Genomic DNA, 57671 nt, shown 5'->3' on the forward strand with positions numbered 1-57671 from the left:
CAGGCATCCCCGTCCGCCCGGTGCGGCGATTTCTTGGTGTGCAGTTTGCAGACAGCCCGGTATGGTGCCAGAAGGCCGGCATTGACGAGGTATGTGAAGGGCCAGATGTCACGCCCATGATTGGGCATTTCCCAGACGCGCGCGCTTGGAAACCGAGACCAGATATCATGCTGCAGCGTTTCAAAATCAGCCCGGCCCGAGGTCACTGTCACGAACAGGTCAAATGCAAAGCGCTGCCTGGCAAGCCGATCGGAGATTTCGGGCCAGAGTTCGGGGTAATAAACATGAACGACAATTGCGACGGGAGCAGGGGGGGAGGGGCGGTCATCGCCCGCTATCTCAGGAAAAGCAGGCAGGGGGGCTGCATGCTGGTCCGCAGTGATCAGCGCGGTGCGGCCTTCCCGATGCCCTGTTTCCAGATAGTGTTTCAGTGGGGGTATACCGAGGCCTGCCAGATCCGGATTGTGAAACAGGTAGGCGCGAGGGCTGAAATGCGGGTTTGGGCTCAACCCTAGGGCTTCGCCGAACTGAACGTAATGGCGTTCCGGGTTGAGCCTAAACAGGCGCCGCATCCGAGGATTGCTTTCCAGATAGAAGGTTCGGTCAAACTGCGGATTGTCGCGCAACAACCGGACATACTCCCGCTCCGTCGATGTCGGGAAAAAAAATCGCAATACGGTGCGGACCTGTCGTGAAAGCCGTCCAAACATGTTTTGGGAGGTAGCAGAGGTCCACGTCTGGCACAATCCGTCCACGCTATTTCAACACAATATCCTTGTGGTTCTTTAGCAAGAACAGCAGGCCAAAGATCGCCAATACCAGCGCAACAAGGAAGACATAGGTCGGGCGCACATAGACCGCGTCATAAGTTGCATAAAATCCCTTGCGCATCTCGCTGGTAATATGGGCGACCGGGTTGAGCATGTAGATGTCTCTAAACCGGGCAGGTACGTTTTCAGGAATGAATAAGACGCCTGACAGGATGAACATAGGCCGTGTCAGCACGGCCCAGAGCCGCTCCCACAACGGAAAACTTGAAGCCAGATAGCAGTTCAGAACCCCGACTGATACCGCCATTGCAACGGCCATGGCGATTGCAGTGAAGATTGCGGGCCAGTTCAGAATCGGATTGAGGTTAAAAAATGTGATGATTCCGTCGATCACGATGAACATGACCAGAAGATGCGTGAGCGTGTTCAGTAGAAAACGGGCCAGGAGCGCATCCATAAATGTCACGGCTGGATAGGTCAGAAGAGGTTTCGAGTATTGAATGGCCTTGGCTATTTGTCCACTCACGGAGCTGTACATCACAAATGGAAGGAAACCAGTTGCATAAAAAATTGGAAAATTTGATCCCAAGCTAGGAGATCTCAAAATAAATGAAAACACAAAGCTCATCAGCGCGATTGCCGCGACCGGCTCAATGATGGCCCACACATATCCTCCGGGAGAGCGGCCGTACGTTGCGGCCATCTCGCGTAGTATCAGTGCCATGAGAGAGCGGAAGAATCTGAAACGGCGGCGATATCTGGGTCGCTGTGCTGCCGGTAAGCTCATTTGCTCGGACCCTTCTAATCAATCTGGCACAAGTCGGCTGGTACCGGTAAGTTAGGATATAGATTTATGCAAATAATAAAAAGTAGGGCTTGAGGCGTGGCGACAGAAGCAGAACAAGCGCACCCCTCCAACACATCTTCGGCACCCGCGACCAACCAGGGTGCCAAAGTTGTCAAGGTTGCTCCCTCGGCCCGACCGGCCGCCATGCGCCCGCGGCATTGGTTTGTCGTGTTTTCCTTCCTGATCTGTGTTGTTGCACCCGCAGCTGTGACCGGAATTTATCTCTATACACGGGCCGCAGATCAGTATGCTTCGACGGTCGGTTTCACCGTCCGCCAGGAAGAGACAAATTCAGCCTATGAAATTCTGGGGGGACTGGGCGGTTTCTCGGGCTCTAGCTCCTCTGATACCGACATCCTGTACGAGTTCATCCAGAGTCAGGAACTGGTGCAGGCCGTAGATACCACTCTGGATCTCCAGGAAATTTACAGCAAGCCCACTGACGACGTGGTGTTCCGGCTTGCCGAAGACGCTTCGATCGAAGAACTCGTAGCATATTGGGAGCGGATGGTACGGATCTTTTACGATCCGGCCACCGGGTTGATCGAGGTCGAGGTCCGCTCGTTCGACCCCGAAGAATCCCGCGCCATCGCCCGGGAGATCTTCGAACGCTCCAGCGCCATGATCAACAAGCTATCGGCGATCGCGCGTGAAGATGCGACGCGCTATGCCAAGGAAGAGCTGGATCAGGCGGTCGAACGATTGAAGCGGGCGCGTCAGGCTCTGACCCTATTTCGCAATGAAACCAGGATCGTCGACCCTTCAGCCGATATTCAGGGGCAGATGGGGCTGCTGAATTCGCTTCAGGCACAATTGGCCGAGACATTCATTGAGTTGGATCTTCTGATCGAAACCTCCAGCCCATCTGATCCACGTGTGCTACAGGCCAAGCGGAAGATTACTGTGATCGAAAAGCGCATTGAAGATGAACGGCGTAAATTGGGGACCAGCGGTGGGGGAGATGGCGTTTTCGCCAACCTTGTCGGACAGTTTGAAGTTCTGCAAGTTGATCGGGAGTTCGCCGAGAAATCCTATCTCTCAGCATTGTCCGCTTACGATACGGCAGTCGCCGAGGCGCAAAGGCAAAGCCGGTATTTGGCAGCCTATGTCCAGCCGACCTTAGCCGAGACGGCCGCTTATCCCAAGCGTGCAATTCTGTTGGCCGTGGTCAGCTTGGTCCTGTTCGGTATCTGGACCATCTCGGTACTGGTCTATTACTCGTTGCGTGATCGGCGCTGATCGTTTCGGAGCGGCGCAAATGGTGGTTCGGCTCGAAAATGTTTCGAAAACCTTCTATCTGGGAAGGGCAACAAAAACGATCCTGAGGAACGCGTCGATTGAGCTTCCGGCGGGGAAATCCATTGCGCTTCTGGGGCGCAACGGGGCGGGAAAATCCAGCCTCCTGCAGATGATTGCCGGCGCCTTGCAGCCAGACCGGGGAGAAATCATAACCACAGGAGCCATCTCGTGGCCAGTTGGGTTCATGGGGAGTTTCCACCGTGATCTGACCGGCGCCCAGAACGCCAAGTTCCTGGCACGGGTCTATGGGGTGGACACGACAGAGTTCTTGGAATTTGTTGCCGATTTCGCTGAGCTCGGAGCGCATTTTCACCAGCCGATCCGGACATATTCTTCGGGGATGCGCTCGCGCCTCGGGTTTGCATGCTCAATGGGTATCCATTTTGACTTCTATCTGGTCGACGAAGTCACCGCCGTGGGGGATCAGGCCTTCAAGGAAAAAAGCGAAGCAATGTTTCGGGATCGGATGCAGACCAGCGGGGCCTTATTCGTTTCCCATTCTCTGGGAGACCTGAAACGGGTTTGCGATGCTGGTCTGGTACTGGAAGGCGGAGTTCTCAGCTACTACGGCAGTGTTGAGAAGGCGATCGACCGGCATCAGAAGAATCTGCGGTACAAGGGAACATGAGCGGCATGCGCCTTTTTCGCCCTCGGTAAAACCTCAGTGGATATCCGCCTGAAAGACAATTTCGACTCGACGATTTTGCGCCCGCCCGCCCGGAGTCTGGTTCGATATGACAGGCGCTGTCTCTCCGAGGCCGCGCGGCTGGACGAACGGTTCTGGGAACCCGGCCGCTCGAAAAATCTCTGCAACACTCGCTGCCTGCTGTTCAGAAAGCAATAGATTGCGATCCGCGCTCCCCTGATCATCGGTATGGACGATAATATTGATTATACCGCCAGGGCCATTGATCAGTTTGCTTGCTATAATCTCTAGGTCGCGCCGGGCATTGGGAAGCAACGTTGTACTGCCCGGAGAGAAAACAGCATCCCCAGCAGCAGAAACACGGAGCCCTCCGAGTGACGCCCCAATCCGGTAAACAGCACCATCCAACTCGGTTTGAAGGTCTTCGCCAATCTGAAGCAAGCTCGTATTTCTCACTATATTTTGTTGTTGATCGGATTCGGCCACAGATGTCTCGTCACTCTGCTCCTGAATCATGCAGGCGCTCGGCAGGGCGGACAGTGGCAGCAGCGCAAGGGCTGCCAAGGCCGGTGACAGTCTGGTTCGGAACATGATGTTGGGCCTCGAATATCTGCAGGCGCTGGTACCGCACAGCCTTCATCATAGGCGCAAGGCCAGCACCTGTCGACTGCCCCGGCCAATGTATTTGTGCCCCGTCGCGATTCATGCACCGCTAGGGTTCATGACCTAGCGGTGCATGAAGGTGAGAATATTCTACCAGAAAAGATTAAGACTATGTTACTGTCAGGATATTGAGATGAGTTGTTTGGTAGGACGAATGACGGATAGGTCATCGCAAGCGCTTGAAGCTGAGTTTGGAAACGCGAAAAACTGAGCAAAGGCAGTCTGGATTTTGACTTACCGGACAACGCCTTACAAAAAGTCGGAACTGTAGCCGAATTTTGCGTGTGACCTCAGTCCTGCCCAGAGTTTGATTTGATGGGAGTTGCCCCGTGCTTTTTAATGCCGAATCTGCTGGATTTACCTTGCGGTCGATACCGCTGGCTGGCGATGCAGGTGTTGAAGCGCAGCGAGCTGTTTCCTGCCGAAAGAGCGGAGGCCTGAAATTTTGGAAGGCCCAACGCCTAGAAGACACGAAGCTTAATGAGGAACCGCGCCGAGAGTATCGGTGCGGTTTTCGTTGCTATTAATGAGTGCCGCAGCTTGGCGCTAAGGGAGAGTATCATGCGTGACTTGGACGACAACGACCTGAATAACCCAATCCTTGAAAAGGATAACCTAGCTGGACAGGGCGGGGGCCTTCTGACCTCGGTTGGCGACGAGATCAGCAATTCAATACGTGGTTTGGATGCTGGTGTTGGCGCGGTCGAGGCGATGGATACACCCCCGCCGGATGAAGAAGAGCAAAAAGCGGAAGAGCTTGCCGAGGATAACGGTGAGGTGGCGGACGAAGAGGTCCGGGAAGAGCTCGCGGCAGGGGGCACGCGGGCTGACGAGGGCACTGAGGTGACTGACGGAGAGAGTGCTCAAACCTACGCGGGTCTTGGCAGCACCGGGTCCGCAACGTCTCAAGCGCCGGTCCAGTTGGCAAGCTATGCTGGCATTTCCGGTACGTCCAAACCGATTTGGGAAAGTGCAGCCCAAGAAGATACACGCCCTGAATCCTTCCAGACCGTGGAAGACGGATATTATGGTCCGCCCCCACCGCATGATTTCGATCAGAGCGGTTGTGGCTGTGCTTGCTGTGCCGACGGCGCCAATGCCTATGGCAGTGGCGGGGTCGACAGCGGCGCTGTGGCCGCGCCCGCTGCGGCGACCACGATCGACAACCTTGCCCGGTACCTGAGCGAGTACAATCACGCAAATACCGCCTCTAACGATTTCTGGGACGATTTCTGGGGGGTGGGGCCGAACTTCCACTGGAACTTGGCCACGACGGGCACCAATGCCCAGAGCGGGACGATCACCTTCAACCTCGGTGCCAACAACTATGACAGTGACGGGCTCGACGACGACGGCACCGACACCGCCTCCAGGAAGGCGGCGATCCGCAATGCGTTCGACATCTACGAGGATGTCCTCGGCATCAACTTTGTCGAAACGACGTCGATGAATGCCGATATCAATTTCGGCAATGAGAACGCGGGACGGGCCTTTGCCAACTTCAACTATTCCTCGGACGGCTCGATCCAGAACGCCTGGATCAATATCGCCAAGGACTGGAGTGGCAACGGCACGATCGGCGATTATTACTTCCACACCGCGCTGCACGAGATCGCCCACACGCTGGGCCTCGGGCACCAGGGCAACTACAATGCGGGGCAGGGCTCAAACACCTACGCCAACCAGGCGCAGTGGGAAAACGACACGATCCAGTTCAGCATGATGTCCTACTGGGCGCAGGCGAACTACACCCCGCCGGGCAACGGCACGCCCTCGGGCGCGCTCCTGGGCGATGTCAATGTGATCGGCCCGCAGATCGTGGACTGGGCGGCGCTCGACCGGATGTACGATCCGTTCGGCTACGGTATCAATGACGGGGCCACCACCGGCAACACCACCTGGGGCTTCAATGACACCTGGGGAACCTCCAACGCGCCGCCGGTCAGCAACACGCTGAACAATGCCTTCAACTCGTTGTGGTCGCTGCTGGATACCAACACGCTGACCATCGTCGATGGCGGCGGCAACGACACGCTCGATCTCTCGGGTTTTTCCAACAACTCCAAGATCGACCTGCGCTTGAACACGCTGTCCACGGTGACGCCGTATTTCTCGGACGTGGCCGGTCTCACCGGCAACCTGACGACCGCGGTCGGCACGGTGATCGAGAACGCGGTCGGCGGTTCTGGCAGTGAAGAAATCTACGGCAACAGCTCGGCCAACAGCCTTAACGGCAATGGCGGCAACGACACGATCATCGGCTATGGCGGCAACGACACGCTCATCGGCGGCAGCGGCGCCGACTCGATGAACGCCGGCGACGGTAACGACACGTTCCGGTTCTTCGCCGGCACCCATAGCTCGGACACGCTCATCGGCGGCAGCGGTGAAGACCGGCTCCTGCTCAGCGGGCTCGGCACCTTCAACTTCAACAGCTCCAGCCTGTACTTCAATTCGATCGAGGAGATCGAGTTCCACGCCGATGTGAGCGGTACCAAGACGGCGAATTTCACGATCCAGGAATTCGACAGCACCTTCGAGATTCCGGCCGACCTGCATATCGACAGCAGCGGCGGCAATGTCGACATCCTGAACTTCTTCGCGACGGGGTCCCTGTTCTCGACCACGAGCTGGAGCGGCTGGACCTTCCAAGACTGGGACGACACGCTCGACCAGATCAATATCACCCTGGGCGGGGCGCTGACCAATTTCACCGGGACCATCCGGCGCGACAATATCCAGGGCGCATCGGCGAACGAGACCATCAACGGCCATAGCGACAATGACATCATCGACGGCAATGCCGGCAATGACAGCATCGACGGCGGCTCGGGCAACGACACGCTTCTGGGTGGTGATGGCAACGACACGCTGGAAGGCGGGTCCGGGTCGGACAGCATCAATGGTGGGAACGGGGATGACCTGATCCTGATCAACCCCGGCTGGACCGGCGGTGACACCAATATCGGTGGCGCCGGGACGGACACGTTCATGCTCGGTTTCACGACCACCGGCGCCTACAGCGTCAACCTTGCCACCGGAGTGTTCAACGGCGGCGGCGACACCACCAGCACGCTGGCCAGCATCGAGAACGTGACCACGAGCAACGGCAATGACACGCTGATCGGGAACACCAGCGCCAACGTGCTGACGGGCCTGAGCGGCAATGACAGCATCGACGGCGGCTCGGGCAACGACACGCTTCTCGGGGGGGATGGCAACGACACCATCAACGACGGCAGCGGGTCGGACTCGATCGAAGGCGGCGCAGGCGACGACCTGTTCCTCGCCGGTGATACCAGCTTCACGGGCGACAGCTGGAACGGTGGTGCCGGCAACGACACGATCAGCTACCAGAACCACAACTGGTTCACGCCGCTGAGCGTGGTCGAGATCAACCTTGCCACCGCTCTGGCCAGCTATAACGGCTTCACCGAAGCGCTGACCTCGATCGAGAACGTGATCGGTTCGAATGGCGACGAGAGCATCGTCGGTTCGGCCGGCGCCAACCGGCTGGAAGGGCTGGGCGGTGCCGACACGATCGAAGGCGGTGACGGCGGCGACACGCTTCTGGGCGGCGGCGGCAACGACCTGCTCTATGGCGGCGCAGCCGGAGACGACAGCGGCACCGGCATCGATTCTATCCGTGGCGGCGCCGGCAATGACACGATCAATGGCGGCGATTTCTTCGACAGGATCTTCGGCGATGACGGCGACGACCTGATCCTGCATACCGGTGGCGGCTGGCATGACCATGTCGACGGCGGTGCCGGCAACGATACGGTGGACGCGTCAGGTGTCACCTTCGTGGCAGGGGCCACTTTCGACCTTGCCGCGGGCACTTGGGACTGGGCCGGGTCGTCCACCACCTTGACCAATGTCGAGAACGTGATCGGGACGAATTGGAACGACTCGATCATCGGATCGTCGGGCGCCAACTGGCTGGCCGGCGGTGCCGGCAATGATAGCCTCTCTGGTGGCGCTGGAATTGACACGCTGCTCGGTGGCGCCGGGGACGATACCCTGGATGGCGGCTCGGACGGCGACTCTTTGGATGGCGGCGATGGCAATGACATCATCCGCGGCGGTTCCGGCAGCTTTGGCGACACGCTGCTGGGTGGTGCGGGCGATGACACGCTGATCGGCGGGTCGGGCGTAGACAGCGTGGATGCCGGAGACGGCAATGACGTAATCGAGAACAACGGCGGTGAATTCATCGACGACATCGATGGTGGCGCGGGTATCGATACGCTCGACATGAGCGGTTATGTCTTCAACTTCCTGACGGCAAATCTCGGAGCCGGAACCTACACTGTCGGTGGTGGGGCCGGGACCCAGATCCTGATCAATGTCGAGAATGTCATCGGCATGAACAGCAATGACATCATTTCGGGATCGTCGGGCGCCAACCGGCTTGAAGGCAACAACGGTAACGACACCATTCTCGGCGGCGGCGGCGGCGATACCATTCTCGGCGGCGACGGCAATGACGTGATCCTTGGTGGCTTCGGCATCGACAGCATGGACGGTGGCGCAGGCGTCGATACCGTCGACTTCTCGCACACCGCGAGTGGTGGTGTGTTCGATCTGGGCGCTGGCACAGCGGCTTTCGGCGGTGCCTCCGAGACCATGACCAATTTCGAGAACCTGATCGGAACCAGCGGCAATGACTCGATCAGTGGCACCAGCGGCGCCAACCGGCTTGAAGGCAACAACGGTAACGACACCATTCTCGGCGGCGACGGCAATGACGTGATCCTTGGTGGCTTCGGCATCGACAGCATGGACGGTGGTGCAGGCGTCGATACCGTCGACTTCTCGCACACCCCGAGTGGTGGTGTGTTCGATCTGGGCGCTGGCACGGCCAACTTCAGTGGCGTCTCCGAGACCATGACCAATTTCGAGAACCTGATCGGAACCAGCGGCAATGACTCGATCAGTGGCACCAGCGGCGCCAACCGGCTTGAAGGCAACAACGGTAACGACACCATTCTCGGCGGCGGCGGCGGCGATACCATTCTCGGCGGCGACGGCAATGACGTGATCCTTGGTGGCTTCGGCATCGACAGCATGGACGGTGGCGCAGGCGTCGATACCGTCGACTTCTCGCACACCGCGAGTGGTGGTGTGTTCGATCTGGGCGCTGGCACAGCGGCTTTCGGCGGTGCCTCCGAGACCATGACCAATTTCGAGAACCTGATCGGAACCAGCGGCAATGACTCGATCAGTGGCACCAGCGGCGCCAACCGGCTTGAAGGCAACAACGGTAACGACACCATTCTCGGCGGCGACGGCAATGACGTGATCCTTGGTGGCTTCGGCATCGACAGCATGGACGGTGGTGCAGGCGTCGATACCGTCGACTTCTCGCACACCCCGAGTGGTGGTGTGTTCGATCTGGGCGCTGGCACGGCCAACTTCAGTGGCGTCTCCGAGACCATGACCAATTTCGAGAACCTGATCGGAACCAGCGGCAATGACTCGATCAGTGGCACCAGCGGCGCCAACCGGCTTGAAGGCAACAACGGTAACGACACCATTCTCGGCGGCGGCGGCGGCGATACCATTCTCGGCGGCGACGGCAATGACGTGATCCTTGGTGGCTTCGGCATCGACAGCATGGACGGTGGCGCAGGCGTCGATACCGTCGACTTCTCGCACACCGCGAGTGGTGGTGTGTTCGATCTGGGCGCTGGCACAGCGGCTTTCGGCGGTGCCTCCGAGACCATGACCAATTTCGAGAACCTGATCGGAACCAGCGGCAATGACTCGATCAGTGGCACCAGCGGCGCCAACCGGCTTGAAGGCAACAACGGTAACGACACCATTCTCGGCGGCGACGGCAATGACGTGATCCTTGGTGGCTTCGGCATCGACAGCATGGACGGTGGTGCAGGCGTCGATACCGTCGACTTCTCGCACACCCCGAGTGGTGGTGTGTTCGATCTGGGCGCTGGCACGGCCAACTTCAGTGGCGTCTCCGAGACCATGACCAATTTCGAGAACCTGATCGGAACCAGCGGCAATGACTCGATCAGTGGCACCAGCGGCGCCAACCGGCTTGAAGGCAACAACGGTAACGACACCATTCTCGGCGGCGGCGGCGGCGATACCATTCTCGGCGGCGACGGCAATGACGTGTTCGCCTTCGAGGACGGATTCGGGCAGGATGTGATCACCGACTTCAATTCACATAACAGCGAAGACATCGACCTGTCGGGCGTGACCAACATCACCGACTTCACCGACTTGCTGAACAACCATTTGGTGAACTCTGCCGGGACAGCGCAGATTGTCGACGGGGCGAACTCGATCCTGCTGCAAGGTGTGGCCTTCTCGGCTATCGGGGTCGGCCTAGTGTATTCGGCGGACGATTTCATCTTCTGACCGACCGGTTGAAATCAACAATACGGGAGGGCCGGCTTGCACCGGCCCTTTTCGCTTTTCAGGTAGGGAATTGAGGTGACTTGGCATCAGAAACAAGTGGCCTCATCTCCCCATTTAATACTGAAAGATAGGTGGATTCGAGTTGGTCATGCCAATGCGCCGCGTCGAAGTTCTTGTGGATGTAATCAGCTACAAAACGAGCCGTGGCCAGGAATTTTGCACTGCTCTGCCAAAGCCTCAGCATCTCCTCCAGAACCGACGTCGGCGCGGTCTGTTCCAAAAGACCGGCCCCTCCGAAGTTGCTCCAGGCCGCCTGATCCGTGCGGTCGGGTGTGATGAGGCCAAAGCAGCCTTGAGACCCGAGTGCCACAGTTGGCAATCCCATGGCCATACTTTCCATCGCCGAGCGTCCGGGAGAGATCGAAAAGTCACAGACCGTATACAACTCATACAGTGCTGAAGCTTCAAGCCAACCGTGAAACCGCACGAGATCCGTGCCATAGGTTCGGTTTAGCCTGTCGGCAGCTTGCTGCAATTGCCCAATCTGTGTGCCAGTGCCGGCAACTTCCCAGTGAAACACTGCCTCGGGTTTCTGAACCTGCCACAGTTCCACAAGGAAATCAGTCAAGCGCTGCTTATCTGCATCAAATCTGGAAGCTACAATTACGCGCGGGCGGCGCCCTGATTCCGGAGGAGCCAAACGCTGATAAACCGTAAATTTCTCCAGATCAACGCCATTCGGCATCATCTCGACAAAACCCGCCGCCGCTGGTGCGGCCTTAAGCGTTTTGTCTCGCACCGCTTGCGAAACCGTGAATATCCGCGCGAAACGGTCCCAGAACATGTGAATGTTATCAAGCCACTCACCATGCAGGGTAAGACAGACCGGGATGCCCGCCACACGGGCCAATCGCAGGCCGAACTCCCGCGACGGGCCTGGGTGGACGTGCACAAGATCGAAAGGCCCCCACTTCAGGGCTTCCTTCACCAACCCGTTGATCAGTTCGTAGTCAGTTTCAAGTACCTGAGCGCTTGTCTCGCGTAAAGAAGCCGCAAACGGCCCGCCGGAACAGACAACCGTAACCCTGGCACCATGGATACAGAGTCGCCTGACTGTCTCGCGAACATTCTCATGCACCCCACCCTTCGGGGCGCGGTAAAATAATGCAATGCAGATATGCAGGTCTGCAATGCTTCTTGACGCAGACCCAGTGGCCCCTCCCGTCGACATCAGATCCCGACTTTTTCCAAGCTCATGTCTTCTGGCAACTCTTCGCAGTCGTTGTTCCAGAAACCGCCTGGCAGGGCCCAAGTATGTCGAGTGTCACGCCGCGAAACACAGAAGTTGAACGGATCGGCCGCGTAAATTTTGTATCCCATCGACTTTAGCTGCGCCAGCATGAAGGTATCTTCGCCGGTGCTGCGCTCCTGGAATGGATTACTAAGAAACACGCTGCGCCGCCCCATGAAAGTTGCACCATATACGAAATCGCTTGGACGATGGAAATTGTTGGGATGTTTGAAATAGAACTTGCCCGTCGTCGCATCATGCCAGAACGTCCCACGCTTTCCAATAATATCATAATTGCCCCAACGCATCGGCAACAGCATGTCGGTGATGTAATTGGGTCCATAATAGTCGTCATCGTCCATCTTGGCGATGATTTCCCCGGTTGCCTCATGCATAAGGGCATTCATCTTGTAACCCAGCGAGACCTTTTCCCGGAAATGAACATATCGCAAATGTATTTTCTTGCCCGCGGCTCTCATCGCGGCGCGCAACTCCTTAAGAAACATTTTTACATCGTCTTCGGAATATAGATAGCCGAACCCAATCACCAGTTCGAGCAACGGATGCGTCTGGCCCAGAGCATTTTCGATGATCCGAACATAGTCGCCGGGCTCCTTGGTCGGGGTGATCATCGAAACAAACGGATTGAATGCCTCTTGTTCCACGTCCGGGTTCATCACCTGCATGATCTGCCGGACCCGGTCGTCATAGGTGTTGCCATTCATCACATGGCGATAGCCAAGATGGCTGCGTTGCATCCAGAGGGTTTTATCCTCGATCAGCCGCCGGGTCTCCTCAATCGCTGCGGCTTCGTTCTCAACAATGGAAACGGTATCGCCAAACTGTTCCTCGACCGCTTTCGATGGTGCGGTGACCACTGGCGTACCACAGGCCAGAAGCTCATACACCCGGCGCGACAACATGGTCGGCGACTGGGTGATCGTGTTCACGTTCAGGAACACTTTGAATTTCCGGTATTCCTTGACCATCTCTGCATAGCTGACGGCCTTGCGGCAAAACCTCCGGTATTGGAAGGGATAGCGGTAGCGTTCCTCTTTCTGCTCAGAATGGCGGTCAAATATCGCTCCACTATGGACCCGGATCGCCGGCAGGACGTAGTCCATCTGCGCGACTCGATCATCATGGTTTTCACCATAATAGCCTCCGGCAAAGGCGACTGTCTCACGATGTTCAAAAGATGGCATGCCAGCGGGATTGCACATCTTGGTGGGGGCTGCAAACTTCAGGGTGTGTATGGGTTTTCCGGGCAGAGCCTTTTCATACTCTGGAACCATCTCAGAGGCCGAAGTGAAAACCACGTCGGCTTTCTCCGCATAAGGCAGGAAGCGGTCGAAATGCATCGGGTCTTCCTTATTGTAAAAGGCCAAGCCCATCCCCTTGGTCCGCGCGGCCTGGATCACCGCATCCAGGGCCAGCCTCTGCGGGTGGTGGGGCGTTTCATATGTCATCGCCCCCTTCCACTTGCCCTTGTTGCCATTCCAGAAACTTTCGAGGAACACAAAGTCACAATTGGACTCGCTAATCTGATCCAGAAAATTATTTCGAGATATAGGATAGGCCGCAACCGTGTTAGTGATGCAGCTCTCAGTGAACTCGTCCATAATGTATAGGAATGCTTTGAATTTCTGGGCAGGTTTGTTGTCGCGTTGCTCGCGGGTCTTACCCATGGCACCGAGCATCTTGCTGCGGCTTTGAGCCAGGCGCGCGCGCATATCACGCAGCGCAACCGGGTAGAGCTGAAATCTGGGTTCAATGATCAACTTGTCGTCCGTAACCTTCAACCGCTGCACCCGTACCCGCAAATAGGTTGCTCCGGTCGGGATGGTGAATGTCCGGCTCAGGACGCCACCCTTTGGCATTTCGAGATAAAAGTAGGATCCTACCTCGGGGTTGGCCGATAGTGTCAAACCTTCGATATCCATCCTGCGATGACCGATATCCGTGGCCATAACAGAACAGATGAAACTTTGCCGGACATTCATCTCCGAAAGCGGATTGATGAAAAGCTTCAGTTCGACCTGCCCTGGAATGGCCGCCATAAAGGCCTCAACCGGGCGACTTTGGAGTTGGTGGCTGGTATCTGGTGGAATGTTCTGAAAAACACAAGCATGGCTCAATACGCCATCGCAAATCCGCGCCAGCTCCGAGGCGCTTTTGTCGAAATCCGCCGCACTGGAGAAAACGGACTGCGCATATTTTTTTAAGCTATCATATGTATCCATTGAATTATCCAATAAATTATCCAAATCAAGACGTTGACTAGCGAACCCTCAATCGGTTTGATCCGTCTTGAAAGCTTGAAGTTTAGTAATATACCAAGTTAGAAACGTCCATGCGCTTGTTTGATGTGACATCTAAGAAACATCCGGCGTGCATGGCATTGCGTCTGGGTTCAGGGTTTTGATTGAACCGCCCCGGAAGGTCGTGCAAGTCATACTCTTGAATGGGTATGAGGCACAGAAGGGTAGAATAAGTGAGCCAATCGTATTTTCGAGGCTATATAGTACATCCTACCGACGTAGCGCATGTAGAATTTGCGGCATGGGAGAGGTTTTCCCTGAACCAAGGCTATGACCTTCATGTTCAGGAGAAAACCGAAGCCAGCGTAGTGCACGGGAGCAGTGGCCATTGCGTGGCTCTGATTGGGAGAGCCTTCGACTACGACGAAATGTCAGCCGACACCTGTGACGTTGCACAGATTGCTCTAGAGCGCTTCGAGGCTGGCGGACTGGCAGGCTGTCTTGAGTACATCGCCTATCTGGGTGGACGGTTTGCCTGCTTCCTAAGCAATGATGACTCGCTTTTTGCTGTGCCAGATTGCCACGCGACTTACGCGATTTACAGCGCCAAGGCAAAACAGGGAACAGTATTTGCATCACATTGGCAACTTGCAGCGCAAGTTCTGGGTCTGCCGGCATCTGAAGAGGTAAGTGCTTTTATGCGCTCGCCCGACTATGTCTCACCCGGAGGCAAGTTCTATCCTGGTCTGAAGACACCGTTTGATGGAGTCACTTGCGTTTTCGCAAATTGCTTCGCCCGATTGAACTATGCGGACAGGACGATGAAGCATGAGCGCTTCTACCCTGTGCGGGACTTGCCTGCCATAAGCCTCCAGGAAGCAAAACAGAAGTTTACGGCACAACTCGAAAAATGCCTCAAGAAAACCGTCGTTGACGGCACTCTTATGGGGTTAACTGCCGGCCTCGACAGCCTCAACGTCCTGTCGAGTTTGCGCGGATTCGTCCCTAAGGACATGAGCACCTTTACTTATGTCAAACAGCAGAACCCTGATCGCGCACAGCTCGAAGATGTGTTCGGCGCAAATCTGGCCGCAATACATGCCGGTTTGCCTCATCGGATCTTTGAAGTAGCCCCGGTCGATTTCCAGAGCGATTTTCACAAAATCTATGTTAAAAGTTTCGAGTTTGGCGCACGCTATCCTGCTCTGGCGCGAGCCATGTATGAAAACCTTCCGCATGATAGGACCATCTTAATTTCCTTAGCGGCCGAAACTGGAACGGTTTTCTATAAAGTGCGTGATGGCAAGGGACCAACCCCGGAAGCCTTGGCCAAAAAGCACACACAGTCAAAGGCTTCCCAAAATCCAAACCTGATCAAGTGGATGGAGGAATATATCGCCTATACTGCCTTCACCCAGGACAGGCTCTTCAACTTTGCTTGGGAGGATTTATTCTATTGGGAGCACCGGAATACAAAATGGGCGACACTGTGGTACAGCGAGATAGATATGACCGGGTTCGCGATCGTACCCTTCAACTCTCGCAAACTGATCGAGACCATGCTCGCGCTTCCAATCGAGCACCGTCAAAACAGGACCTTACAAAAATTCATGATCGAAGATTACGGTTTAATGAGGTGACCAGAGGTGGTCGCGGAAATTTGGGCCAGTCGTTAATGAGCTAATGGGATGAACTGCCTTCCCACCAAACCGCTGCTATTGTGGCGAACATAGGTGGAGAGAGGAGCATCTGATGGACATCAAGGTTTTGGGAATAGATCTGGGCAAGACCGTTTGCAGTCTGGCCGGGCTGGATGAAGCAGGCGCGGTCGTGTTTCGCAAACGCCTCCAGCGGCATCGACTGCTGGATTTTCTGGATGGGCTTTCACCTTGTGTTGTTGCGATGGAAGCCTGTGGCGGCGCACATCACATTGGGCGCTTTTGTCTTCAGAATGGACACGAGCCTCGGCTGATGTCGCCGCTCTATGTCCAGCCCTATGTGAAGGTTCACAAGAACGATGATCGTGACGCGGAGGCAATTGCCGAAGCCGCGACGCGCCCGACGATGTCATTCGTCGCAATCAAATCGGAAGAACAGCTTGACCTTCAGGCCTTACACCGTGCGCGGGAGCGTTTGGTGTCGGACAGGACGCGGCTGATCAATCAAGGCCGCGGCTTCCTGATGGAACGCGGCATCCGGGTTGGAACGGGGCGCCACGTCTTTCAAAAGGAACTGGCCAGATTGACCGTAGAGGGCAATGACGATCTTTCACGCCGAATGCTCATGCTTCTGTCTGACATGGCGTCAGAGCTGGACGTGATCAATGACCGGATCGCGGCGATTGATGTCGAGATCAAGGCTCTGGCCAAGGCGGACGCCGATATGCAGCGGTTGATGGATATTTCTGGCGTCGGCCCGACAATTGCGACGGCGCTCGTGGCGGCTATCGGCACTGGAAGCAGTTTTGGCAAAGGGCGCGATCTCGCCGCATGGCTCGGTCTCGTGCCGCGGCAGATCACGGCAGGTGGCAAGGCCAAGCTGATCGGCATCTCGAAGCACGGCAATCGATATTTGCGCAAACTCTTCATTCACGGTGCCCGAACGGTGCTGCATCTCGTGCGTGACAGGACGTCGCCAATAACGGCTTGGGCTGACGGCCTGAAAGAGCGAACGCATGTGAACGTCGCGGCGGTCGCCATGGCCAACAAAATGGCGCGTATCGCCTGGGCTGTGTTGACGAAGGGTGAGCGGTATCGGCCCCACGCATTGAGCGGCCTGTAGTCGGGCTGAAGCACAACTGAGGGCAAAGGAATCTGCGAGCGAGGAGGAGATGGACCAACGACCGATCGGCGTTCTGTCAGTCTGATGGGGAGCATGGCCCTCAGCGCTGCCTCTCGCCGCTCATTCGGCGTCGTCAGTTCTTTCCCAAGAGATCCTTCAGCACGGCATTGTTCAGCATCGTATCCGCCAGCAGACGCTTGAGTCTGGCATTCTCGTCTTCAATCGCCTTCAGCTTGGCCACGTCGGACACTTCCATGCCGCCATACTTTGACTTGTATTTGTAGAACGTGCCCTGGCTGAGGCCGTGCTTGCGGCACACCTCAGCTGTCGGCATTCCGGCTTCCTGTTCCTTGATCATCCCGATGATCTGCGCTCGGTTAGTTTGTCGCTTGTATCGACCACCTGCAAGGTTCTTTTCGAAGTCATCCCATTTGGCGCTTCATCTCGGCATCCAAGGCGCCGGTGTCCCGAAGGTGAAGTTCGCGATGCAACTGCTCGCAGGTAGGGGTCTGCTCCGGCTGAGTGCAAAATGACACCCTAAGGTTGGGCGTCATCGATTTTTCCACCTGTATTCGCCTGTGAGCAGGATATGCGCCCATCCGAGGGGTGAGATATGTGCCAAGAGTTGGGGTGAACAGTCGAGTACAGGTGGAAACAGTAGACTTATGATACGATCCTGCCCCCAGCCGGAACAGACCCCTTCCTCGAATGGCAAATTGCTTGTGATCAGCGTCGAGCCGCGTTCGTAGCGCTCCGAGATCAGTTCGAAGAGGAGCTCATCGGGCATTTTCCAGCAATTTACTTCTTATGCAGTATCAGTTTTTAAACCACCGTACTTGGTGACTGCCTCCGCAACATCATCCACTACGGCCTGCAACAGCCCCGCATCTTCGCTTTCCCCCATCACTCGGATCAATGGCTCCGTGCCGGATTTGCGGATCAGCAAGCGGCCGCTATCACCCAGACGTTCCTCGCCACGAGCGATCGCATCCTGTACTGCGGGTTGTTCCAGATGGGTATTGCCCGACTCATAGCGGATATTTTTCAGAAGCTGTGGAACCGGAACAAAACTGCGGCTGAGCGCGCTTGCTCGGTCTCCGCGCTCTTTCATCTGCGCCAGGAACTGCAGCCCGGCCATCAACCCATCGCCCGTGGTGGCGTAATCTGTCATCACGATATGGCCGGACTGTTCTCCGCCCAGATTATAGCCATCGGCACGCATTTCCTCGACCACGTAACGGTCACCCACGGCTGTCCGTTTCAAAGCAATTCCCTGATCGTCGAGCCAGCGCTCGAGGCCAAGATTTGACATCACTGTTGCCACTAGCGTGTTATGGTTGAGACGACCCGACCGGGCCCAGCTGCTGGCCAGAAGCGCCATGATCTGATCACCATCGGCCACGGTCCCAGTCTCGTCGACAATCGAGATCCGGTCGGCATCGCCATCCAAACAGATTGCAACATCGGCACCGTGTTCGACCACCGCGCGAGCGGCCAGTTCCGGATGGGTCGATCCGCATCCTGCGTTGATATTGTAGCCGTTCGGGGATACCCCCAGCGGAATCACCTCGGCGCCCAGCTCCCACAGGACCTCGGGCGCAGCCTTGTAAGCGGCGCCATTGGCGCAATCCAGCACGACCTTGAGCCCTGAGAGGCGGATGCCGTCGGAAAGTGTGGTCTTGGCATACTCCACGTAACGCCCGGAACTGTCATTCAGACGCGTGACACGGCCAATCCGGTCGGTGTCGTCCGGCGTATGATTCATCTCCATCGCAGCTTCGATTTCGGCCTCGGCCTCATCGCTGAGCTTGAACCCATCCGGCCCGAAAAATTTGATCCCGTTGTCGTGATAGGGATTGTGACTGGCCGAAATCATCACGCCGATATCGGCACGCATCGAATGGGTCAGCCGCCCAACCGCCGGGGTCGGCACCGGACCCAAGGCAAAGACATCCATTCCAGCGGCGGTAAAACCCGCAGTCAGCGCGTTTTCAAGCATGTAACAGGAGCGGCGCGTATCCTTACCGATCACAACTCGGTGACGCTTTTGATCACGGTTAAAATATGCACCCACCGCCATCGCCAGATCGACTACGTTCGACGCGGTCATAGGATAGACATTCGCCCGACCACGAACACCATCGGTGCCAAAAATTCTACGACTCATAACATAACATCTCTTATTGGAATATCGGAATGATGCACGGAATTGCCAAAAGGCGTCTCATTCCCGGACCAGCATCACGTCATTATACATCATCCACTGAAGCGCCAGATAGCGGAACTTCCACGGACTCTCGAGACAGAATTCATGCACGGCACGCGCCACACCGCAATGATACATCGACGTGGCTGACCACACCGTATAGTCGTTGAAGATCAACACACCATCCGGTTTGACCTTCTTCACCGCGGCATTGATGTCCTTCATCACGCCTTCGTAATCGTGATCCCCGTCAATATAGATCATGTCGAAATATTCGTCGGATAGCTTGTTAAGATTTGTGGAACTGTCCCCAATATGGGTTTTCAGACGCCCCCCGGGACGGCCCAATTCAGCCCGAATCTCGGGATTGGCCAGACGCGAGATGTCGATGTCGAACAGGTGCAATTTCTCGGGCTTGCAGCGATTGAGAATCTCGAACGAGAAGTCACCACGATCAACCCCGATCTCGGCCATCACACCGCCCGGCTTTACCTTATCAAGCAGCGCGTATCGGTTCGGCAGGACCTCACAGCCTTCCAGCTTGGAGGCAGGAAGTTCCGGCGCCGGGTTGTGGTAACGCCCCTTGGCCCTGGAAAACTCCAGCAAGGCCCTGGAAAATTCACGGCGTTTGCGCTCCACCTGTTCGAATGTGATCTTCGGCTCTGTTGCCATGTTGGGCCTCATAGTTTCATGAATGCTTGAACAAAATTTTCGACATCGTGCTCCTGCACGCGTTCAGCAAACGCTCTCCGATCCTTATCAAGATCAGGGGCGTCAGCAAAGGTGATGACATCCTCAATCGCATCCGTCATGTCGGAATGCACATGTGGAGCAAACAACGACCGCGCACCGGGCCAATCATGGACCACCGGCAAACAGCCCGAAGCCATGCCTTCCAGGACCGAGGTATGGCATCCTTCGCTGTCCGAACTGGACAGAATGGTGCCAACACCACGATACCATTCCTCCATATCTGATCCGGCCGGATCAAAGCGCACCGCCTCTTTCAGAAGCGGGTCGGAGAAAATGCGGTCGAACACCGTGGTAAACTGTGCCTGCATATCTTCTTGGTTGTTCCAGACCCAGCCGATCTGCCAAGGCATGACACTGCGGATCGCCAGCTTGAAACGGTCATCCCGCGCCCTCAGCGCGGCAAAGAAGTTCACCGCGCGGTCGAAGCGCTTGTGCTCGAAGGGGTTGATGCCCACCAGCCCGAGCATAAAGCGCGCCTCGGGCAGCTTCGGCCGCTGCAGACCATGCCAATCGATATATTGCGGCATCACATGCACCCGTTCCGGGTCAACGCCGAATTCCTCAACGGCCAGGTCACGAAAGTAGTCCGACACCACGATCAACGCATCCACGTTGCTCCAGTTGATCCGGATCGGAAAATCGCGAAACGCCTCGAACCGGTGCAGGCGGATGATCAGCTTGGTGCCGTCACGCTTGTTGTTGGAATGCCAGACCGCGTTTTCACAACACCATTCGCAGAACACAGTATCAACATCCGGCGGCACAAAGGGCCGCTGGGCCGGTTTGATGGTGCTGCTCCATGTTTCCCAAGTGATGTCGACCTGTTTTTCGCCTTCCAGCCTGTCCAGAAACTGCCGCAGGAACTTGCGCTCATGCGTGGCAATCAGGATGCGGCGCGGTGCATCAGCAACGGCTTGGGCCACCAGCGGATACCCGCGGATCGCCTGCCCCAGCCGCTCGGACAAGGCTTCGGCCGAAAACCGCGCTGCAACGCGATTGATCCGCTCTAACGCCAGATCATAGACCACCGTGTCACGCGACCGCAGGATTTCGGTCACACGGTCAACCGGATTCTGAGCTTCTATATCCACATAATAAGGATAGTTCTCGCCAAAGAGCGATCGGTTCAAGGCGTTGTCGTTCAGGATCGGCGGCACACCTAGGGTGCAGAACTCGACGATCTTGGTCGAGATTTCGATCACGTCATCATAGCGGGAATGGCGCAGGCAATAGGCGAAGTCCGCCTGCCCCATCCGAGCCTTGGCTTCGGCATGAGGCACACCGGTCACCAGCGATACGCTTGGCATCAACCCTTGGGTCACGTTGGCACGAAACCCGTCCATGACCTTGAAGAAATCACGGAATTTCGGGCGGTGGGTATCTTTTCCGGCAATGATGCTGATCCCCAACGCAGGATCATCGGAAACCGCATTGCAGATATCGATCAGCCAATCCAGCCCGTAATGCAGATCCACCTTGCCGGAATAGCAAAGCCGGGTCACACCATCATCCGGGCGCTCCGGCTTCCCGGTGGCAAAAACGATCGGCGGCACCACGTGCACCACATGCGCCGGATAATCATAAAGCGCTTCCATCGCATGTTTCGCGGTATCGCTTTGCACCACGAGCGGTGCCCGGACGCCCCGCGCCAACCCAACCCAGTCCGGTTCGGGATGTGCCAGGTCGGGGATCGCGCTTGGGGCATAGGCGACCACCCGACGGCAGATGTCGTCCTCATTCAACAGGCGGGTGAGGTAATCGGTCCCCCGCACGAAGATCCGGTCGAACGTGCCATGCTGGACTTCCCAGTATGAAAGCGCCGCAACCACCGTCCCCGGTGACAATTGATCGTCCGGCAGATTGGCGTTGATCGCCAGTTCATCCCCACTGACCACGCGGATTGTCTCGGGCAATTCATCAGCCAGAATACGGTCGCGCAACGGATGGCTCAGCAGCAGCGTGGTTTCCAGATCTGGCTGCAACGCCAGAAGCTTGCAAACATTCAGCAGCCAGATAGTCGACCCGTCAATCAGGTTGAAATTCTGTTCCGCCAGTACCGCGACTCTCATTGCGCGGCCTCCTGCTTGCCAATCTCAGCCTCGGGAACTTCAGGAATCCGCTCCTCGATCACTCCGGCGACGGTGCGGAACAACGGCGCCCGCGATCGGTTGACCGGCCCGGCAACCTGCAGTTCCCATCCCCGGTCCAACGCAATGCGGCAGGCATCCATGATCTGGCGATTCAGACGCATGTTGTCGATCGACCAAAGACCTTCCCATTCCGGTTCGGGCGCAGCCTGCAACCCGGCCCAATCAATCAAGAACAGGCCAGGCTCTCCGGTGGCCAGAGATGAAAGCAGCGAAACCCGGCTCGCCCGGACAAGGTGCTCTGCCTCAAGACCTGCGCCTGGTCCGACAGACACAATACGTCGGTGCCCAACCCGGGTTTGCAGGAATACGCGCGGCAGAGTGGCGGTGTCAAAGCGGACACCCTGTCCGGAATCGCTGGGTGCATTGGCCACAGTTCCGATATCGGGCCCACTACGCACCTTGTCATAAGCTGCCATCAGGAGCTGCGACATCGGCCGCACCCGCTGCGGCCAGAATATGCGTGGATCCAATGTGGCCACCGTTGCCGGATGTCCCTTTTCAAGGGCTCGGAGCAACATGCCGGCCAGAGCCTCCATATCACCCTCCGGATAAAGGCTGGCTTCGATATCTGGAGCGATCTCATCTAGGGGCGGCATGTCGGGCATGAAAACAGGCACGCTATAGGCCGCTGCGGCATAAGGTTTCAGCGGTGCAACCAATTCCGTCACCAGCGTGCGCCGCCGCGGCATGACAATGGCATCGCACATGCTGTAATAGGCACCGATCTCGGCTTGCGGCTTCTGGGCAATGAAATGCACATACTCCGTCAGACCCAGCTCCGCCACCAGCCGACGCAACCGGTCCTCCATCGGTGTTTCATGCCCTGACCCGATCAGCCCCTTAGGTGCGCTCGATCCAAGGATCAGCAGACCAACATCGCTTCCGGCATCGCGCAAATGCTTTAGCAAAGGCAACAGGTCCTCGACACCCTCGTACTCTGACAGCGACCCGATATAGCCCAAAAGATGTCGCGACCGACACCCTATGCTCTCGCGTGTCACGCCTTTTCGAACCGGACCCGGCACTGCCACACCATTGGATACCAAGTGAATGGACCGGGCCGGGACACCACGGCGCACCAGCTCATCGCGCATCGCAGCGTTCAGCGTAAAGACCGCCTCGGCGGCCCGGGCAATCCGAACCTCGTAATCCCGGCTGCGTTGGCGCCCCTTGCTGTTTGCAAACTCTGGATTGTCTGCGTCCTGGGACATTTCCCAGAACCCGCGCTGTTCATAGAAGAACGGACAGCCCATGCGCCGGGCCGCATGTTGCGCGGGTTCGGCATTTTCCCAGTTCGAAACCGCCAGCACGACAGCGGGGCGGAACACTTCGAACGCGTCAACCAACGCCGTCTCGGCCTGCCGCACCCGATCCCTTAGGGACATCTCGGGCGTCGCATTCGTGGGCAAAAACACGTACCGCACGCCATCAATCACCTGTTCGGTTCTAACCGGCGCATCGGCTGGAAAACCTTCGATATCCCAAGGGCGTCCGGGGCGATTAAAAACAACCACATCGTGCCCCTGTCCGGCCAGTGCTTTCGCCACTTCATGGGTACGCACCGCATATCCGTTCGAAGAATACGGATAGCTGTGGCTGACCACATAAGCCAGACGCCGGGGCATATGCCAGGTATCTGCGACCACTATGGTGTTCCCTTACTTGAATGCGGCATTTCGGGACGAATAGAACGGCCTTCATCCCAGCCTGTCAGAATATAGTGCAAAAGCGGGTTGATCCCGACCGTCTTGATATCCGGATAAAGACGCAAATAATGCCCGGTATCAAAATATGGACCCGGATCGCGCAATTCTGCCGCTCCGTGCAAAAGGTAATGCAGCGCCAGGTTCACTCCGGGCGTGTTCAGATCAGGGTATTTCTGAAGATACCACTGTGCATCGAACAACCCACAATCTCGAATAATACCAACATGATAGCGACGGCGGAGCGGCGGTAAAATCCGCAGCAGCACCCTGAACACCGCAGACGGACGGCGCGGCCTGACACACAAGAGCGGATGCGTCGCGCGCAGTCTCTTGGCTTCTTGCTCGGCCGCCTTCCCCGACAAATACAGTTTCTCAATCGTGGCCTGCATTTGACGGATTGCGACAGGAGGTCCGGAATTGGTGGGTTCTCTCGAAACGGGACCTGCCAAAGCGCTTTTCCTGCTCAAACTTCGTTATTTAAAATGCCTGACTGGCGAACCGTAAATGGCCTTGATTTACGTCGATGTAAAGTGTCATTGTGCCGCTTCGCCGCTCACGAGAACCGCTCTCCACACCGGAAAGCTCTGTTCTCTATACCCGTGTGGAGAGCTTGCAATGACCCGGAGAAAGCCGGCATTTTTTGATCCCGGCTGGTATTTGGCCGCATACCCGGATGTCGCAGCCACCGGCATGAACCCCCTCCGGCATTTCCTGCGCCATGGTCGACGCGAAGGTCGCCTGCCCTGCGAATTGACCGCGGCCTTGCGAGAACGTGATCTGCGCTGGGGCATGCTGGACGGGGGTATCGATGCGCTGGAGAGGCTTGCGACACACGGCCACTCCCGACCGGAACGGGTCTGGGCCACACTGGCCTGCGCGCGGCGCGCGGCCACAGAGGGGGACTGGCTGCGCGCCGACGGCTACTTGCGCCCCCTTGATCCGACACAAGATCTGATCACGGGTTTTGGTCTGCCTGACCCGTCCCTCCTGGCGATCGAAGCCGCCGTGATGGCCAAAGACACAGACCGGGCACGCCTCGTACACAAGCTTGCGACACGCACATTCGGCAACACCAGCGATCTGCATCTGGCCGCCGCCAATATCACGGCCGCGACCCAAGGTATCTCGACGACCTGGGCCCGCCGCATGGCCCGGCTTTTTGCGCGGGCCGGGCTGACCGGAGTCACGACCTCTCCTGGCTCCAAACCTGCATTCGACAGATTGCGCCCGATCGGGCTACGCCTGCCCCGACAAGGTCGGCAGGGGCCGCTGGTCAGCGTGATCATGCCCGCGCGCGATGCCGCAGGAACCATCTCCACTGCGCTGAACAGCCTGACATCACAAAGCTGGCGCAGGCTGGAAATCCTCGTTGTCGACAATGGATCGCAAGACACCACACGCGACATCGTCCGCAACAAGGCCCAGGCCGACCCCCGGATCCGCCTGCTCGACGGGTCTGCCGAACCCGGCGCCTACCCTGCCCGCAATATCGGCTTGGCCGCCGCCCAAGGCGCGTTGATTACAGTGATGGATGCAGATGATTGGGCACATCCTGCAAAGATCCGATTGCAGGCACGCGCACTTCTGCGCAACCCGGACATTCCCGCCTGTGTCTCACACTGGGTCCGCACCACATCCGATTTGCGCTTCACCCGCTGGTGGGGAGATGACGGTCTGGTACATCGCAACGTATCGTCTCTGATGTTTCGGGCCGAGCTACGCGACAGCCTCGGTTTCTGGGATCGGGCGCGGGTAGGGGCCGATACAGAGTATTATCACCGTATTCTAAATCGCTTTGGCGCGAAGTCGATTATCGAAGTCCAGCCAGGCCTGCCCCTGTCGTTTGGTCGACAAAGCGCCGGTTCCCTGACCCAGTCTTCCGAAACCCGGGTGTCGTCGCAGGTCTATGGAATCCGGCGCAGCTATCTTCTTGCCGCCCAGAATTGGCACGGTCGGGTTGACGCAGAAAATGCTCTGCCCTTGCCCCAACACCCCGTCAAGCGGCCCTTTGACATACCAGAGGCCCTTGCGATCGATCCCCCTCCAACCGCCCTGCAACCCACCGACCTGATCCGCCGCTCCGATCTGTTCAGCGATCACTGGTACATGCAGACCTATCCCGATCTCCGGGCCCGCAATGTGGACGGCGCCCTGCACTATCTGGCCGAAGGGGCAGGCGAAGGGCGGGATCCGGGACCGGCATTCTCAACCACAGCCTATGCCCACGCGCACAATACCCGCGATGAAAACCCGCTTTTGCACCGCCTGCGCTCCGAAAGAGGTGCCGATCTCCTGCCCTCCTTTGACGGCACCCTGACGCCCTCTCCGGACGCCAGACCAGTCCTGTTCTTTGCCCATCAGGCACGAACGCAGGTGTTTGGCGCCGAACGCAGCCTTCTGGACATGCTTGACCGGGCGGCCGCGGCCGGGCTGGCCCCCGAGGTGGTGCTGCCCCAAATCATGAACCCTGCCTATCTCGATGCCCTGCGTCTGCGCTGCCGACGCGTTCACGTCATACCCTATGGCTGGCTTTTCGGCGGGGTTGCCCCACATCCTGCAACGGTCGCACGACTGACCGATCTGATCCGGCGGAGCGGGGTCACCGAAATTCATCAGAACACCTGCGTATTGGATGCCCCCCTCATGGCCGCCCGCGAGGCCGGAGTGGCCTCGGTCGTGCATGTACGCGAACTGCCTGCCCAGGATCCCGAACTATGCCGGGATCTCGGGATTTCAGCCCCGCAACTGCGGCAAAACCTGCTGGACCTGGCAACCCGGTTCGTCGCCAATTCCACGACCGTGGCCGACTGGATCAATGCCGATCCGAGCCGCGTTATCACCATTCCCAATATGGTCGACCCTGCCCTGTTTGATCTGACCTTTCAGCCCCAGACCCCGCTCCGAGTGGCCATGATCGGATCCTTGTCAGCCCGCAAGGGCGTGGCCGACTTTCTTGCCATCGCACGCACCGTCGCGCGCCGCGGCGCGAATATGCAATTTATACTGATCGGCCCGGATCATCCCGAATTCGCTGCCCTCAAACCATTGGGACGCAATGTGGTCCATGCGGGCTATGCCGCCACACCCCTCTCCGCGATGGAACAAGCCGACATCGTGCTCAGCCTGTCAAAGGTTGCCGAAAGCTTCGGACGCACAGTGCTCGAAGCAATGGCCGCCGGGCGCCCGGTCATTTGCTATGACCGGGGAACGCCGCCCGCACTGGTTGGGCCGGGAGGCGCAGGACGGGTCGTCCCCGCCGATGACACCGATGCCGTGGCGACGGCACTGCAAGAGATCGCATCATCCCCGGACCTGTTGTCCACCCTGTCAAAAGCGGCACGGACCCAGGCAGTCGCATTGCGGCGCCAAAGTGAAAACATTTCATCTGAAGTGCTGTTCTCCGGGGTAGCTGGCCACCCCTGACAGCCACTCGCGTCACCGAGTTTTCCAGTTGCATTCTATGACGGTTTCAGCGATCACGCGAGTTGACTGGCTAAAGTTGATCTATTTTTTGGAAAGGCATTTGTTTTGAAAGTTCTGGTCGTGTTCGGCACCCGGCCCGAGGCCATCAAGATGGCCCCGGTCGTGCAGCGTCTCAAGGAAACAGACGGGATCGAAACCCATGTCTGCGTCACCGCCCAACACCGGGAAATGCTGGACCAGGTGCTGGCACTTTTTGGGATTACCCCTGAATTTGATCTCAACATCATGAAACCGGGCCAGGATCTGACCGACATCACCGCCAATATTCTTCTGGCGATGCGTGATATCCTGAAGGACGGCGCTTATGATCGCCTCCTGGTACATGGGGATACCACCACGACCATGGCCGCCGCCCTGGCCGCCTTTTATGCACAAATTCCGGTCGGCCATGTCGAAGCCGGCCTCAGGACTGGCAATATCTATGCCCCCTGGCCCGAGGAAATGAACCGCTCGATCGTCGGGCGGATTGCGACGCAGCATTTTGCTCCAACCGAAACCGCCCGACAAAGCCTGCTGGCCGAAAACGTGACCGACGACGCAATCCTCGTGACCGGCAACACCGTGATTGACGCGCTGCAGGATGTGGTGGCGCGTTTCGAAACGGATGCCGCGCTCGACGCCCAGATGAAAGACCGGTTCCCGTTTCTCGACCCCGATCGTCGGCTGATCCTCGTCACCGGGCACCGACGGGAAAATTTCGGCCAGGGGTTCGAAAACATCTGCACCGCTCTGAAGGCGATCAGCGAAGAAAACGATGTACAGGTCGTCTACCCTGTGCACCTCAACCCCAATGTTCAGGCTCCGGTAAAGCGCATTCTCGGGGAGGCCCCAGACGTCCACCTGATCGCCCCCCAGGATTATCTGCCCTTTGTCTGGCTGATGCAGCGCGCCCACCTGATTATCACCGATTCAGGTGGCGTACAGGAAGAGGCCCCGAGTCTTGGGAAGCCAGTGCTGGTAATGCGCAACACAACCGAGCGCCCCGAGGCCGTCGAAGCCGGCACCGTGCGGCTGGTCGGCACCGACCCGGACAAGATCCGACGGGAGGCCCAACAACTGCTGAGCGATGAACGGGCCTATGCTGAAATGGCGCGGGCGCTCAATCCCTATGGGGACGGCAAGGCCGCCCAACGTATCGCCGCCGCGCTGTCGGTCGGCTGATCCAGATTCCCGAAGACAAGGATTTTCAAGACATGTTCGAACGCATTTCCATGATCGGCTTGGGCTATATCGGGCTGCCAACCGCTGCACTCTTCGCCGCGCATGGCAACCGGGTGATCGGTGTCGATGTCAGCCCGCACGTGGTCGACACAATCAACGCCGGCAAGATTCACATCATCGAACCCGAACTTGACGGCATCGTACACAAGGCCGTCAACGATGGCCTGCTCCATGCCACGCTGACCCCGGAACCCGCCGACGCTTTTATCATTGCCGTTCCGACTCCCTTTAAGGAAGGCTACGAGCCTGATCTCTCCTATATCAAATCCGCTGTCGACATGATTGCCCCGGTGCTGGCCAAAGGGAACCTCGTGATCCTGGAAAGCACCTCGCCCATCGGCGCCACGCGCCAGATGGCCGAATGGCTGGCCGCTGCTCGCCCCGACCTGAGCTGTCCCCAGGATGCCGGCGATGCTGCAGATGTTCAAGTCGCCCATTGTCCGGAACGGGTGCTGCCCGGCCATGTGGTTCGCGAATTGGTGGAAAACGACCGTATCATCGGCGGCATGAGCGCCCGCGCCACCGAAATGGCCACCGCCATGTACAAGCTGGTGGTACAGGGGGAATGCATTCCCACCAACGCCGAAACCGCCGAGATGTGCAAACTGACTGAGAACAGCTCGCGCGATGTGCAGATCGCTTTTGCCAACGAACTCAGCATCATCTGCGACAAGTTCGGCATCGACGTCTGGGAACTAATCCGGCTGGCCAATCACCACCCGCGCGTCAATATCCTGCAACCCGGTGCCGGTGTTGGCGGACATTGTATCGCCGTGGACCCGTGGTTCATCGTCGCCTCCGCTCCGGATGAGGCCAAGCTGATCCGGATGGCACGTGATACCAATGACGGCAAACCGAAATGGGTGCTTGAAAAGGGCAAATCCGCCATAATGGACGTTCTGGCCGCCGACCCGTCCCGTGCCATGGCCGACATCAAGGTTGCCTGCCTTGGCCTTGCATTCAAACCCGATATCGACGACCTGCGCGAAAGCCCTGCACTCGACATCACCCGAGATTTCGCCGGTCTGGGCTGTCAGGTTCTGGCGGTGGAACCGCATATCGAGACCCTTCCAGCCAAGCTCGACGGCCTGCCGGTGACACTTACCCCGCTCGAAGAGGTGCTGGAACAGGCCGACGTGATCTGTGTCCTGGTCAAACACTCGGCCTTTACCGGACTGGTCAGCAAGCTGCCCGAGGGGATGAAGCTGGTGGATGTGGTCGGGCTCTGAGTTTCTCGCCCCGACCAAATGATTTGACCTGTCCCCGGATCGCAGGGAACACTGCCCCTCTCTTGTACAGAAGGGCCAACATGATCCCGCGCTCCGTTTTTCGACCATGTCTGCGCCTGCTCGCCGTTGTCTTTCTGGTGTCTGCCCCTGCGGTGGCAGACACCTATTACCAGCTGGATTTTGACGACACCGCGATCCGCGGCAACGCGGTGCACGAGGACGGGCGAACGTTCCAACTGCACCGTGACGGCGGCGGCCAACCGGCCCGCATCCTCCACGATCCGGGCAAGGGCTCGGACGTTCTCGAACTGCGCACAACGCCGACACCCTCCAGCGCCGGACGGGACCGGTCCGAGCTGCAGATCTACAGCGGGGTCGATTACGGACGGCAATTCTCGCTGGGCTTCCGGCTCTTTGTGCCCGACGGCTCGGTCTTCAGCGACGATTGGCACCTGCTGATGCAATGCCACCAGGCCGGCACAACCCTGTCGCCGCCGCTCTCACTGAACCTCGAGCCCTCCGGCGCGCTGTCACTGGTGGTGCGCGACGATACCGACCCGTATGAGCGGCTCTGGTCCGGTCCCCTGCCCCGCGGTCGCTGGGTGCCGGTGGTTCTGGAGTTCCGTCTTGGGGAAAATGGCCGGTTGCGCCTCTGGGTGAACGAGCGCAACGTGTCCACGCACCGACAACCGCTGGGCTGGGCGACGGGCGAGTCCCGCTGCGTGCTCAAGATCGGCCTTTATCGCGGCCCGGCCGAGACCGGCTTTGCCCTCCGGCTCGACGACATCCGTCTGGGCGACAGCTATCGCGACGCCCGCCCCTGAAGGTATCCTTCACAGGATCATATCCCCATCCACGAAGCGCAGTATCTCGGCATGACCAAGGATGTCATGCCCGTCGCCCCGATAACGACATCATGTCCGTTCTCCCCTCATCCCTCGGAGTCGACTTCCTCTTCGGGCAAGCTGTGAGCGGGCACCGGGATGGAACCATCGCCGGTCACGCTCACAGAGGCAGGGAACAGCGTTTTTTGCGGCGCGCGGGCCCCGTGCGGCAAGACCAGCGTCAGCTGCAGCACACCGTTTTCCCGCGTGACATCGCCTGCCAGCCAGTCGCAACCCGCCTCTTCCGGGGTCAAATGCGCGCCCTCGGTCAAGGCAGAGAAGTCATGGGCCGTACCATTCACGATCAGGGTCTCGCCCTGGCACGACAGGATCAACGCATCATCACGGCGCATCGGAGTGAATGTAATCTGCATTGGATATCCTCCTCAGAACCAGCGGCCGGTTGCGGTAATCTGCATATCGAAATCCACGCTTGCCATGCTTTGTCCTGCGGGGCGCATGACCGAGGCATTGAAATAGCTGTTTGTGGTTACGCGCCGAACCATGCCAATGGCGAAATACTGGGCAAACGAGAAATTGTTGTCCGGCGGCAGCGGGGTAACCGTCACATTCGGCGTTGCAGCAAAGCTTGCGGGCCAGTTGCCATCCACCGAGGCTGTCCGATACGGATCGACCGCCGTACCCGCCCCGTTTGCCGTGATCAACCCGAGGCTCTTCGTGATCATGCAGATCTGCGTCCCGTCGGCAAACCGGACATAATCCCCGTTGGCGTTGGAACCGCGTTCAATCACCGCCCCGGTCGGAACGCCTCCGGACTGGCCAACCGCTCCGACCACTGAGGCCTGGTTGAAAATTTCTGCCCAATCCGTCCAGCCGGTACCGTCGCGGTCGCGCACCCGAATCCACTGGCGTGGTGGATTCAGTGACCCACCGGAATATTGGGTGGCCACTTGGCGCTTGCTCTCGTTGACATACATCCGCTGGGTTTCCACCCAGACCACGCCGCCAGCATTTGCAGGCCATGTTCCCGGCGTAGACGTACTGTAAAGCGCGGCCTCCCCCGCCTGGGCCGCGTCAATATCAGCGGAACTACTGGAAGAATGATAATTTCCATAAACCGACAACCCCGCCGCCTTGGCCCCTTCAACCCGCACCAAGCGCCCAGACGTGGTGTCGTCGCCGTTGGACTGCACCGCCGCGCCATTTACCGGCACATCGAGTTGCAGCCCGGTCTCGGACAGAACCGCCCGGTCGATTCCGGCCGGCGCCAACGCGATTTCCTGCGCACCCGGGTCCAACCGCAGGGCTTGGTGCCACTGGCTGCCATCTGGGCTGATCTTGACTGAAAAGGCGGTGTCCCCTGCCAGACCCATCTCAGCATGTCCCGTCCACCCGGACTGGAACAATAGCGAAGCGGTATCCGCCGTCCCTGCCTTATTGACCTTCATCTGATGATCCCCACCGGCATGGGAAAAAAGCGAGGCCGCCGAGGCCACAGCCAGCCGGTTCGTGGTATCCGCCGCCGTGCCGATCCCCAAGCCATCCAGATTGTCCAGATCCGGCGCGACCGGGCTCCAGCCACCGTCTGCAAACACCATCAGCCGATCGGCACCCACGTCCCAAGCCCGCCAGCCTTCACGCGGCGTGATGAACTGCCAGGCGACTCCATCCCAAAGCGCCAGCTTGTCCCCCTGCCCTGCCCAGCCCCCCGTCGGAGCCCCCCCCAGCGCATGGATATCTCCGGCCTCCGGCGCGGAAGGCGGCGTCTCCGCGCCAATGGCCAGAACGGTCAACTGGGTTACCGCATCCAACCGCGCAACCGCCTCATTGTGGGTGACGTGTTTCTGGGCCTGCGAAGGCATGATATAAGGCAGTTCCAGACGGGGGGAAGTCTCGGGCATTGAGCACATCCTACACAAGAAATCTCTTGCGCCGAGTTGTGCCAAACCAATCTGAAGCGACAGCTAACTCTGCGAACGCTGATGCATCAGGGCGCGCAACGGCTCACGTCTTCCCCGCCCGCTTCCTCAAGTAGGCCCCGTATTCGGTCTTGCCATAGCGTTCAGCCAGTTCGCGCAGGGCCGACACGTCGATCCAGCCCTGTTCAAAAGCGATTTCTTCAGGACAGCCCGATTGCAACCCTTGCCGCTTCTGCAAGGTGCGCACGTAATTGCCCGCATCCAGCAGGCTGTCATGGGTTCCGGTATCAAGCCAGGCGTAGCCACGGCCCATCCGGGCAATCTCCAGTGATCCCTCCGCCAGATAAGTCTCCAGCAGGGAGACTATCTCATATTCGCCCCGCGCCGACTTCTGAATTGCCCTGGCCCGTTCGGACGCGTGGCCATCGAGGAAATAGAGCCCGGTCACCGCATAATCCGATGGGGGAACCTCCGGCTTTTCAACAATCGCGGTTGGCCGCCCCGCTTCATCCATCGCAACCACGCCATAACGTTGCGGATCCTGGACGTGATAGGCAAAAACTGTGCCACCCGTGTTCCGCGATACCGCTTGCTGCAACATCTCAGGCAGCCCATGGCCGTAAAAGATATTATCACCCAGCACCATCGCACTCGGCGCGCCAGCCAAGAAATCCTCGGCCAAGACATAGGCCTGTGCCAGTCCTTCAGGTTCAGGCTGTTCAATATACGTGAGCGCGAGGCCCCACTGAGACCCATCGCCCAGCGTGCGCTTGAACTGGTCCTGATCCTGGGGTGTCGTAATCACCGCAATCTCGCGAATACCCGCCAGCATCAGCACCGACAGGGGATAATAGATCATCGGCTTGTCATAGATCGGCACCAGCTGTTTCGAAATACCGATGGTGATCGGATAAAGCCGCGTGCCCGTGCCGCCAGCCAGAATGATGCCCTTGCGCTTGCTCATACCTGTTCCAAATCCCTGATCACGCGGGCCAGCCCCGCTTTCCAATCTGCAGGCTTAATGCCAAAATCTGTCTCTAACGAGGCGCAATCCAGTCTTGAGTTCAGCGGTCGGCGCGCCGGGGCCGGATAATCCTGAGAAAAAATGTCGGAAATTTCGATCTTTTTCTCTGCCACTCTGAAAATCTCGCGGGCAAAGCCCGCCCAGCTGGTATAGGGGGCGCCGCAAAAGTGATGGATGCCCCCCGGATGGCCTGCAACCAGCCCGTGGGCAATCGTGACAAGGCTGCGCGCGATGTCATCGGCCGGGGTTGGGCCGCCGATCTGATCATCGACGATGCTCAGCGCGTCACAGGTCTCCGACAGGCGCAGCATGGTTTTCACGAAGTTGCTGCCATGTGCCGAAAACACCCAGGACGTGCGCAGGATGACATGGGCCCCGCCGGCCGCGCGCACCGCAATTTCCCCGGCCAGCTTGCTGCGCCCATAGGCATTCAGCGGCGCCGTGGGCGTTTCCGGGCCAAACGCAGCACGGCCCGTCCCGTCAAACACGTAATCGGTCGAGACATGCAGGAACGGGATCCCCCGCCCCGCCGCCACCGCCGCCATGGCGCCGGGCGCCTCCCCGTTGACCACGGTGGCCAGCGCCTCTTCTTCCTCGGCTTTGTCGACGCCCGTATAGGCGGCGGCATTGATCACCGCATCCGCATCCGTTTCGGCCACCTGCGCCGCGCAGGCCGCCGGGTCGCTCAAATCCGCCCGATCCCGCCCCAGCGCGACAATCTCCAGCCCCGGTCCGGCCAGCGCCCGCAATTCCCGCGCCACCTGCCCGGTCTGTCCAAAGACAAGAAGTTTCATGAAATCCGTCCGGGCTCCAAAATCCGCCCCAACTCTAACGCCCCTGCCCTGATCCGCAATCGCTCATCCCGGATCGGGCAACACGTCGCGCCGCACCATGGCGCGCAGGGCAAAGTTCGAGCGCATGTTGCGGATGCCCGGCACCTTCATCAGCCGATGTTCGAGAAAGGCGTCAAACGCCTCGAGATCGGCGGCCACCACCCGCAGCAGAATATCGCGCGACCCGGTCATCAGGTAGCATTCCATGACCTCCTCGAAATGGCGCACGGCCTGTTCAAAGGCGCCGATCGCCTCGCGCCCCTGTTGTTCCAGTTCGACCGAGACAAAGATCGTCACCGGCAGGCCCAGCTTGCGCGCATCTACCCGCGCGCCATAGCCGGTGATCACGCCGTCCTTCTGCAACCGCTCAAGCCGGCGCGCGCAAGGCGTGGGCGACAGGCCCACGGTCTCGGCAAGATCAGACACGGTGATCCGCCCGTCCCGCTGCACGGCGCGAATGATTCTGCGGTCAATGGCATCCATGACGGATTTCCCCAATTTTGTCATATCTCATGGTGAAAACCTCTAACATACCCTCCCCAAACCGGCAAACTTTGGCGAAAACCGCTCCGCACGGCATGGCACACAGGAAAAAACGCCAAACAGGAGGAGAGGCCGCATGCCCGCGACCCCGGAAATCACCCGCCTTGATATCGCCAGCCATGAAACCGTGCTGCGCGTGCACGCCGCCGCCCTTGGCCTGACCGGGTTCATTGCCCTGCATTCCACCCAGCTGGGCCCGGCCGCCGGCGGGTTGCGCATGCGCGCATACGCCAGCGAAGACGCAGCACTCACCGATGCGCTGCGCCTCAGCGAAGGCATGACCTATAAAAACGCCGCCGCGGGCCTGCCGCTTGGCGGAGGCAAGGCGGTGATCATGGGCGATCCCGCCCCCAAGACGCCGGATCAGCTGCGCGCCTTTGCCCGCGCCATCGACACGCTGGGGGGGCGCTACTGGACGGCCGAAGACATGGGCATGAGCCCCGCCGACATGGCGGTGATGGCAGGTGAAACCCGCTTTGTCGCCGGTCTGCCGGATGGCAAATTTGCCAGCGGCGATCCCTCGCCGATCACCGCGCGCGGCATCTTCAACGCCATCCGCATCACCGCCCGCCACCGCCTTGGCAGCGATGATCTCACCGGGCGGCGCGTTGCGGTGCAGGGGCTGGGCCATGTCGGCGCACATCTCTGCGATCTGTTGCACGGGGCCGGGGCCAGGCTGATCGTGGCCGATATCGACGCGGCCCGCGTGGCAGAGGCTCAGGCGCGCTATGGTGCCGAGCCCGCCACGGCAGACGGCATTCTTGCGGTCGAGGCCGACATCTTTGCCCCCTGCGCCATTGGCGCGATCCTCAATGCCGCCACCATCCCCACCCTGCGCGTGGCCACGGTGGCGGGTGGGGCCAACAACCAGCTCTCCACCCCCGAGGACGGCGCCCGCCTGCAGGCGCGCGGCATTCTCTACGCACCGGACTTTGTCGCCAATGGCGGGGGCATCATCAATGTCGCCACCGAGATCCTCGCGATCGAGGACCGCGCCGGTTTTGTCGATGAGAAACTGGCCGCGCTCGAGCTCACGATGGACCGCATCCTGACCCGCGCCGCGCAGACAAACCGCAGCCCCGACGCGGTGGCCACCGCCATCGTCGACGAAATGCTCCAGGCACGCGCTGCCTGATCCATGGACAGAGGGGGCACCCCGCCCCCTCTGTCCATGGTCACAAAGGGGTCGCTTACGGCTGGAGGCGAAATAACACGCTAACGCCGGAGCAGCCCTTCGGGCGGCGTGCAGATAAGGTCTGCAACGAGCCCAAAGTGATTGATGCTGCTGTTTGCACCAACGATTGCTTACTAAGAGCGGCAAAAACGTGACAAAATCAAAGGCCGTTTTGCCAAGGGTTTGTGGCACAAGATTTTTCAACGATTCCGGCGCCGGCAACCCCTTGGTCAAAAACGACCGTTTTTGACTAGGTTAACAAAATGACCTGCCCCCCGAGGCTCCCTCATTCATAACGAGAGTTTGCGGGTCTGGTTTTCATATTCCTCGGTTTCGGTTTGGGCAAGCGCGTCGGGCGCGGAGCCCTCAAATTGCTCAAGCGCTCGACGCGCTTCTGCGGGTGTTTTGTTGCCGAGCGACGAGTGCGGCCTTACGTTGTTGTAGTCGTATCGCCAGAGCGCCAGCTTTCGGCGAGCATCGTCCAGATTATCGAACATCTCTTCGTTCAGTAGCTCGTCGCGCAGGCTACCGTTGAAGCTTTCGATGAAGGCGTTCTGCTGCGGCTTGCCCGGGGCGATGTAGTGCCAGTCGACATCGTTCTCGTTCGCCCATTTCAGGATCACCCGGCTGGTGAACTCGGTGCCGTTGTCAGAGACAATGCTAACCGGTTTGCCATAGAGCCTGACCAGCGCATCCAGTTCCCGCGCCACGCGGGCGCCCGAGATGCTTGTATCAGCCATCAGGCACAGGTTCTCACGGCAACAATCATCGTTCACCGCCAGAATTCGGAACCGGCGCGAGGCCCCGAACGTGTCGGACAGGAAGTCCAGTGACCAGCGTTCACCAGGCCTCAGAGCTTCTGGCATCGGTGTCCGGGAGCCACGGGCCCGTTTGCGGCCCCGTCGCCGCCTGACGCCCAGCTTCTCCTCCGTGTACAGCCGATACAGCTTCTTGTGGTTCATGATCATCCCTTTGCGTTCCAGCATCACCCCGATCCGCCGGTAGCCAAACCGGCGGCGCTTGGCTGCAACCGCTTTCATCTCCTTGCGTATCTCAGGATTATCCGGCGGGCGTTCACGCCGGACTGTCTTCGGATCGACACCGACAAGTCGGCAGGCCCGGCGTTGCGAGATGTCGTGATCCCGCATCGCCTTCAGCGCTGCCTCTCGCCGCTCATTCGGCGTCGTCAGTTCTTTCCCAGAAGATCCTTCAGTACAGCATTGTCCAGCATCGTATCAGCCAGCAGGCGTTTGAGCCTGGCATTCTCATCTTCCATCGCCTTCAGCTTCGCGACGTCCGACACCTCCATGCCGCCGTACTTCGACTTGTATTTGTAGAACGTGCCCTGGCTGAGACCGTGCTTGCGGCACACCTCCGCTGTCGGCATTCCGGCTTCCTGTTCTTTGATCATCCCGATGATCTGGGCTTCCGTGAAACGGCTCTTTCGCATGCGTTTGCTCCTTCGAAAGGTTGAGCAAACTCTACATCACAACGAGGGAAGTTTCGGGGGGCAGGTCATACCGATTGCCAAAATCCCTTGAAAACAGGCGTTAACCCCCGATCCGAAGGGGGGGCGTGTCAGCCTCCGTTCGGGGCGGTTCCCAATCGTTTACCCACCCCGTCGCGGCCCTGCAGCGCGCGCCACCAGCTCTCGTTGTCCAGATACCAGCGCACGGTCTTTTCCAGCCCCTGTTCGAGCGTCACCGAAGGCCGCCAGCCCAGCTCTTGGCGAATCCGGCTCGGGTCGATTGCATAGCGCAGATCATGGCCGGGGCGGTCCTCAACAAAGGTGATCAGGCTGGAATAGGGTCTGTTTGCGGGGCGCACCCGGTCGAGAATGGCACAGATCATCTTCACGAGGTCGATATTGCGGGCCTCGTTTTCGCCCCCGATATTATAGCTGCGCCCGACCCGGCCCTTCTCCAGCACCGTCAAAAGCGCGTCGGCGTGATCCTCGACATAGAGCCAGTCACGTATATTAAGCCCCTGCCCGTAAACCGGGATCTCCTTACCCGCCAGCGCATTCAGGATCACCACCGGGATCAGCTTTTCAGGGAAGTGATAGGGCCCGTAATTGTTCGAGCAATTGGAGATCAGCACCGGCAGGCCATAGGTCTCGCCCCAGGCCCGCACCAGGTGGTCCGAGGCCGCTTTAGACGCTGAATAAGGGGAATTGGGCGCATAGGGCGTGTCCTCGGTGAACATTCCCGTCTCTCCCAGCGAACCATAAACCTCGTCCGTCGAGATGTGATGAAACCGGAAAGCATCGGGGCGCCCTTTCCCGTCCCAGTATTTGCGCGCCGCCTGCAACAACGTGTAGGTGCCGGTCACATTGGTCTCGATAAAAGCCCCAGGCCCGTCGATCGAGCGATCCACATGGCTCTCGGCGGCCAGGTGCATCACCGCATCCGGCTGATGACGGGCAAAAACAGTGTCTAATGCGGCACGATCACGGATATCGGCATGCTCAAAGACATAGCCGGGCATATCGGCAACCGGGGCGACATTCTCAAGACAGGCCGCATAGGTCAACGCATCGAGATTCACCACCTCGTAGCCCCGCGCCACCGCCAGCCGTACCACCGCCGACCCGATGAATCCGGCGCCGCCGGTCACAAGGAGCTTCATGGCTGCTCTTCCCACTTGAACGGCGGACCCAGCCCGGCCAGTGTCGGCGCGGCGGCGTCCTTCTCGCTCAGGATACGTTTCGCGCGCGAAACCCCCCAGTCGATGCCGATATCAGGGTCGTCATGGGCAATCGCCCGGTCACAATCCGGCGCATAATAGTCCGAGCATTTGTAGATGATCTCGGTGTCATCGCAGAGCGTGACAAACCCATGCGCAAACCCCACCGGCACCAGCAACTGCCGCCCGTTTTCCGCGCTGAGTTCGGTACCAAACCACTGCCCATAGGTCGGCGATCCGGCCCGGATGTCCACCGCCACGTCAAAAAGGGCCCCGCGCCCGCACCGCACCAGCTTGGCCTGCGCATGGGGTGGCGCCTGGAAATGCAGCCCCCGCACCGTGCCTGCCTTTTGCGACAGCGAATGGTTGTCCTGCACGAAGTCGATATCGATCCCGGCTTCGGCCATGCGTGCCCGGTTCCAGCTTTCCGAAAAGAACCCGCGCGCATCCCCGAACCGTGCGGGGGTCAGGATCAACACACCTGTGAGGGGCGTCTCTTCTATCTTCACCGGCCTATCCTTATCTTAGAAAGATTCGGCATGGTCATAGCAAGCCCCCACCCTCGCGTCATCTAGGCTCTATAACCGACCCAGTATACAGGCAACGTATAGAGCCAAGGTGCCGATCCTGCTTTGCCGGTAAACCCCTGAAGCGCGCAATGCCATCAAGCGGCGCCACATCGGCCCCTGATTTGCCGCACGATATGACGCCAGAGTCCGCCTAGCCTCAGCAGAAAAGTGATGCTCGGACCGGGTCAAAGCTGTCATGTTTATCCGGTTCCAACTTTTGAACCGGCCCTTGAGCAACTGCCGCAACCGTTCCAATTGCGCCTTGTTAGACAGGTTGGCGCCAATCACATTATGTGCATGCTGACGATAAAAGAGCACAGGATCGGGATCACGCAAAACGCACCCACCACACCCTGTAATCACCTGATAAAGCCACCAGTCATGTGCGACAATCTCACCCGCCTCTCGCGCAGCCACGACAACCAGGTCCAGGGCCGCACGGTTCAGCATCATTGTATTCCCCCCCCCAATCGACTGCACCAATGCATTGTGAAATGTGGCGGGGCGCGAAAAACTGTCCGATGGCCCCAGAGGCGTCAGGTCCTCCTCACAAACCACGGAGCTTGCACAGTAAAGCGCGGGAACCCCAGGCGGAATCTCCGCCAACGCGGCTGCTCCACGCGCCAACTTGTCCGGGAACCACACATCGTCCTGATCAGACAATGCCACCAACGGCACATTCGGCGGCACGGCAGCCAGAAGAGACAAAAAATTCTGGGCAAACCCCTGCTTCGGACCAATGAGCATCTCCATGAGACGCTCAGGGTGCTTTTTAGCAAAAGCTTCCAGGATGGCACCGCTGCCATCATCTTCAGGGCTGTCGTCGGAAACGATCAGGCGCCATGTCGCGTGGCTCTGTTCGACATAGCTGTCCAGTTGCGCTCGCAAATGGCGCGCGCTGCGATAAAGGGCCAACAGGATCACCACTTCCGGTTCAACCACAGCGGAACGTCGGATCTCTGGTACAGTTTGTATATGCCCAGCTTCGCCGCCCGCCCTGGGGGCACAAGGTTCTTTTACAGCCATTGTTGAACCAATTGGAGAATTCACTTTTTTGATACAGTGTGAGACAGACCACATATTCCTGCCTGTCCGGTTTGTCTATTTTCACCGAAAGTTAAACTGCTTGCCCCACATATCACTATACTGTCCGGCCTTTTACTATATTGCCCATCTCTTGGCACAAGAGTTGGGCGGCACGACGCATATTCGCAAACACGGCACCAGATCATGTACGGGCTGGTTCGTATGACCTCTCCATCTCGCATACGCATGCTCGCTGGACATCTACGGCATCAGTCCCGCCTGAAGATAGCTGACTGGCGGGATACCGAACACAAACGACCTTTGCGCCACCCCGCATGGCACTGGCAGGATATTGGCGGAGCGCGCGTTATCTCTCGCTCCTACCCTCTTTTCCCGGATGTGGTTCATGGCCAGCATCCACGGATCCCTGCTCCGAAAAACTGGTGCCCCCGCCCTGACCTTGAACTGGATAACGCCCTGCCTTTCGGCTGGGATCCAATTTATCACACACATTTCATACAACCCTTCCAACCCGTGAAGCTCTGGCGCAACACGATTGCAATTTGCGGCTATATTGAAGACGCTAAAACACCCTCGGACAAGAATCTGGGGTTGTCCTTGCTCAATCAACTATTCGAGCGAATGCGCGCGTTCACCGTCTGGCAGGACGAAGCCGCCTTTATTGAAAACCGCTTCGAGTATCGCAGCGACCGCTTCACGATCCCCGCCCCATGGGTCAGCGCCATTGCCAACGCCTTTGCAATTCTGGCTTGCCTGAGGGCATTGCCGCATCTCGACCTGAGGTCAGAGATGGCCGCTTATGCCCAGGCCTATCGGGTCGTACAACTTGAAGGCCGTTCTCCCCTGCCGCGTTGGATCAGCTACCGCGACAGGCGCGGGTATCTGTGGTTCGACGAATACCCACAGCCGCGCGCCCGCGCGACGCGGGTCAAGAATGGTCACATCTTCTCTGTTCTGGCCCTACACGAAGCGTCCTTGTTTCTGCCAGGCTTGGGGCTGGAGGTACTGGTACAGGCTGGTGCAGCAACCATCGAGGACTATGCGCTCTGCTTTCGCCGTCCCAACAAGCGCAGCCTTTACGCGCTGGGGCGGCGGCGCAAACCCGACTATCTTCCAAACCGGGCCATGCGCCAGCTGTATCAGCTTTATCAACTCACCGGCGAACCGCGTTTCCTCGCGTATGGCGATCTTTTCGTAGCAGATGCCGAAAGACTGGTGGACGACGATTTGATGCAACCCGTCCACGCCACCCGATCCGAGACAACCCGACTGCGACAGGCGTTTGAACAGGCCCGATCCGAACTCAACTCAGTAGAAAATCCCCATCGGCAAAGCGCAACACCTCGGCATGGCCAATAAGGTCGGTGCCATCTAGTCCTGTTCCCCCGGTGTGATCCACCGTGGTCGAAATACCGTCACGGGTGATGGTATATTCCGACTGGTTGCCCGAGAACACGATCACATCCGTGCCCAACCCGGCAAGGATATAGTCATCGCCGCCATTGCCGATCAGCGTATCATCCCCCAGCCCGCCTTCCAGCCGGTTTGACCCGCCATCGCCCCAGATCATGTCGTCGTGGTTCGACCCGATCAGGTTCTCGATGTTTGAAATCCGGTCGCCATGCGCATCGCCGCCATTGCCGCGCCCGCGCAACAGCGAGACCGAGACCGCCTCGGACGAATACTGGTAGCTTAGCGTATCGGTACTCGACCCGCCGTCGATCGTATCCCGTTCACCATCCGAGCCATAGAACATATCACGCCCGCCAAGACCACGCATTTTCTCGGACCGGTCCGAGCCGTGGAAGACATCGTCGTGGCTGGTGCCGCTGACATTCTCGATCGAGTCCATGATCAGATTGAAATCAGTCGACGAAGCCTGGTCGCTGTGCAGGTTGATGAACACCCCTGCGCCGAGGCCGGAGAAGGACATCATGTCGGTGCCGGTGCCGCCATTGATCGCAAAGAGCCCGATTCCCAGCGTGGAGGGCAAGCCCATCCAGTCATTGCCGCCGGTTCCCTCAAGCGTCACCAGCTGCGTCACGCTCAACTCGTAATCGCCGGTATAGCTGCCGTACCGGCTTCCGGCCGAGATGTAATAGGTCGTGTCAGCCGTGGCGGTGAAGGCCGTTTGAGCCGGATAACCACTGTATCCACCGTCAGCCCCCGTCCCGGCAATTACGGTCCCGGTTGCGTCGTAAACCCCCGCGATTCCAGGATAACGCACACCACTATTGGCGCCAGCGCCATACCCTTCCAGTTCGATCCGGTAACTCTCGCCTGCTTCCAGCGTGACGGCGAACCAGTCCTTGTCACCGCGGAAATCGACCGCTCCCGTAGCGTTGCCATTCACCGCCACCGTGCCGGTGGTGTCCGTCGCGGCGGTGAAGTCGTCGGCAACGGTTACAACCGACAGATCGTAGATACCGCGGTGAGAGGAGGAGTTGTGGTTGTCGTGGCTGTGAGCATCGACAAAATAGGTTCCATCGGCCGTAGCGGTGAACCACAGATCTGCCGGCCCGGTGCCATAACCGCCACCGTCATAATATCCGGGCAACACGCCCGCGCCCGCCCCGTCCCTCAGCGTCAATTCAGTGTAATAGAGACGACCGCTATTCCATTGCCCGCCGGCCATGCTGACATGATAGGTGGTGCCAGCCGTGACACTGAGCGCAAACCAGTCATGGTCAGCCTGTTTTTCCAACTCACCGGCAACCGCCGCCCCGTCTGCGACCAGCACCCCGGTCGTCGAGGTATCCGCGCTGTAATCGTCGGTCAGCACCGACACACGGTAGTTGCCGCCATCGGCCGCGGTCTCGCCCGCGACTCCGATGTAATAGGTGCCTGCCGCCATCGCAGTATAGGTGGTCATCGCGCTATTGCCGGTGCCGCTGTTGGCGGTGCCGTAAATCATCGTGCCGGTGCTGTCGTAAAGCCCGGTCAGGCGCGGATCGGCAAAGCCGCTCTGCCCGGTCACCGTCACCTCATAGCGTTGCCCCGCGTTCATACTGATGGAAATCCAGTCCTGATCGCCATTGGCAAGGATCCTGCCATCGAAAGCGCCGCCAGGTACCACGCTGCCGGTAGTGGTGGTGTCCACCGTCAGTTCATCACGCCAGACCCGCAAGGTAAAGTTGCCGCTGTCAGTGCTGGCTTCTCCGGCGATACCGGTGAAATAGGTCCCGTCCACCGTCGGCGTGTAATAGATCGTGGCGCAATCCCCGCTGCCGCTGGCAGAGGTGCCCGCAATCAGGGTACCCGAAGGATCGAAAAGCCCGGTCAGGCGCGGGTCGAGCCCGCCCTGCCCCGTCACCTCGATCTCATAGGTCTCTCCCGCCAGCAGAGGGGTGGCGATCCAGTCTTCGTCCCCGCCTTCGAAAATCTCGCCGCCCCGGGCGCGCATGGGCTGATCGCCCAGCACGCCACCCGCCGATGTCACGATACCGGTGGTGTCAGTTCCCGCGCTCAGGTCGTCGCCGCGCACAGCGACCTGGTATTTGCCCTCGCTCGCCGTGCCCTCACCGCTGACTGCCAAGTAATAGGTCCCGGCGGTGGTGGCAGTATAGGTCAGCGTTTCGTGTGTGGTCCCGGTGTTTGACACGGTGGTGCCCGCAATCATCGCGCCGGAGTTGTCATAGAGCCCGTCGATCTTCACATCCGTGTTGAAGGTGCCGCCGGAATAATAGGTGCTGGTGTTGCCGGTGACATCGAACAGCACCTGCTGCCCCGCCTCCAGCGTGACGGCAATCCAGTCGGTATCGATGGATTCGTCGATCTCCGCCTCCAGCGCATCGCCATCGACCGTGACCGAGGCGGTTGTGGGCACGTCGGCGCTGTAATCGTCCCAGTCATCGGCCACCCGCACCCGGTAATTGTCCGACGGCCCCCAGGAGCTGCGGGCATTGGCGCCAGCGGCAATGTAATAGGTGCCATCCGTTGTTGCCGTAAACCACTTGCGCGCGTCCCGTCCGACGCCGCCATTATAATTCGTGGTCCCGGAAATCAACGTGCCGGTGCTATCATAGATTCCAAACAGATGCGGGTCCCAAAACGGATCGGACACGTCGCTGTCGACATCGACTCGGTACTTGGTATCTGCGGTCATGGTCACCGCGAACCAGTCCTGGTCGTTATACCCGTCGATACGCGCGGTGGTGTATTGGTTGACGGTAAGGCTGCCTGTCGTGGATGAATTAGCAGAAAAATCATCGGCCATGAGAAGAACTCCAAAAACAAAAATACTGTTTGAACATTGTCCAAACAGTACATGCACGGTGCAGTTGAAACAACAAAGAGCTGCTGCCGCCTGTATGTCACGCATACCTAACCACGATGTCGCCCTGACACCCCCGACATGGTCAGATTGTGGGGCAGATCAATGTCACTTAAAGTTGAGGCCACTCGTGCAGTAATGCGCATACGACACAGGCCCTGAAGAACACCCTATTCAGCGCCGGCGGGGAACCGGGGGAATGCGTCGAATGACTGTCGCAGCCATTATCCGCAGGTCCAGGCACAGGTTACGGTGTCGGGCATAAATAAGGTCCAGCCGCGCTTTGGTGGGGACACAACGCCCTTCATAAACGGCTTCGGTCTCTTCTGGTGACTTGCAGCGCTCCAGCAAGCGCTCCTCGGTACGATGAAACACCAATGTCGCCAACCCGGTGACTCCCGGGCGGTCCTTCAGAACCTCGGCATACAGAGCCGGAAACCGTTCGACATATCGCCTGAGTGGTGGCCGCGGCCCCACAAACCCAATGTCCCCGCGCAGGATGTTTACAAGCTGAGGAAGCTCATCAAGTCGATAGCGTCGCAGCACAGCTCCTGTTCTGGTAATGCGATGTCCCTTGTCGCCGCCGGACACCCCGCTATCTTTGGCAACCATGGTCATTGTGCGAAACTTCCAGAGCGTGAACGGCTCCCCTGGTGCCCGCATCCGCTCGGAGAAATAGAACACCGGTTTTCCGTCCAGAAGCAGGATCACGATCGAGAGAATAACCAACACCGGCCACAATATCGCCAGTAGCAAAAGCGCCAACACGACATCTGTTCCACGTCGGCCCCAGTTCACTCCAGACATCCCCTCAAACGCTGCCATTCGGCGATGATGGCAGACGCTTCGACCTGAGCCGTTTCGCCGGTCAGCGCCTGCAAACGGCTCGTATCCATTACAACCTCGGCCAATGCCCCTTCCGGAGCCTCCCGCCACTCAAATTCCCGCCCCGCAGCACGGATCAGGTCAGCCATGGAAAATGCTCCGGGCAAAGCGACATTGATCACTTTCGGCAGCGGTTTCGCCTTCAACAATGCACATACCGCCCGCAGGATGCCACTTGGGGTGGCATAGCTGCGTCGGGGCCCGCGCCCATTTGAAAACTGATCTATGACAATTGGCCCATCTACAGAAAGCGACTGAAACAAGCTATCGGCACCAGTCACATTGGCCAAGCGCAACACACAAGCAGATGGAGCGGCCTCAGCGGCTATGGCTTCTTCCATGGTCAGTTTGGCCACTCCATAAGCCCCCAAAGGCGCACAAACCGAATCCTCATGTAAAGTATCACCGGGGCCATAGACCGCAGAACTGGAGCAATGCAGTACGCGCCCTGCTCCACACGCCCTCCCAAGCGCCATCGCGGCCTGAGCGAGGCGCGTGTTATCGTCAAGGTCCCCCCTGCCCGGCACCCCCCCCCAAAGAGCCAACACGGCATCTGCAGCGCAGGGAGGCGGGTCACCCGGTGACCAGACCGCATCGATTCGGGAACCAGATTGACGCGCGCACCACACCGCTTCCCAACCATCGAGAGGGGCGTCCTTCCAAGCTTCGCGCAACATCCTAGCCAGTCGGCTATTGCCGCCAACAACCAGCAAAACCTTGGCCTCTTTTGTTGGAAAGCTTGTCACGTCACCTTGGCTCGGAAAATTCACCTTCGGACCAATACGAACTGGTCCCTCATGCGATTAACATACGCCTTGCGTATTTCAAACTGCGCCTCCTTTCTGACGGCGCTCCATTCCAAACCCCAAGGCTCATTCCACGGTCACCGATTTAGCCAGATTGCGCGGCTGATCGACATCGGTGCCTTTCTCGACTGCAGTGTGGTAGGCGAGAAGCTGCACCGGAACCGCGTAGACAATCGGAGCAAAAGGTCCTTTGACCGGTGCCATCGGCACAGAAGCCCAGATACCTTCTCCAAACTCGGAGATGCTGCCAGGGTCACTGATCATCACGATCTTCCCGCCTCGAGCCATGACTTCCTGCATGTTGGACACTGTTTTATCGAACATATCATCATGCGGCGCCAGCACCACGACCGGCATGTCTTCGTCGATCAGAGCAATCGGCCCATGCTTCAGCTCGCCGCTGGCATAGCCTTCCGCATGGATATAGCTGATCTCCTTGAGTTTTAGGGCCCCTTCCAGCGCCAATGGATACATTGCACCGCGACCCAGAAAAATAGCATCCCGGAACCGGGATAATTGAATGCTGACAGCGTGCACCCCCTTTTCGCACTGCATCGCAGATGCCACCTGCGCCGGGATATGGCGCAGTTGCCCGGTATACGTTTCAGCCAGCGCTTCTGTGATTGTCCCACGCTGCCGGGCCGCCTGAAGGGCCAGAACCGCCAGAACCGTCAACTGGCAGGTAAAGGCTTTAGTCGAGGCGACACCGATTTCCGGCCCCGCCAGAATCGGCAAAGCCAGGTTGCTCTCGCGGGCGATGGAACTTTCAGGAACGTTGATCACCGATACGATTTTCCCGGCCTTGCCTGCACAATATCGCAGCGCGGCCAGAGTATCAGCGGTCTCTCCGGATTGCGACACAAACAGCGCCAGCGTTCGCTCTGACACAGGCGGTTCGCGATATCGAAACTCTGAAGCTATATCAACTTCGACCGGCAAGCCGGCAATTTGCTCAAACCAGTATTTTGCGGTCAGACAAGCGTAAGATGCCGTACCACAAGCAACCATGACCACCCGATCAAACTCATTGAAATCCAGCCCATTCTCGATCATCTGGTGCCCCTCGCGGTCGCCCAGATAGAACTTCACCGCAGACCCCAATACCGAAGCCTGTTCGGCAATCTCCTTGGCCATGAAATGCTTGTGGCCGGCTTTGTCCGTCGCCGTCGCATCGACATTGACCGTACGGCTTTCACGGGTCACGGGCCGTTGCGCTTCATCGAGGAAATCGGCCCCCGCCCGGGTCACGATGGCAATGTCGCCTTCTTCAAGATATGTGATCCGGTTCGTCATTGGGGCCAGTGCTAACGCATCGGAACCGATGAACATCTCCTCTTCACCCCAACCCACAGCTAGTGGACTGCCCTTGCGGGCTGCAATGATCAGATCGTCGTCACCTTCAAACAGGAAGCACAGCGCATAAGCTCCCTCTAGCTGCGCAATGGTCGACAATGCAGCCTCGGTCGAACTCTGCCCCTGTTCAAGATGCCAGTTGCAGAGCATCGCAACAGTTTCAGTATCTGTTTCCGTTTCCGCAGTAATCTGATGATCGGCCAGAAAGCTTCGGAGTTCGCGATAATTCTCGATGATGCCGTTATGCACAACGGCCACCCGGCCTCGGGCGTGGGGATGAGCATTCTCGGTTGTAGCCGCACCATGGGTGGCCCACCGCGTGTGACCGATACCCGCCGTCCCGGCGAGCGGGTCATGCACCAGCAGGTCCGACAAGTTGACCAGCTTGCCAAGTGCCCGGCGTCGATCAAGTCGCCCCTTCTCAACCGTGGCAATCCCTGCACTGTCATAGCCACGATATTCCAGCCGTTTCAATCCTTCGACAAGAATGGGTGCCGCCTGATGCTGCCCGAGAACACCAACAATTCCACACATGATCAATAGCTCCGGTTAAGAACAATTTTTAGGTTTTCTCTTGCTGAGCCTTCTTGGCCAACAAGCGCTTACGCTGCCTCCGGGCCAACTCAGGCCGCGTCGTTTGTTCGGCCCGGGCAATCGCAAGCGCTCCGTCCGGCACATCATCCGTAATGACGGACCCCGCTGCCGTCATTGCTTCGCTCCCCACCCTGACTGGAGCCACAAGCGCCGTATTGGTTCCGATAAAAGCTCCTTCGCCAATCTCGGTCCGGTGTTTCAGAACCCCATCGTAATTACAGGTAATCGTTCCGGCCCCGATATTGCTGTTTGCTCCGACCGACGCATCGCCCACATAGCTCAGATGGTTGATCTTGGCACCAGGCCCTAAATCCGTATTTTTGGTTTCAACGAAATTTCCGATTCGAGCGCTTTCCCCGATCCGGCTACCTGACCGGATTCGGGCATAGGGACCAATGATGGCTCCATCGGCGATATGGCATCCTTCCAGATGTGAAAACGCCCGAATATGTGCCCCGCTTTCAATGGTAACGCCAGTGCCGAACACAACATGTGGCTCAATCACGGTCTCGCGTCCAATTGATGTATCAAAACTGAGCCAAACCGTTTCGGGTGCCTGCACCGTAACCCCTTTCTCCAAAAGAGCAGCTCGTGCCCGTGCCTGAAAGAGCGCTTCTGCCCGGGCAAGCCCGCTACGGCTATCAACGCCCATTGTTTCCGCCTGTGGACAGGATACGGTGGTGGCTTTCAAACCATGTGCATTGGCGATTGAGACAGTATCGGTCAGATAGTACTCACCGCTCGCATTATCATTGGTTACAGCATCGATCAGGCCGAACAATGCCTGCGCATCTGCCATAACAACCCCGGAATTGCAGAGTGTAATGTCTCGCTCGGCATCAGTTGCATCTTTGAACTCAACGATCCGCATTAAGCGGTCACCTTCGGTCACAAGACGCCCATAGCGCCCTGGATCATCCGCTTCAAAGCCCAGAACAACCACATCCGCATGGTTTCGCGCATCCCTCATGCGCATTAATGTCTCAGCCGTAATAAAGGGTGTGTCTCCGTAAAGAATAACCGCGTCGCCATCGAAACCTGCCAGCGTTTGACGCGCCTGAGCCACCGCGTGGGCCGTTCCCAATTGCTCTGTCTGCAAAACCACATCCACATCTGGGGCATAGGCTCGGACTGAAGCTTCCACGTGCTCGGCACCATGACCGGCAACGACAATGGTGCGGGCAGGAGTCAAGGCGGATCCGGACTCAATCGCGTGAACGATCAATGGTACCCCACCAATGCGGTGCAGAACCTTGGGGAGATCCGATTTCATCCTGGTGCCCTTGCCCGCAGCAAGAATAATCAATGCAAGTGTCATGAATGTGCTTTTCTAAAGATTTTCGGTCTTTGATTATCCAGAACCGCGACAAAAGCCAAGCAGCATTACAGGGACAATAGTTATCTCAGTCCCCGCCCTTTCTGTTTCCACAAAATGGTCAGTATGCGTTTGACATCGGCATAAACGGCATCAAACACATCTCGGCCCTGCACCCATGCCTCACGACCAGGTATACGGTAATCCACCTCATACAGGCCTGCCATGCCACTTGTCGAAGCCAATGGGATTTCCGGTAACCAGTGGGGTAATAGAGCGGTGCCGTATTGGGCATGAAAAGCTGCTGTCGCTTCGGCATGTGAGGAAGCGTCATAACGGTTGAGTAAGAGCCGGAATGCATCCCAGGAAAAACGGGTTTCCGTCTCTCCCAAAGCGCGGGCTGCAATGTTTTGCCGGTCCTCTATGTCCTGCAGAGTGGTCTGCAGCAATGAGAGATACCGGTTTGTCATGGTAAGCCCGGCTGAACATGCAAGAGTTGGAACGAGCAGAACATCTGCTGCGGCTATTCCAGTCACTGTGAGAGGTCCCAACGATGAAGGCGTATCCAGGACGATCAGATCGTACCCGGTTGTCATCTTCGGATCACGTAAGGCGCTTTGCAACGCTTCCCAGAACGACCACCCACGTGCAATTGTTTCCCAGTTCGCCATGACAGCATCCGCCGCGCACAAACTGGCACTGGCGGCAATGATGTCAATTCCGGGCCAGTGAGTTTGCTGGATCAAGGTTGTCGGGTCAAGGTCACGTGCATCAGCTAACATCGATGGCATGGAGACAGGTTGATCGCCACGTGATAGTCGATTCCTGTTTGCAGTTTGCAGATGGTTGGCACAGTGATGGGCCAGAAGGGCTTGGGCCGTGCTGTTGTCTTCAATGGCCTTCATCTGAAACCGGTTACTGAGGTCCGCTTGGCCGTCCAAATCAACAAGCAATACGCGATATCCATCCAAAGCGGCAGCCATTCCCAAGTGTGCACTCACCGTAGTTTTTCCAGTAGCTTGCCCCATGTGGGCTACTGAAATGATTTGAGGGCACGCATTCTCTGGACGATATGGTTGGTAAGATTTGCGCAACCTACCATTGGTTGCGAACCAATCCCGCAAAACCCCAATTTCGTCTAAGGTGAACCATTTTGCACGTCCATTACGGTCTGTTCTTCCCTGAGGTAAATCAGGATGCTCTCGAAGGACACGTCGTAGATGACCAACTGCGATTGGGAGCATGTAGCGGCAGATTTCCCAAGTGGAAAAGAGCCGGAGCTTAGGAATGGAAGCTTCTGTTGAAGGCTGGTTTAGATCGATAGGAAGAGGCCCAAGATCAGCGAGAACAGCGGGTGCGGAAACCGCTTCTGAGGAAGGTGAATCAGGCAGGAGGCCTAGGTATGGAGGAAGATGGTCAGGCATATCAGGTATATCAGGTATATATATGTACCGATATATCTCACGTGTCACCAAAAAATGAGTACATAACGATAAAGTCACTACTAATGTAAAATTAATGTTTATAATCAGCGGTATAAAGGATTTTCTGAAGAGGGGTAGAGATTGGAAGGGCAAAACTTTTTAGTTATAAATATTGTTATATTATAGTTACGCCTGTTTTCATATTTAAGGTAGGCAGTTTTTTTTATTATTTTCAGATAGTTGTGAGGATGCCTGGATATCTTCCTGACTCTGATACCACGAAATAGCGACTCTGATCCCACGTTTGAATGACTCTGATCCCACGATACAACCACCGCAGCTGCTGGACCTGAGCTTTCGAAATTACTACGCTGGGCGTCATTGAAACCACGAAGCGGGCTGTTGCTTCAATTGGTGGTCGGGAAAAAAAGAAAACATGAGCAGTAACCTTCAGGCAGACCGTTATCCGACGGCGGATTTTTTTGTTTGTGATATTTTCGATGCCTTGCCCAAGGGCGATCTGGCGTCGATGGAACACCCGATCTTCTCCCTTGCGACCCGACCGGACCGGTCTGTTATGCATTATGAGCATGGAGAGGTGATGGTTGAGATCACGCCGTCGGTGCGTGGGCGGGCAACGATTCATGACAAGGATATTCTGATTTATTGTGTCAGCCAGCTCATGGCGGCTCTGAATGCCGGGCGGGCTGTATCCAGAGAACTCCATCTTACAGCGCGCGATTTGCTTGTCGCCACTAACCGGGAAACCAGTGGAGATGGCTATAAGCGTTTGCGCGAAGCTTTCGAGCGTCTGGCCGGTACACGGATCACGACCAATATTCGCACGGGTGATAAAGAAGTCACAACCGGGTTTGGCCTGATCGAAAGCTGGCAGATCGTGCGTAAGTCCAAGGGGGGGCGGATGGTCAGCGTCATGGTGACATTGTCCGATTGGTTGTTCCGGGCGGTGACGGCGCGATCTGTGCTTACACTCAGCCGTGACTATTTTCGTCTGCGTCGCCCGCTTGAACGCCGTCTTTATGAACTGGTACGCAAACATTGTGGTCGCCAGCCGGAATGGCGCTGTTCCCTGGAGACACTGCTGAAGAAATCCGGCTCCGCCAGTCCACGTAGGGTGTTTCGTGCCATGGTTCGTGACATTATCGCCCGAGACACATTGCCGGACTATCAGCTTGAGCTTGGTGCGGATGACATGTTGCGCGCTTTCCCGCGTAATGTCATCGAGGTTGGTCCAGAATTGCCGCCTTTGTCGGCCGAAACTATCGAACAGGCCCGCGAGCTCAGTCCTGGCGCTGATATCTATGCGCTGGAAGCGGAATGGCGAGCCTGGTGGTCAGCTTCTGGGCGACGCGTTCTGCGCGCGCCGGACAAGGCCTTTCTCGGATGGCTGCGGGTGCGCGAAAGATGAGGGGAGAATGGATCTTTCCTCATGCGGACCTCAATAAATTCACTATTTCCCGATATCTTACATTAAGGATTGCAGTGCTGCCGGGCAGCACTTTTAACGTGAAGCAAGGTATAGACTATGCAGAAACAGAATAGAACGCCGTTGTGGTTGAACATTTCAGAAGCAACTGAGGCAGGGCTTGAATATTTTCAGACGGACTTGAACGCGCCTCTCATAGGGGTGGAAATGGACACTGCTTCCGCCGAGATTGCCTCGGCTGCATATGCTGGGGAAGAGCTCGCTCACGGTCTGCCTGAAAATGATACCCTCCCCGCGGACGGGGTCGTTTCTGCGTCTTTGAACGCGTCGGAGGAGGGGCGTGTCGGATTTGGGGCGACGCTGGAGGTTATCGAGGCTTCAGATCGGGCATCGTGGAACAAATGGTCTGCCACAAGCACCTCGGCCTCTTTGCTTGATATGTTTGTCCATAATGCTCCAATGCGGCAGCAAACAGCTTCTGACCTTACTCAGGAAGCCCTAGATTCGGTCCCGGTAGCCGCGCCGGCCGACACGGATTTTTTTGAAACGGAAGACTCCTTTTTCAAGAATGTCGGTAACGCCTATAGCTACTCAGAACCTGCCGCTAACATCATGCGTTTTGAAGTGCGCGATGGTGATTATTTTGACGACCCCAAAATTCCTGATGATCAGGATGACTTGGCGCAGGGCAAGAACCGCTCTGAAATCGGGTCGCTCAAGAGCATGCAGTTTGGCCGCGAATTTACGGTGGAGTTTGATTTTCTGGTCGAAGGCGGTGCTGCAAACAATGCTGCCTGGCTCTTGCTCATGCAGTTTCACCAGACCGAGGATGTGGATGCGGATGGTAACCCAATCGATGGGGCCGCCAGTCCGCCGTTGGCGATGCAGATGCGTGGTGAACGGCTTGAGATCGCGGGCCGCACCGATCCGAACCCGATAACAACGTCGACCCCTGCGCCAATTACGATTCCCCCCTACGACACCCCCACTACCAATGCGATGTATCTCGATTCCAACCCGTTACCGCGGGATACTTGGATCTCGATGCGCTTCGAGGTGGTGTTTGACTACAATGTCGGAGGCAGCGGTGCGCTCCGCGTGTGGCGCGACGGTGTTCAGATCATCGATTACTCTGGGCCACTCGGGTATAATGACGAGATAGGACCCTACCTGCAGATGGGTGTCTACCGCGCCCATACATCCGAGACAATAGCGGCCCAGTTCCGCGATTTTACCGTGACTGCTGATGGCAGCCCCGATCCGCTGAACGGCACCGCTGGTGATGACGAGATTGTCGCTAACAAGCTGGGCTTCTGGGAAGACGAAGTGCTGAATGGCCTGAACGGTAATGATACGCTGGACGGCGGTTATGGCGCTGACACCATGAATGGTGGTGCTGGAGATGACTTCTATGTGGTCAACCATGCGGGTGATGTGGTCAACGAACGCTCGGGCGGCGTAGATCAGGGCGGCACGGACCAGGTCCGTTCCTACATAACCTACACGCTTGGCAATGATGTCGAGAACCTGATCCTTTGGGACACAGACAATGTCGATGGCACCGGTAACGCCGGGGCCAATACCATTCAGGGCAACACTGGCAACAACGTGCTACGTGGCTTGGGCGGCAATGACAGTGTGCTGGGCGATCTGGGTGACGACCAGGTTTTTGGCGGCGATGGCGATGATCAGGTATATGGGTCCGAGGGTAACGATACCGTCCATGGTGATGCCGGTAATGATGAGGTTTACGGCGAGGCAGGCACTGATCTGCTTTACGGCGGTGCCGGCAACGATACGCTGGAAGGTGGTGCGGGCGCCGACACGATGGTGGGTGGTATCGGTGATGACAGCTACGTAGTAACCGACGCCACGGACGTGGTGGTCGAAAATGCGGGTGAAGGTCATGATGTGGTGCGGGTGTCGTTCTCTTTTGATGCTGGCGCGGCCAGTCATATCGAGGTCCTGAATACCACCGATCAATCGGCCACAACGGCAATCAATCTCTATGCCACGGATTTTGACAATGAAGTGCGCGGCAACGACGGCGCGAACGGTCTTTATGGTCGCGCCGGCAACGATAGCATGCAGGGTTTCGGCGGTTCAGATACGATGGATGGGGGTGTCGGCAATGACACCATGTTCGGGGGCGCCGGCAGCGATTCCATGCGTGGTGCGGATGGCCATGACAGTATGCAGGGAGAGGATGGCGCTGATACGCTCTCTGGTGCGGATGGTGATGACACGCTGTTTGGAGGCTCTGGGAATGATGTTTTGCGGGGCGAAATCGGCAATGACAGCCTCCAGGGGGAAGCTGGTGATGACAGTGCCATTGGCGGTGCGGGAAACGACACCATGTTTGGTGGTGTTGGCAACGATACGCTGGATGGCGGCGATGGGGATGACAGTCTGCATGGCGAGGATGGGGCAGACCATCTTGTCGGCAGGGCGGGTGCCGACCGTCTGTTTGGCGACGCGGGCGATGACACTCTGATCGGGGAAGCCGGGAACGATTTTCTCTTCGGAAATGGTGATAATGACAATCTGTCGGGCGGCATTGGCGATGATACGCTGGAGGGCGGCGCGGGTGCCGACACCATGTCGGGCGGCGACGGCAATGATCAGTTTGTGGTCGATGATATCGGCGACAGAGTGTTCGAGGCGGCTGGCGAAGGATTGGACACAGTGCGTGCATCGGTCAATTTCGATGCCGGGACATCCGATATTGAAGACATCCGTACAACCAATCAGGCGGGGACCACTGCGATCAATCTCTTCGGCTCCAACACGAGCAACGAGATCCGCGGTAATGACGGTGTGAACGAGCTTCGAGGACTTGATGGGAATGACTTGCTCTTCGGGTATGCCGGGGCGGATACCTTGCGGCTGGGTGTGGGCAATGACACGGGCTTTGGTGGCACGGGCAATGACTTTCTGGATGGCGATGATGGTGATGACAGCCTGCAAGGTGAGGCCGGGAACGATACGCTATTGGCTGGGGGCGGTGATGATACCGTCTTTGGCGGCACCGGTGACGATATCGTGCAGGGTGCCGGCGGCAACGACAGTCTGTTGGGTGACGCCGGAGCGGATACCCTTCGGGGCGGGGATGGCGCAGACAGCCTTTACGGGGGCGCGGGCGATGACAATCTGGATGGCAGTATTGGCAATGACCGGCTGGCCGGGGACAGCGATGATGATACGCTGACTGGCGGTGAGGGGCTTGATACGCTTTACGGCGGGGCGGGTGACGACAGCCTTGATGGCGGGTCCGGCAATGATGTTCTGCGCGGAGAAAGCGGTGCAGACACTATGATTGGTGGGGCGGGTGACGACACGTTCTATGGTGGCACAGGGCTGGTCGGGCAGAGTGAACAGTTCAGTGGTGGGTTGGGCAATGACACGTTCTATGTCGACAGCGAAAACGCCATTGTGACTGAGGCTGTCGGTGAAGGCACAGATACCATCCGTACGACCGTTGGAATCACGCTGGATGCCGGGTCTGAAGTCGAAGTGATCCGCGTGACATCCCAGGCCACCACCAATGCACTCGATATTGTGGGGTCGGATACCGCCAATGAAATCCGGGGAAATGATGGGGACAATATTCTCGATGGTCGGGCCGGTGCAGACACGATGTATGGCTATGGCGGGAACGATACTTACCACGTGGATGATGCTGGCGATGTGATTAATGAGTGGTCCGGGGGCGGCTCCAATGACACCGTGCTGACCTCTGTGAGTTTTACCCTGAGTTCAGTCCACTATATCGAGACCTTGGCGGCGGTCGATTCTACCGCGCTTAGTGATCTGACGCTTGTTGGTAACGCGCGCGCCAATACGATACGGGGCAATGCCGGTAACAACCTGATGAGCGGCGGTGGGGGGGACGACACGATCGAGGGGCGCGGCGGTAGCGACACGGTATTGGGTGGTGCAGGCAGCGATACAGCGATCTTCGACATTGCCAGCACCCATGTCGGGGTCGTGCTGGGGGGTAGTGCGGTCGTGCTGACGCTGGAGACTGGGGAAAATTCGGTCTCAAACGATGTTGAGTTCTTTCAGTTCTCAGATCAGACACTGACCTATGCGCAGGTTGCAGCATTAAATGGCCAGATGTTGATCGGTGGCACCCCGACGATTACTGGGACTGACGCTGCGGAGAATGTTGTTGGGACGTCCGCGTCGGAGGTGATCAACGCCTTGGGCGGGAACGACTGGATCACGCCGGGTGGTGGGTCGGATACGGTGGATGGCGGGGCTGGTCGGGACATGATCTCGTTTGTGAACCTTCCGGACACGCCGGGTCGGACCAACACCGACTATCGCCTGGACATCGACATGGGCTCGGGTACGGCGGTGAGCCATGACGGGTCTGAATCGATCCAGTTTACGAATATTGAACGATTGACGGGTACGATCTTTGCCGACCGGATTCGCGGCAGCGACGGGGATGACGAAATCCGGGGTCTGGGCGACTATGACTGGATCATTGCGACGCTTGGCAATGATACGATCGATGGTGGCACGGGCCAGGACATGATTTCGTTCCTGGAGTGGCAGTCGAACGCCACGAACGTGATCGCGGACGTGTTCTCGTCGAACGGGTTGCCGCCGACGGGGGCGCAGGCGACGGGTGTGCTTGTGGATCTGGCCAACCCGACCAACAACACGAACCTGGCGTCGGGTCTGAGCCTGACGAGCGTGGAGCGTGTGACGGGGTCGGGGCGTCAGGACGTGTTCTATGGCGACGCGGGAGAGAATGACTTCCGCGGGCTCGGGGATTACGACTGGTTCGTCAGTTCGACGGGCGGTCGTGAGCGGTATTTCGGCGGTGACGGGGTTGATACGGTGACGTATTTCAACGCGTCGTCGGGCGTGATTGCGAACCTGCGCAACGGGGCTGTGGTGAATGGCCAGGAGACGGGCTATGGCACCGGCGGCGACGCGGCGCGGGATCTGTATTTCGAGATCGAGAACCTTGTTGGGTCACGGTTTGACGACCAGCTGACGGGTAATAACGGGCGCAACCAGCTCAACGGGCTGGAGGGCGACGACATGATCTTCGGCTATGGCGGCGTGGATTACCTGATGGGCGGGGCCGGCAATGACACGCTGAATGGCGGTGGATCGTCGGATTATGCGATCTTCTCGGGCAATTCGACCGACTACACGCTGACGCGGTCGGGCAACAACGTGACGGTGGTGGGGGCGGATGGCACCGACAGCCTGATCGATGTGG

Annotated in this window: 38 protein-coding genes and 2 pseudogenes (1 of these 40 running past the window's edge); 13 read left to right on the forward strand and 27 right to left on the reverse strand. The window is 58.2% G+C overall.

All coding sequences use genetic code 11. The features are described 5' to 3' along the window. Both ACS3QZ_RS19340 and ACS3QZ_RS19345 read right to left on the reverse strand, forming a co-directional pair. On the reverse strand, positions 1–572 hold a 572-nt coding region (locus tag ACS3QZ_RS19340), incomplete at its 3' end, for a rhamnan synthesis F family protein (RefSeq protein WP_456039372.1). Positions 573–756: 184 nt separating this feature from the next. Continuing rightward, a complete protein-coding gene (locus ACS3QZ_RS19345) occupies positions 757–1557 on the reverse strand; it encodes an ABC transporter permease (protein ID WP_456039373.1) in 801 nt (266 codons plus the stop codon). A gap of 96 nt (positions 1558–1653) precedes the next feature. Between ACS3QZ_RS19345 and ACS3QZ_RS19350 the strand changes: the two genes are divergently transcribed. Together ACS3QZ_RS19350 and ACS3QZ_RS19355 are read left to right on the forward strand one after the other, a co-directional pair. Next, entirely contained in the window at positions 1654–2856 is a 1203-nt protein-coding gene (locus tag ACS3QZ_RS19350; RefSeq protein ID WP_456039374.1) for a KpsE/RkpR family capsule polysaccharide export protein, read from the forward strand. Further along, positions 2843–3544: an ABC transporter ATP-binding protein gene (locus ACS3QZ_RS19355; protein WP_456039375.1), complete on the forward strand. Its 702-nt coding sequence runs from the start codon at positions 2843–2845 to the stop codon at positions 3542–3544. Before ACS3QZ_RS19350 ends, ACS3QZ_RS19355 begins: the two co-directional genes overlap by 14 nt. Positions 3545–3577: 33 nt before the next feature. Here the strand turns inward: ACS3QZ_RS19355 and ACS3QZ_RS19360 are convergent, their stop codons facing one another. Further along, a complete protein-coding gene (locus ACS3QZ_RS19360) occupies positions 3578–4153 on the reverse strand; it encodes an OmpA family protein (RefSeq protein ID WP_456039376.1) in 576 nt (191 codons plus the stop codon). A gap of 633 nt (positions 4154–4786) precedes the next feature. Here ACS3QZ_RS19360 and ACS3QZ_RS19365 point away from each other — a divergent pair. After that, positions 4787–10612 (forward strand): M10 family metallopeptidase C-terminal domain-containing protein, encoded by a 5826-nt coding sequence (locus ACS3QZ_RS19365; protein ID WP_456039377.1) that lies wholly within the window; start codon positions 4787–4789, stop codon positions 10610–10612. A 58-nt stretch (positions 10613–10670) separates the two neighbouring features. Here the strand turns inward: ACS3QZ_RS19365 and ACS3QZ_RS19370 are convergent, their stop codons facing one another. Both ACS3QZ_RS19370 and ACS3QZ_RS19375 read right to left on the reverse strand, forming a co-directional pair. Next, positions 10671–11750, reverse strand: a complete 1080-nt coding sequence (locus ACS3QZ_RS19370; RefSeq protein WP_456039378.1) for a glycosyltransferase family 4 protein — start codon at positions 11748–11750, stop codon at positions 10671–10673. 92 nt (positions 11751–11842) lie between these two features. Next, positions 11843–14146, reverse strand: a complete 2304-nt coding sequence (locus ACS3QZ_RS19375; RefSeq protein WP_456039379.1) for a glycosyltransferase family protein — start codon at positions 14144–14146, stop codon at positions 11843–11845. Positions 14147–14397: 251 nt separating this feature from the next. Here ACS3QZ_RS19375 and ACS3QZ_RS19380 point away from each other — a divergent pair, with 251 nt between their 5' ends. Both ACS3QZ_RS19380 and ACS3QZ_RS19385 read left to right on the forward strand, forming a co-directional pair. Further along, positions 14398–15804 (forward strand): hypothetical protein, encoded by a 1407-nt coding sequence (locus tag ACS3QZ_RS19380; protein ID WP_456039380.1) that lies wholly within the window; start codon positions 14398–14400, stop codon positions 15802–15804. Positions 15805–15916: 112 nt separating this feature from the next. Beyond that, positions 15917–16945: an IS110 family RNA-guided transposase gene (locus ACS3QZ_RS19385; protein WP_456039381.1), complete on the forward strand. Its 1029-nt coding sequence runs from the start codon at positions 15917–15919 to the stop codon at positions 16943–16945. A 56-nt stretch (positions 16946–17001) separates the two neighbouring features. Here the strand turns inward: ACS3QZ_RS19385 and ACS3QZ_RS19390 are convergent. From ACS3QZ_RS19390 to ACS3QZ_RS19420, 7 genes and pseudogenes are all read right to left on the reverse strand, one after another. Then, positions 17002–17303 (reverse strand): annotated as a pseudogene (locus ACS3QZ_RS19390) (transposase); the annotation flags it as partial. A 341-nt stretch (positions 17304–17644) separates the two neighbouring features. Continuing rightward, a pseudogene (locus tag ACS3QZ_RS19395) lies at positions 17645–17723 on the reverse strand (ATP-binding protein); the annotation flags it as partial. A 27-nt stretch (positions 17724–17750) separates the two neighbouring features. Then, positions 17751–19112 carry a phosphoglucosamine mutase gene (glmM, locus tag ACS3QZ_RS19400; protein WP_456039382.1) on the reverse strand — a complete coding sequence of 454 codons (1362 nt, stop codon included), beginning with the start codon at positions 19110–19112 and terminating at the stop codon, positions 17751–17753. Positions 19113–19169: 57 nt separating this feature from the next. Then, positions 19170–19823, reverse strand: coding sequence for a class I SAM-dependent methyltransferase (locus ACS3QZ_RS19405; protein WP_456039383.1), 654 nt, complete (start codon positions 19821–19823; stop codon positions 19170–19172). Between the two features lie 8 nt (positions 19824–19831). Continuing rightward, complete coding sequence (locus ACS3QZ_RS19410) at positions 19832–21973, reverse strand: hypothetical protein (RefSeq protein WP_456039384.1); 2142 nt, start codon at positions 21971–21973, stop codon at positions 19832–19834. Continuing rightward, complete coding sequence (locus tag ACS3QZ_RS19415; RefSeq protein WP_456039385.1) at positions 21970–23700, reverse strand: glycosyltransferase; 1731 nt, start codon at positions 23698–23700, stop codon at positions 21970–21972. Before ACS3QZ_RS19415 ends, ACS3QZ_RS19410 begins: the two co-directional genes overlap by 4 nt. Further along, complete coding sequence (locus tag ACS3QZ_RS19420; RefSeq protein ID WP_456039386.1) at positions 23700–24149, reverse strand: hypothetical protein; 450 nt, start codon at positions 24147–24149, stop codon at positions 23700–23702. The genes ACS3QZ_RS19415 and ACS3QZ_RS19420 overlap by 1 nt, the downstream gene beginning before the upstream one ends. A gap of 226 nt (positions 24150–24375) precedes the next feature. Here ACS3QZ_RS19420 and ACS3QZ_RS19425 point away from each other — a divergent pair, with 226 nt between their 5' ends. The 4 genes from ACS3QZ_RS19425 (at position 24376) to ACS3QZ_RS19440 (ending at position 30517) form a co-directional block, all read left to right on the forward strand. Next, positions 24376–27183, forward strand: a complete 2808-nt coding sequence (locus tag ACS3QZ_RS19425) for a glycosyltransferase (protein ID WP_456039387.1) — start codon at positions 24376–24378, stop codon at positions 27181–27183. Between the two features lie 105 nt (positions 27184–27288). Next, positions 27289–28404, forward strand: a complete 1116-nt coding sequence (wecB, locus tag ACS3QZ_RS19430) for a non-hydrolyzing UDP-N-acetylglucosamine 2-epimerase (protein WP_456039388.1) — start codon at positions 27289–27291, stop codon at positions 28402–28404. Positions 28405–28436: 32 nt separating this feature from the next. Continuing rightward, on the forward strand, positions 28437–29693 hold the full coding sequence (gene wecC / locus ACS3QZ_RS19435; RefSeq protein ID WP_456039389.1) for a UDP-N-acetyl-D-mannosamine dehydrogenase: 1257 nt from the start codon (positions 28437–28439) through the stop codon (positions 29691–29693). Between the two features lie 80 nt (positions 29694–29773). Continuing rightward, entirely contained in the window at positions 29774–30517 is a 744-nt protein-coding gene (locus tag ACS3QZ_RS19440; protein ID WP_456039390.1) for a heparin lyase I family protein, read from the forward strand. 107 nt (positions 30518–30624) lie between these two features. Here the strand turns inward: ACS3QZ_RS19440 and ACS3QZ_RS19445 are convergent, their stop codons facing one another. The 5 genes from ACS3QZ_RS19445 to ACS3QZ_RS19465 form a co-directional block, all read right to left on the reverse strand. Continuing rightward, on the reverse strand, positions 30625–30951 hold the full coding sequence (locus ACS3QZ_RS19445) for a hypothetical protein (RefSeq protein WP_456039391.1): 327 nt from the start codon (positions 30949–30951) through the stop codon (positions 30625–30627). Positions 30952–30963: 12 nt separating this feature from the next. Further along, positions 30964–32439, reverse strand: coding sequence for a DUF2793 domain-containing protein (locus ACS3QZ_RS19450; protein ID WP_456039392.1), 1476 nt, complete (start codon positions 32437–32439; stop codon positions 30964–30966). A 103-nt stretch (positions 32440–32542) separates the two neighbouring features. Beyond that, entirely contained in the window at positions 32543–33421 is an 879-nt protein-coding gene (rfbA, locus tag ACS3QZ_RS19455) for a glucose-1-phosphate thymidylyltransferase RfbA (RefSeq protein WP_456039393.1), read from the reverse strand. After that, positions 33418–34275, reverse strand: a complete 858-nt coding sequence (gene rfbD, locus ACS3QZ_RS19460; protein WP_456039394.1) for a dTDP-4-dehydrorhamnose reductase — start codon at positions 34273–34275, stop codon at positions 33418–33420. Before rfbD ends, rfbA begins: the two co-directional genes overlap by 4 nt. A gap of 63 nt (positions 34276–34338) precedes the next feature. Beyond that, on the reverse strand, positions 34339–34797 hold the full coding sequence (locus ACS3QZ_RS19465; protein ID WP_456039395.1) for an Lrp/AsnC family transcriptional regulator: 459 nt from the start codon (positions 34795–34797) through the stop codon (positions 34339–34341). Positions 34798–34933: 136 nt separating this feature from the next. Here ACS3QZ_RS19465 and ACS3QZ_RS19470 point away from each other — a divergent pair, with 136 nt between their 5' ends. Beyond that, positions 34934–35992, forward strand: a complete 1059-nt coding sequence (locus ACS3QZ_RS19470; RefSeq protein WP_456039396.1) for a Glu/Leu/Phe/Val family dehydrogenase — start codon at positions 34934–34936, stop codon at positions 35990–35992. 329 nt (positions 35993–36321) lie between these two features. Here the strand turns inward: ACS3QZ_RS19470 and ACS3QZ_RS19475 are convergent. The 4 genes from ACS3QZ_RS19475 to ACS3QZ_RS19490 all read right to left on the reverse strand — a co-directional run bounded on the left by ACS3QZ_RS19475 (position 36322) and on the right by ACS3QZ_RS19490 (position 40311). After that, positions 36322–37481, reverse strand: a protein-coding gene (locus ACS3QZ_RS19475) for an IS3 family transposase (RefSeq protein ID WP_456038686.1) whose coding sequence is annotated in 2 segments (ribosomal slippage) — positions 36322–37232 and positions 37232–37481 — 1161 coding nt in all. Because the reading frame shifts where the segments join, the coding sequence is not laid out codon by codon here. A gap of 128 nt (positions 37482–37609) precedes the next feature. Next, entirely contained in the window at positions 37610–38659 is a 1050-nt protein-coding gene (gene rfbB / locus ACS3QZ_RS19480; protein ID WP_456039397.1) for a dTDP-glucose 4,6-dehydratase, read from the reverse strand. Continuing rightward, entirely contained in the window at positions 38656–39225 is a 570-nt protein-coding gene (gene rfbC / locus ACS3QZ_RS19485; protein WP_456039398.1) for a dTDP-4-dehydrorhamnose 3,5-epimerase, read from the reverse strand. The genes rfbB and rfbC overlap by 4 nt, the downstream gene beginning before the upstream one ends. Positions 39226–39294: 69 nt before the next feature. Continuing rightward, complete coding sequence (locus ACS3QZ_RS19490; RefSeq protein ID WP_456039399.1) at positions 39295–40311, reverse strand: glycosyltransferase; 1017 nt, start codon at positions 40309–40311, stop codon at positions 39295–39297. 204 nt (positions 40312–40515) lie between these two features. On the opposite strand from ACS3QZ_RS19490, the gene ACS3QZ_RS19495 reads away from it, so the two are divergent. Then, positions 40516–41691 (forward strand): D-glucuronyl C5-epimerase family protein, encoded by a 1176-nt coding sequence (locus tag ACS3QZ_RS19495; RefSeq protein WP_456039400.1) that lies wholly within the window; start codon positions 40516–40518, stop codon positions 41689–41691. Here ACS3QZ_RS19495 and ACS3QZ_RS19500 read toward each other — a convergent pair. The 6 genes from ACS3QZ_RS19500 to ACS3QZ_RS19525 all read right to left on the reverse strand — a co-directional run bounded on the left by ACS3QZ_RS19500 (position 41636) and on the right by ACS3QZ_RS19525 (position 50982). Then, positions 41636–44548 (reverse strand): pre-peptidase C-terminal domain-containing protein, encoded by a 2913-nt coding sequence (locus ACS3QZ_RS19500; protein WP_456039401.1) that lies wholly within the window; start codon positions 44546–44548, stop codon positions 41636–41638. The genes ACS3QZ_RS19495 and ACS3QZ_RS19500 overlap by 56 nt on opposite strands. A gap of 231 nt (positions 44549–44779) precedes the next feature. Next, the gene (locus tag ACS3QZ_RS19505; RefSeq protein ID WP_456039402.1) at positions 44780–45403 is read right to left on the reverse strand and encodes a sugar transferase; all 624 of its coding nucleotides are present in this window, start codon (positions 45401–45403) and stop codon (positions 44780–44782) included. Further along, positions 45400–46167 (reverse strand): NAD-dependent epimerase/dehydratase family protein, encoded by a 768-nt coding sequence (locus tag ACS3QZ_RS19510; RefSeq protein ID WP_456039417.1) that lies wholly within the window; start codon positions 46165–46167, stop codon positions 45400–45402. The genes ACS3QZ_RS19505 and ACS3QZ_RS19510 overlap by 4 nt, the downstream gene beginning before the upstream one ends. A gap of 195 nt (positions 46168–46362) precedes the next feature. After that, positions 46363–48183, reverse strand: coding sequence for a glutamine--fructose-6-phosphate transaminase (isomerizing) (glmS, locus tag ACS3QZ_RS19515; RefSeq protein WP_456039403.1), 1821 nt, complete (start codon positions 48181–48183; stop codon positions 46363–46365). Positions 48184–48211: 28 nt separating this feature from the next. Then, positions 48212–49561, reverse strand: coding sequence for a bifunctional UDP-N-acetylglucosamine diphosphorylase/glucosamine-1-phosphate N-acetyltransferase GlmU (glmU, locus tag ACS3QZ_RS19520; RefSeq protein ID WP_456039404.1), 1350 nt, complete (start codon positions 49559–49561; stop codon positions 48212–48214). A gap of 80 nt (positions 49562–49641) precedes the next feature. After that, positions 49642–50982, reverse strand: a complete 1341-nt coding sequence (locus tag ACS3QZ_RS19525; RefSeq protein ID WP_456039405.1) for a ParA family protein — start codon at positions 50980–50982, stop codon at positions 49642–49644. 436 nt (positions 50983–51418) lie between these two features. On the opposite strand from ACS3QZ_RS19525, the gene ACS3QZ_RS19530 reads away from it, so the two are divergent. Together ACS3QZ_RS19530 and ACS3QZ_RS19535 are read left to right on the forward strand one after the other, a co-directional pair. Then, on the forward strand, positions 51419–52411 hold the full coding sequence (locus tag ACS3QZ_RS19530) for a replication initiator protein A (RefSeq protein WP_456039406.1): 993 nt from the start codon (positions 51419–51421) through the stop codon (positions 52409–52411). Between the two features lie 630 nt (positions 52412–53041). After that, positions 53042–57671, forward strand: partial view of a heparin lyase I family protein gene (locus ACS3QZ_RS19535; RefSeq protein WP_456039407.1) — the 5' portion only. The gene runs 47 nt beyond the window's last position; 4630 of the gene's 4677 nt are visible here — the first part of the coding sequence; its start codon is at positions 53042–53044; its stop codon lies beyond the right edge, outside the window.

This window comes from Shimia sp. W99 (assembly GCF_053851455.3).

Excerpts from the sequence above, each read along its gene's own strand:
- ACS3QZ_RS19345 (WP_456039373.1), bottom strand. The coding sequence starts at position 1,557 with ATGAGCTTACCGGCAGCACAGCGACCCAGATATCGCCGCCGTTTCAGA.
- ACS3QZ_RS19360 (WP_456039376.1), bottom strand. The coding sequence starts at position 4,153 with ATGTTCCGAACCAGACTGTCACCGGCCTTGGCAGCCCTTGCGCTGCTG.
- ACS3QZ_RS19365 (WP_456039377.1), top strand. The coding sequence starts at position 4,787 with ATGCGTGACTTGGACGACAACGACCTGAATAACCCAATCCTTGAAAAG.
- ACS3QZ_RS19375 (WP_456039379.1), bottom strand. The coding sequence starts at position 14,146 with ATGGATACATATGATAGCTTAAAAAAATATGCGCAGTCCGTTTTCTCC.
- ACS3QZ_RS19385 (WP_456039381.1), top strand. The coding sequence starts at position 15,917 with ATGGACATCAAGGTTTTGGGAATAGATCTGGGCAAGACCGTTTGCAGT.
- glmM (WP_456039382.1), bottom strand. The coding sequence starts at position 19,112 with ATGAGTCGTAGAATTTTTGGCACCGATGGTGTTCGTGGTCGGGCGAAT.
- ACS3QZ_RS19405 (WP_456039383.1), bottom strand. The coding sequence starts at position 19,823 with ATGGCAACAGAGCCGAAGATCACATTCGAACAGGTGGAGCGCAAACGC.
- ACS3QZ_RS19410 (WP_456039384.1), bottom strand. The coding sequence starts at position 21,973 with ATGAGAGTCGCGGTACTGGCGGAACAGAATTTCAACCTGATTGACGGG.
- ACS3QZ_RS19420 (WP_456039386.1), bottom strand. The coding sequence starts at position 24,149 with ATGCAGGCCACGATTGAGAAACTGTATTTGTCGGGGAAGGCGGCCGAG.
- ACS3QZ_RS19425 (WP_456039387.1), top strand. The coding sequence starts at position 24,376 with ATGACCCGGAGAAAGCCGGCATTTTTTGATCCCGGCTGGTATTTGGCC.
- wecC (WP_456039389.1), top strand. The coding sequence starts at position 28,437 with ATGTTCGAACGCATTTCCATGATCGGCTTGGGCTATATCGGGCTGCCA.
- ACS3QZ_RS19440 (WP_456039390.1), top strand. The coding sequence starts at position 29,774 with ATGATCCCGCGCTCCGTTTTTCGACCATGTCTGCGCCTGCTCGCCGTT.
- ACS3QZ_RS19445 (WP_456039391.1), bottom strand. The coding sequence starts at position 30,951 with ATGCAGATTACATTCACTCCGATGCGCCGTGATGATGCGTTGATCCTG.
- ACS3QZ_RS19450 (WP_456039392.1), bottom strand. The coding sequence starts at position 32,439 with ATGCCCGAGACTTCCCCCCGTCTGGAACTGCCTTATATCATGCCTTCG.
- rfbA (WP_456039393.1), bottom strand. The coding sequence starts at position 33,421 with ATGAGCAAGCGCAAGGGCATCATTCTGGCTGGCGGCACGGGCACGCGG.
- rfbD (WP_456039394.1), bottom strand. The coding sequence starts at position 34,275 with ATGAAACTTCTTGTCTTTGGACAGACCGGGCAGGTGGCGCGGGAATTG.
- ACS3QZ_RS19465 (WP_456039395.1), bottom strand. The coding sequence starts at position 34,797 with ATGGATGCCATTGACCGCAGAATCATTCGCGCCGTGCAGCGGGACGGG.
- ACS3QZ_RS19470 (WP_456039396.1), top strand. The coding sequence starts at position 34,934 with ATGCCCGCGACCCCGGAAATCACCCGCCTTGATATCGCCAGCCATGAA.
- rfbB (WP_456039397.1), bottom strand. The coding sequence starts at position 38,659 with ATGAAGCTCCTTGTGACCGGCGGCGCCGGATTCATCGGGTCGGCGGTG.
- ACS3QZ_RS19490 (WP_456039399.1), bottom strand. The coding sequence starts at position 40,311 with ATGGCTGTAAAAGAACCTTGTGCCCCCAGGGCGGGCGGCGAAGCTGGG.
- ACS3QZ_RS19495 (WP_456039400.1), top strand. The coding sequence starts at position 40,516 with ATGTACGGGCTGGTTCGTATGACCTCTCCATCTCGCATACGCATGCTC.
- ACS3QZ_RS19500 (WP_456039401.1), bottom strand. The coding sequence starts at position 44,548 with ATGGCCGATGATTTTTCTGCTAATTCATCCACGACAGGCAGCCTTACC.
- ACS3QZ_RS19510 (WP_456039417.1), bottom strand. The coding sequence starts at position 46,167 with ATGTTGCGCGAAGCTTGGAAGGACGCCCCTCTCGATGGTTGGGAAGCG.
- glmS (WP_456039403.1), bottom strand. The coding sequence starts at position 48,183 with ATGTGTGGAATTGTTGGTGTTCTCGGGCAGCATCAGGCGGCACCCATT.
- glmU (WP_456039404.1), bottom strand. The coding sequence starts at position 49,561 with ATGACACTTGCATTGATTATTCTTGCTGCGGGCAAGGGCACCAGGATG.
- ACS3QZ_RS19525 (WP_456039405.1), bottom strand. The coding sequence starts at position 50,982 with ATGCCTGACCATCTTCCTCCATACCTAGGCCTCCTGCCTGATTCACCT.
- ACS3QZ_RS19530 (WP_456039406.1), top strand. The coding sequence starts at position 51,419 with ATGAGCAGTAACCTTCAGGCAGACCGTTATCCGACGGCGGATTTTTTT.